This is a genomic window from Phormidium sp. CCY1219, from assembly GCF_035615515.1.
Taxonomy (GTDB): Bacteria; Cyanobacteriota; Cyanobacteriia; order Cyanobacteriales; family Laspinemataceae; genus CCY1219.
In genome coordinates, this window is the sequence record NZ_JAJENT010000394.1 from 1 (window position 1) to 57,671 (window position 57,671).

Genomic DNA, 57,671 nt, shown 5'->3' on the forward strand with positions numbered 1-57,671 from the left:
TGGTGTAGGATTCTTCCGTTTCAATGAACTGGATGTCGTATGGTTCGCAAAGTTGGGCGATTCGGCCTTTTAGCCTAATTGAAAGGTGGGCTACCGACCCGCGCGGCGCGGTTGTGAAGGGGTTTCAATCCCGTTGCCGGGATTCATTGAATTGAAAGCCGGAAAGGTTGCCAAACGTAGTAGCCGTGTTGGCGTTTCAATCCCGTTGCCGGGATTCATTGAATTGAAAGACAACCGGGACACTTTGCTCGACCAATTCGAGGCGGGTTTCAATCCCGTTGCCGGGATTCATTGAATTGAAAGGTCATCCGTGCTTTTGAGTTGGGCGTCCGAAAGCTGTTTCAATCCCGTTACCGGGATTCATTGAATTGAAAGCGGCGATCGCATTCGGGCATTCAGAGGAAGCGATCGAGTTTCAATCCCGTTGCCGGGATTCATTGAATTGAAAGAGAAGAGCGGCAGGCGAAGGAACCACAAATACAACGTTTCAATCCCGTTGCCGGGATTCATTGAATTGAAAGTGGAGATATGCGCTGATTTCCCCCATATTTTTGGGCGTTTCAATCCCGTTGCCGGGATTCATTGAATTGAAAGAAGATGAAACTAATTACCTACTTGGAAAAATTAAAGTTTCAATCCCGTTGCCGGGATTCATTGAATTGAAAGAACCGGGGGGATTTATACGAGGCAGTTCTCTTTGAGGTTTCAATCCCGTTGCCGGGATTCATTGAATTGAAAGTTCAATCCTCAAGGCTCGGGCGCCTATCTGGAAGCTGTTTCAATCCCGTTGCCGGGATTCATTGAATTGAAAGTTCTTCAGGTGTTTTTATAAGTTTAGCGTTAAATAGTTTCAATCCCGTTGCCGGGATTCATTGAATTGAAAGACGGGTGCGACAGATGACGTACCCGGAATTCATGAAAGTTTCAATCCCGTTGCCGGGATTCATTGAATTGAAAGCTGGTCAGCAGCACGACGGGGGAAGATAAATTCTTGTTTCAATCCCGTTGCCGGGATTCATTGAATTGAAAGCGATAGCCCGCGATCGTGTTTCTCAAGAGTATCTCGTGTTTCAATCCCGTTGCCGGGATTCATTGAATTGAAAGTCGGGTAGGGCAGTACACATTCCCCAATGGGGGAGTGTATGAGTTTCAATCCCGTTGCCGGGATTCATTGAATTGAAAGACCGTTAAGGCGGATTGCTGATTTAATCGTCGTACGTTTCAATCCCGTTGCCGGGATTCATTGAATTGAAAGTCAAGCTTTTCTCGGAATGAATAGAAAGCGGATAGGTTTCAATCCCGTTGCCGGGATTCATTGAATTGAAAGTTGCGACAAGGTGTTTTGGTTCCCAGCAACGGAAATGGTTTCAATCCCGTTGCCGGGATTCATTGAATTGAAAGCCCCAATGCGTTCGAGGTGATGAATGCCCCGTTATTGTTTCAATCCCGTTGCCGGGATTCATTGAATTGAAAGTCACCGCCATTGGTTATCGCATTCGCCCGTAATCGGTTTCAATCCCGTTGCCGGGATTCATTGAATTGAAAGCGTTGGCGACAGGCCGCTAACGCAACGTGGGCATTTAGGTTTCAATCCCGTTGCCGGGATTCATTGAATTGAAAGAATAATGAAATTCCTGCTGATATAGTGACAGGGAGGTTTCAATCCCGTTGCCGGGATTCATTGAATTGAAAGATCCGGCGTTTTTATAAGTAAATACGCCGTCAGTAGAGTTTCAATCCCGTTGCCGGGATTCATTGAATTGAAAGCATAGAGACTGCGAGTGGAGACCGAGACCATCTGGCTCGTTTCAATCCCGTTGCCGGGATTCATTGAATTGAAAGGATCGCATCATCACTGCCACCCGCGATCGCATCATGTTTCAATCCCGTTGCCGGGATTCATTGAATTGAAAGAACCCAAAAAATCTTGACGAGTTCCGAATTAAACAAAGTTTCAATCCCGTTGCCGGGATTCATTGAATTGAAAGTTGCGGGATGCGGAAAAAGCAGCATCCTCGTCGAAATGTTTCAATCCCGTTGCCGGGATTCATTGAATTGAAAGAAAGGATTTCAGTAAGGATCCAAAAGTGCAAAAGGGTTTCAATCCCGTTGCCGGGATTCATTGAATTGAAAGCCGAATCCGGTGTGGTGTTATTCCGGTTCTTCTTGGGTTTCAATCCCGTTGCCGGGATTCATTGAATTGAAAGCTCGCTTGCTAGCTCCGCGCGCTACGCTAGTGGGCTTGTTTCAATCCCGTTGCCGGGATTCATTGAATTGAAAGACCGGCAGAAACGCGATTGGGCAGTTGCGATCGCAAGTTTCAATCCCGTTGCCGGGATTCATTGAATTGAAAGCTGGCTGAGTCCGGGGTGGGCGGGTCTGAATTCGTGTTTCAATCCCGTTGCCGGGATTCATTGAATTGAAAGCTTCAAAACGAATTCTTAAAGGGGTTCCTCTAAAGGAGTTTCAATCCCGTTGCCGGGATTCATTGAATTGAAAGCTACCCCCGCCAAGGGGTAGATTCCGAGGTCTAAATGTTTCAATCCCGTTGCCGGGATTCATTGAATTGAAAGAGTTGTTTCCAGACGGATCCTATCGGGTCCTGTGGAACGTTTCAATCCCGTTGCCGGGATTCATTGAATTGAAAGCTCGATTCGGTCGATAGTCATTCTTTCTTATCTCTTGTTTCAATCCCGTTGCCGGGATTCATTGAATTGAAAGTGTTGCGCTTGAGTTAAATCAAGTTTAAATTCAAAGTTTCAATCCCGTTGCCGGGATTCATTGAATTGAAAGTTAAGCGTTATTTCGAAGCCGACGGGGCGGCTGACGGCTTGTTTCAATCCCGTTGCCGGGATTCATTGAATTGAAAGTCATAGGAAGAGGCGCGGGTGACTTGAGTGTAAAGCGTTTCAATCCCGTTGCCGGGATTCATTGAATTGAAAGACGAGCTTTAGTTGAATTAACTCGAAAGTTCGAGTTTGTTTCAATCCCGTTGCCGGGATTCATTGAATTGAAAGCGGGCGATAGTAGGTATTTCCTAGAAATCTTTGAGTTTCAATCCCGTTGCCGGGATTCATTGAATTGAAAGTTCTCGTGTATCCCAAAAACAGTCTCCAGATTTATCAGGTTTCAATCCCGTTGCCGGGATTCATTGAATTGAAAGACTGAGCCTGAGACCCCACATGGGGAGGGGCTTCTGAGAGCGATTTTGGCGGGAGTCTGAGTCGAAGTCGATTTCAGCGCCCGCGATTGGGGGAAGCCCCGGGAGGTAAAACTCGAAAAGTATTGATTTGTCAAGGTTCTGGCGATTTGGCGGGACCCCCGGGGTTTTCGACCCCGCTTTCCCCTGCCAAAATTTCGCGTAGCAATTTTTGTTTTCTGGATTATAACAGTTGCCAGCCAGGAATGCAAATATTTTTTTGTTATTGGTCATTGGTCGGTTGGGGGAGTAGGCCGATCGCCCTCAGCATAGCGCAAACCCGCTCAAGGCAAGTTGCGATCCGAGTGCCTTAAGCCTTCGGCATCGCCACAAGCCATTGCGGGCATAGCAGCGCTAACGCTTACCGCCTCCGGGCTGCCATGTTCGTAAAGACCCAAAAGGCGGCTTCCCCTCGGGGAGGGGGGAAGGAGTACCCTTGTCATTGACCAATGACTAATGACCGGGGTTCTGATAGTTGCGGGCGGCGCGTTGGAGTTCGTTGCTGATTTCTTCCACCACATGAGGGGGGCTGAGGACCCGGGCATGGGAACCATAGCGAAAGATTCGCTGGCGAAACCAAAAGGGATAATCCTCTACGGTCTCGATCTCCACATACCCTTCTGGCAAATTGCGAGTGATGACTCGTTCGTGGCTTCGACGGGGTTCGTAGGTGGCTAACGGACCGGTCATGCGATAGCGGATGGTGAGGGTGGGAAAAGCAGAGCGCATCCAAGTCTGAGCAGAAGCCGGCCCGACGGATTGGATCCGGTCGATGCGAAACAGGCGATTTTTGTACACCGGTTCTGGGTAAGAGGAGGTGGAAGAGTCGGGGACGAAGGCAAATAAATAGAGCGCCCCATCATGCGATCGCACTTCGCAGCGGTCCAAATCCCAGGTGCGATCGCGCTTCTGGCTATCAATATAGCGAATCGTAAACCGCCGCTGTCCGTCGCAGCGGTCCTGGAGTTCTGCCAAAATCCGCCGCAAATGGGGACTCCCATAATCGGCGGGAGGGAAAAAATCGCCGCGAATCTTTGCCGCCCCCTGGCTTTCCGACTGTTCGCTCAGACGAACCAGCAGTTGAGCCTGTGCGGAAAATCCCATATCGGCGAGAAACTGCCCCCCCTGCTGGAGGGCTTCCCGTTGGGCCGCCGACAAAATCAAGGGAAAGTTAGATTCCAGCAGGGTATAAGGGCGATGGGGGGCGCAGTGAATTTCGAACCCACAATCTCGCAATTCCCGGAGGGTGCGATCGCATTTCTGCTGCACGTCGGAAATATTTCGATCGCTGCCCTCAAGATACTCTGCCACCAAATCAACCAATTCCGCTCGCTTGCGTTGCTGTTGGGCGAGCAGTTTGAGCATATAAAGAGCCAGGCCAATCGGACTATAACGCACGGACATAATAGCAAACCAGCGCAGTGAGTTTTCTCTACTATACCCCCTTTGGGCGGATTACCCAAAAATTTTCCATTGTTATCACCCACAGATAACAACTTTTTCCCCGGGGGTATTAATCTGAGAATAGCGACCGAGGGAATGCCAATGAAACTCCGTGTCAATCCCCTGTACTCGAAGCTCAATCCCGGGATGGGGCAATGTCCCCTGGGATGCGAAGGGCGCTGTGTAGTGCGAGAGCGCGCCCCTGCTTTGGAGCCTCCTGCTGGTGCCCCTTGTCCCCTGTCCTCCCATCAGGCGGAGACGGCGGCGGCGGTGATGTTTGGCCATGCGGACATTCTGTTTAATACCGCTGCCACCGGAGACGGGAAGAGCTTGGCCGGCAGTTTGCCCAGCTTCTTACAGCCGAACTTTCGCCTAATGAGCTTGTATCCCACCATTGAATTAGTGGAGGACCAAACCCAACAACAGCAACGATATCACCAGTTATTCGGCCTATCGGCGAGCGATCGCATCGATTGCTTGTTCGGGGAAGAACTAGCCCGCCGGGTGAGAGAAGATTCCAGCAGCAAATTCCAAGAACTGCTGCTCGCCATCTACCACAAGCCCATCCTGCTGACCAATCCGGACATCTTTCATTATATCACCCACTATCGGTATCGCCAACCGGCAGCCGATCGCAGTATGTTGCCCTTAGCCTTAGCGGAATGGCCCGACCTGTGGATGTTTGACGAGTTCCATATTTTCGGTCCTCATCAAGAAGCCGCTGCCCTGAACAGTCTCACTCTAATTCGGCGCACCCAGCAAGACCGGCGGCCCCGACGGTTTTTGTTTACCTCTGCCACCCCGAAACCCAGCTTTATCGAACAGTTGCAGCAAGCCGAGTTTACCGTCACTCAAATCGAAGGCAGCTATACCAACCAGCCCACCCCGGGATATCGGCAAATTCTGCAGCCGAACGCCTTGCAGTTCGTGCAGTTAGGGGAAGGAGATGCGGTAGACTGGCTCGCGGAAGCCGCCGACTCGCTTCGCACGATGTTAGAAGCCCAATCTCCGGGACGGGGACTGATTATCCTCAACTCCCTGGCGGCGGTGAATCGCGCGGTGAGAACGCTCTCGCAACGCCTTCCGGGTATCCGAGTGCGGGAAATCAGCGGACGGATCGATCGCCGCAGTCGCGCGCCCATTCAAGCGGAGTTACGAGACTCCCCCGACCCGGTATTCATTGTTGCCACCTCGGCGGTGGATGTGGGGGTAGACTTTCGGATTCACTTGTTGATTTTTGAAAGCAGCGATGCGGCGACGGTGGTTCAGCGGTTGGGACGCTTGGGACGACACCCGGGCTTTTCCAGCTATTGCGCGTTCGCCCTGATTCCCCGTCGCACGTCCTGGGTGATGGCGCGGTTGGCGGAAGCGATCGCCGCACCGTCAGCCCCCCTAGACCGCCCGCAATTGCAAGCTGCGATCGCCGAGGCGTTCGAGCCACCGAAAGCTTTCGCACAATACCGTCAGCGGTGGGGGGCGCTGCAGGCTCAGGGGATGCTGGCGGCGATGAGTCAGGAGAATGCCACAGTCAGCCAATCGGTGCGCGATCGCATGTCTGCTGACTTCGAGCGGGTCTATCCCGGCAAAGTAGAGTCCGCCCGGAAACAATGGTTCGCGATCGGGCGACAACCCGTAGGAAAAGCCACCCAAGCGGAACTGCTGCGCTTTCGCGGCAGCAGTGCGATACAAGCGGCCCTGTGGGACGACTGCCGTTTCTATACTTACGACCTGCTGCGACTGCTGCCTTCCGCCCGCGTGGAACTGTGCGATCGCGAGACTTTCTTGGCCGCAGCGATCGCCGCCAATTACAGCCCCGATGCTTTCGAGGAGCGCTACATTTCCCTCTACCTGCGAGTGCGGGAGTGGGTGGAAGAGCGCATTTCCCTCACCTTGCAAACCAGCCGGAATACCGACCAATTGCATCCCTGTCAGCTCACATTGCTCGATCGCCTAACCATCATCGGTCATCCCCAACCCGAAATCAACCGCTGCTTGCAACGCCGCAAGTTCCTCGCCTTCCTGGTTCCCGTCAACCGCACCCAACCCAGCAGCCATTGGCAAGTGAGCCGCAAGCTGCAACTCCCGATGTCTTTTGGCTTGTATCGTCTCGTGGATGCCGGCAGCCAAGCCTATGCTTGTGCGTTCAACCAAGATGCTCTACTATTGGAGGCATTAAAATGGCAACTGCAATCTTTTTGTCGCCAACAAAGCAATCCCCTTGTGTTTTAACCCGCTCATTTCGTACCCAAGAAACATGCCATTGTATCATATTTGGGCAAAGAGTCCCCCAAAAAATAGTCGGCGTCGGCGGACTATAGCGCTGTCGCCCCGGGCTTCGCTAAAGCCCTTGCCTCGGCGCGATTTCAATCGCTCGCTTCCATTTCGCCCTTCCATATAGCTATTTCCGGAGTCTGCAATGGCCACTTTACTGCAAAACCTGTTATTATCTACCTTAAGCGAGGACACCGACCCGATATTGTGCCAGTATGTGGAGACCGTTCTCCCAGAAATGGAACGAGAATTCAGTTCCATTTCCGCCTTGGGGGGGGATTTCCAGGTGCATTACCACAAGTTAGGACAGCGGGGGGATGAGAACGCCGTCGCTAAAGCCCAACGATGGAGCGATCGCCCGGACCAAAACCTGTGCGTTCACGTGCTCAACGCCCTGCTGATTGCCTGGAACTTAGCCACCCAGCACCTTTCCACTCCCCTATCAGAGGAAGAAAAACGGTTGCTGTGCTTGGGAATTACCTTACATGACTATAATAAATACTGTCACGGACAGGGAGAAGACGCACCGAGAGCGCACGAAGTTCCCGATATTCTCAGCCTTTGTCGGGAGATGGGAGAGCGATTGAAGTTTGCCGCCTTTTGGGCCGACTGGGAACGGTATCTGGCTGATATCGGATTTTTGGCCCAGAATACCCAGTTTAAATGCGGCACCAATGCCTATCCCGGGAATTGGCCGAGATTTGCGATCGCCGATTCCCGCCGTCTCACCCTTCCCCTGCGCCACCTGCTGGGATTTGGCGATATTGCCGTTCACTTGAGCGATCCGGCGGATATCCTCACCGAAACTGCTGGCGATCGGCTGCGGGAACATTTAACCGCCTTGGCCATTCGTCAAACCTTAGTCTATCATCGCCTGCGCGACAGTATCGGCATCCTCACGAACGGCATTCACAATGCCACTTTAGAATTCGCCGCACAATGCGGATGGCAACCCCTTATCTTTTTCGCCCGGGGGGTGGTTTACTTGGCCCCGCCATCGGCTACCCCACCCGATCGCGATCGGTTAAAAACGGTCATTTGGCAGCGCCTTAGTGGCGTCCTCAGCCAGAAAATGCGCGATGGGGATATCGGCTTCAAACGCAGTGGGAAAGGCTTAAAACTTGCCCCGCAAACCGCAGAATTATTTCCCGCCGCTGCCTTAATTCGACAATTGCCTCAAGCGATAGAAGTGCGGGTAAACAATATCAAAAATCCCGCTACCCCCAAGCGCTTGGATAAGCTCGTCGCGCAAGGAAACTTAACCCCAGAAGCGCGAGAAACCCTGGCACCGGGTGCGGATTTACGCAGCGATCGCTTGGCGGAATTAATCATCCTCATCCAGCGGGAATTTTTACCCCACTGTGACCAGTATGTTTCCCAGATACTCGATACCCTTCAGCTCTCGGATTGCTTGGGAGAAGAAGAGGTTAATATTACCCTGGGTGGGGTAAACTATGGATGGTATCGGGTGGCGGCGGAATATTTCCACCGACATGGAGGGTTGGATTTAGAACAAACCAGCGATTTCCTGTCGGAATTGGCAGAAAACATCGCTGATTGGGCGAGCGAGAATGACCTGTTACCACCCTTTGAAAGTCCTACTCGGGAGGTGTTCGACCGCTATGTAGAGCGGTACTTGGACGTATCCGAATGGGAAACATTCGTACCGGATTTCGAGGGAGAATTGACGGGGTACGTCCGGGCAAAAACCCGTGGCGCGAAACAGCCAATTTGCTCTCTGAGTTCCGGAGAATTTCCCTCGGAAGACCAGCTAGATTCTGTGGTATTATTCAAACCGCAGCAATATAGCAATAAAAACAAATTAGGTGGGGGTAAAATTAAGCGGGGTATTTCTAAAATTTGGGCGTTAGAAATGCTGCTGCGCCAAGCGTTGTGGTCGGCGCGGGCGGGGAAATTTGAAGAGCAACAGCCTGTGTTTCTCTATATTTTTCCAGCGTATGTATATGCGCCGCAAACCATCCAAGCGATTCGCGGATTGATGGTAGAAATTAAGTCGGTGAATTTGTGGGATGTTCGCAAACAATGGTGCGATCGCGGACTGGAATTAAGCAGTTTATCCCAGTTGAATTGGTTGGCGGAAGACCGAGAATTGGGAGAGCGCGATCGCACCCGATACGATACCCAAGATTTGCCCTTTATGGCAACTACTTATACCACAACCCAGGGCAAAACTCTCACCGATGCCTGGGTACAACCCGCATTGCTGGCCCTCGCCCTCGCCAAACTGCTGGGGGTGCGGGTGGTGGCGACAAGCAGCACTGTGCCTTTATATAGCAGCGATCGCGAATTTAGCGGTTCGGCGGTATTCGATGGGGCGGCGGGATTTTGGTCTCTGTTGGGGGGGTCCGCCTCGGTCCGCATCGAAACCCTGGATGCAACCTTAACTCGCCTGCTGGTTCTCTATACCTTGCACCTAGACAACCGCAGCAACCCCCCGGATGCGCGCTGGAGTGCTTTGAATGGTACGGCGCGCCAGGTAATGACCGATATTCTGCATATTTTCGCGATCGCCGCCGAAGGATTGCGCCGTCACCAGCGCGACACTCCCACCGCAGAAGAGGTCAACCGATATTGGAACTTTGCTCGCATTTGGTTACAAGGGGATACTACTATGCAAGATAAACTCAATCTGATAGAGCGGTTGGTTCGAGAATACCGCACCTTTTATCAAGTGAATCTCAGTACCTCCAGTCACGGGATTTTGCTCCCGCTGTCGAAAGCGCTGGACACGATTTTATCGGTGCCCACGCAAGTGGATGAGGAGGATATGATATTACAAGGTGCGGGACTGCTGAAAGATGCGATCGACCGCCAACCGGTTTATACTCGTCCTTTATTGCAGGATAAAACCGTGCCTTTTCCCACCCGCCAACAACAGGAACTCGAAGCGATTCATCGCTTTATGCAAACCTGCGTGCGCGATTTATTTGGTACCCTCTACCGGGGCGATCGCGCCCTGCTGCAAGAAAATCGCAACCGCATCAAATCCGGTGCGGAATTTGCCTATCGCTGGTTAGCATTGCAGGAAAAAACCGACAATTCCTCTGATTAATTGGAAGGATACGGGGACTAAAAGTCCCCATCTCAGAGCTAAAGTCAGTTGACAACCGACTGAAGATATCACTTCTCCTTCGAGAGTCGTTTCTCACGATAATTTACCCAGTTTTGAATCAAGGAACAAACCATGAGCCAATTAGACAGCATCAAAAGTTACTTTCGCGGTCATTTTCCCCGAATTGCTACGGGTAAATACGTTCATTTTATCCTGTTGCGCCACAGTCAATCTTTCCCGGTATTTCAAACCGATGGAGTTCTGAATACTGCCCGCACACAAGCGGGAATTGAAGCTCAAGAAACCATGAGCCGACTGGTGTTATTCAAGCGCAAGCAAACCACACCAGAACGGTTGGTGGGACGGGAATTGCTTCGCTCCCTTTCTCTCACCAGCGCCGACTCTAACGAGAGCAATTACTGCGAGTACAATGGGGAAAATTCCTGCAAAAAATGTCCCGACTGCATTCTGTATGGATTTGCGATCGGGGATAGCGGTTCTGAGCGTTCTAAAGTGTATTCCGATTCTGCATTTTCCCTGAGCGCCTACGAACAATCTCATCGCAGCTTTACCTTTAATGCCCCGTTTGAAGGCGGAACTATGAGCGAAAAAGGCAAAATGCGAAGTGCAATTAACGAACTGGATCACGTGGTTCCGGAAGTCACCTTTCCCACGGTGGAAACCCTGCGCGATGCAACCTATGAAGGGTTTATTTACGTGCTGGGAAATTTGCTGCGAACCCGGCGATATGGGGCACAAGAATCGCGCACCGGCACTATGCGAAACTATCCCGTGGCGATTGTTTTATGTGACGGTGAAATTTTCAGCAATCTGCATTTTACCCAAGCTTTGTATGATGGATTGAACGGCAAAGTCAATGGTGCGATCGCTGACATTTGCCACCACGCTACTGGCGTTGTCGATACGTTATTACAGGAGGAACCAGTGCGAATCGTGCATAAAATTTCTGGCGAACCATTAGATGAATTGCTGAATGAAGTTTCCGGCATTTATCAAGATGACGACCAATTGAATCAGGTGCTTTCTACCCTCTACGACCAAACCCAAACCTATGCGGAAACCTTTGGCGCAGAATCGGGCAAGAAAAAGAAGAAAAAATAATATCCCGACTCTGAATCCTTTGGGGTTTAATTAGGTTCGCAGCAATTATCAAGGTGCCAATTAATTGGCACCTTGATTGAGGGAGGCGGAACCTCGGGGAAAGGTTTCCAGCATGAGCTGGGAACCAGTTAAAAGGAATTCCTCTGCGTCGGTGCAGTGTGCTTGCCTAGGCGCGATTTCAATCCCCCGCTCGATTGTTGATTGGATTATCGTTTACTACCATAAAACCCATGCAACTTTACTATTGTCGGCTTACTCTTCACGATAACGTTTTCTTTGCCACCCGCGAAATGGGAATTCTCTACGAAACCGAGAAATACCTGCATAATTGGGCGCTTACCTATGCTTTTTTTGCCAGTCAATATATGGCGCAACCCTATCGCTTGCAGGGAGAATTGGCGCAAAAACCCAGTTATTTAGACCCGAATCGGGAGCAAAATTTACTGGCGCTCAATCCGGAAGGGGTTTATCTATTTCCGGCGCGTCCCCTGCGCTACTCCTATCAAGTGAATACTTTTAAAGCGGCGCAAACTAACTTTTACGGGAAATCCAAACAGTTCGGCGAAAAAGGAGCGAATCGCAACTATCCGATTAATTACGGAAGAGCGAAAGAACTGGCGGTGGGAAGTGAATATTGTACCTATTTAATCGGATCGGATTTGATGAGAGTGCCGCGCTGGATTCGGGTAGGAAAATGGATGGCTAAGGTGAAAGTTCGCGCTGAATTAATTCCGGAAGCGGCGATCGCATCTGGTTCTGGGGATTATACCTGCCTTCATCCTCTCAATCCGATTGATTTACCGCCCACCCAGGAGTTATTAGTTTATAATCGGATTGTCATGCCCCCGGTGAGCTTGATAAGTCAGGCGCGCTTGCAAGGAGAATATTTGCAGTTGAGAGGGGAAGAATGGGACGAATGGCGGCAGGATTTTCCAGAAATTCCGTCAGCGGTTTATTTACCGAAAGGGGTGAGTTATGGAGCAAGAAGCAGTGCCAATGTCAGATAAATTGCATCATCTGTATTCGATTGTGGTAGAATTGGTGGCGATGGAATCGGGGAAGCCACCGGCAACCTTGGGACGAGCCATTCACGCCCTCGTTTTGCGCTGGTTGCAGTTAGGAAATCCGGATGTGGCAGAACGCATTCATGCCAGTCAGATGTCTCCGTTGAGTTTGTCTGGATTGATGGGTCATCGTCGCTCAAAACAGACGCAACCGGGAGATAGTTTTCTGTTTCGGATTGGCCTGTTAGATGAGGGGCTAATTCAACCGCTGTTGTTGGGATTGACAAAGTGGGAAAATCAGCCCGTTGTGTTGGGGAAATTTCCGTTTGTTTGGACGCGATCGCTGATGATGCCGGAGAGTCATCCGTTAGCAGATTGTTCCGCCTACGAAACCTTGGTCAATGCGCCTTCTCTTGGTGGGAATATTCAGTTAAATTTTAATTCGCCGACGAGCTTTAAACAACAGCAGGGAATTCAAAATTTTCCCTTGCCCGATTTGGTGTTTGGCAGTTTGCATCGTCGGTGGAATAGCTTTGCACCCCCGGGGTTGCATTTTCCCGAAATCAATTGGCAAGGGTGGGTGTCTGCTTATGAATTGAAAACCCATGCTTTGCGATTGGAAGGCGGGGCGGAAATTGGCGCGCAGGGGTGGATTCGCTATCGGTTTTCCGATGCGGAACAGGCGCGAATTGCCGCGATTTTAGCCCGGTTTGCTTTCTTCGCCGGCGTGGGGCGAAAAACCACGATGGGAATGGGACAAACTGAGTTGATAGTCAAGGAAAAACCGAAACCGAAAAAGAAGCAGAGGTGAGAAGATGGGAGAAGAGTATTTGCCCCTGTCGTATTTGAATGCTTGGGAATATTGCCCCCGCCGCTTTTATTGGGAGTATGTGTTGGGGGAAATGGCGGAAAACGAGCATATTTTGCGCGGGCGGCACTTGCATCGGAATATTGATGAGGAAGGGATAGCGCGCGAAGGCGATAAATTGATTCGCCGTCAGCAGTGGGTATGGAGCGATCGCCTGCTGGTGAAAGGGATTATCGATGCGGTGGAAGAAGAAGGGGGAGAATGGGTGCCGGTGGAGTATAAAAAAGGGAAAATGGCGCGACATCTCAACGACCATTTTCAGTTGTGTGCCGCTGCATTGTGTTTGGAAGAAAGAGGCGATCGCCTAGTGAGGTATGGGGAGATTTTCTATTATGGCAACCGCCGTCGTCAGCGGGTGGAATTTACCCCGGAATTGCGCGCAGCGACGGAAGCGGCGATCGCTGCTGCCCGGGCGGCGGTGAACCAACCCATGCCCCCTCCCCTGCAACCGGTGCAAAAATGCCGCGATTGTAGTTTGTTGGGGATTTGTTTGCCCAAGGAAATGAAACGGTTACATCTACCTTAATTGAATGAACGGGTCAGGGGTACATTAGCAACCAACCGTTACCCCTGCACCCGCCGCGATCGGGAACAGGGAATTTAACTCCGTTCCGTGAATCGCCCACCAGAACCGTAACTGATGAGTGGAAAACGTATCATCAAGGAGAAATTATGTCTGTATTGTATCTCACTCAACCGAATGCCCTGCTGAGCAAAAAATACGAAGCGTTTAACGTGGCTCTCGAGCGCGAGGATGGAACTTGGCAGAAACAACCCGTTGCGGCGCAAACCCTGGAACAGATAGTATTGATGGGGAATCCCAGTATCACCGGGGAAGCTTTGTGCTATGCTTTGGAATTGGGATTGCCGGTGCATTATCTGTCCGGATTTGGCAAATATTTGGGGTCGGCACTTCCCGGGTATTCCCGCAACGGTCAGTTGCGCTTGGCACAGTACGAGGCGCATCGGGATGTAGCCCGACGACTGGAAATTGTTAAGACGATCGTGGCCGGGAAAATCCACAATCAGCACGCTGTGTTGTATCGCCACGGGCAGAAAGATAATCCCCTGAAGCAGCGCAAAGCAGCGGTGGGGAAACAGGAGACTTTAGACCAAGTGCGGGGAACTGAAGGGATGGCCGCCCGGGAGTATTTCGCACGGTGGACCGCTATGTTACCCGAACCTTGGGAACTTCCGGGTCGCCACCGCCGCCCGCCCACGGATCCGGTGAATGCCCTGCTCAGTTTCAGCTACGGACTCCTGCGGGTGCAGGTGACCGCCGCCGTGCATTTGGCTGGGTTGGATCCGTATATCGGCTACTTGCATGACACTACTCGCGGACAACCGGCAGTGGTGTTGGATTTGATGGAGGAGTTGCGCCCGTTGATTGCGGATAATCTGGTGCTCTCAGTGCTGACTCATAAGGAAATCAAATCGGCGGATTTTACCGAAAGTCTGGGGGCTTATCGATTGGCGGATGGGGCACGCAAAACCTTTCTGCAGGCGTTTGAGCGCAAACTGACTTCGGAGTTCAAGCATCCGGTGTTTGAATATCGCTGCACTTACCGACGGGCGATCGAGTTGCAAGCGCGTCTGTTTGCCCGTCATTTGCACGAAGGTGTGCCCTATAAACCGTTGATTTTGCGATGAAAGCGTTATTGTATTTGGTGGTTTACGATTTGCCGGCCACTAAGGCAGGGAATAAGCGCCGTCAGCGCTTGCATGATTTGCTCTGTGGCTATGGGGCCTGGAAGCAGTACAGTTTGTTTGAGTGCTTTCTGACTCCGAAGCAGTTTGCTAGCCTCCAGCATCAAATCGAGGATTTGATTAAAATGGGGGAAGACGCAGTGTGCATCTATGTTTTGGATGCTACGGCGGTGCAGCGCACGGTGGTTTATGGGGTGGCACCCCCTAGACAGGAAACTACCACTATCTTATAATCGGGATATCGGAATTTTGGCAGGGGAAAGCGGGGTCGAAAACCCCGGGGGTCCCGCCAAATCGCCAGAACCTTGACAAGACAATAGTTTCGGGGTTTTACCCCCTGGGGCTTCCCCCAATCGCGGGCGCTGAAATCAACTTCGACTTCGACTCCCGCCAAAATCGCTCTCAGAAGCCCCTCCCCATCTGGGGTCTCAGGCTCAGTCTTTCAATTCAATGAATCCCGGCAACGGGATTGAAACATCATTCCATTTATAATCTCGTGATTGAAAATTTTAGCTTTCAATTCAATGAATCCCGGCAACGGGATTGAAACTAGAATCCAATTTGTCAAGGGTTTTTCAATAAAATTAGACTTTCAATTCAATGAATCCCGGCAACGGGATTGAAACAATGTCGTCGTCGGAGTTTCAGCGTTACGAGGCTTCTTTCAATTCAATGAATCCCGGCAACGGGATTGAAACATTTTGCTTCCAGCATTATTTGTCCTCAACTCTCTACACTTTCAATTCAATGAATCCCGGCAACGGGATTGAAACCGAGCAAAAACAATGTCATTATTTATTAATTTATGTCTTTCAATTCAATGAATCCCGGCAACGGGATTGAAACGTTTCTACGATACCCCCTAAGTAATTTTCTTCCTCGGACTTTCAATTCAATGAATCCCGGCAACGGGATTGAAACTAATAGTTTTAGCTTTTAAGGGAGCAATATGGGAAAACTTTCAATTCAATGAATCCCGGCAACGGGATTGAAACAACTTAAAAAATAGTTTGAAGGAGTTGTGCATAAAACTTTCAATTCAATGAATCCCGGCAACGGGATTGAAACTAATTAGGTTTAATTCAAAGGTAAAATTATTTGCCCCTTTCAATTCAATGAATCCCGGCAACGGGATTGAAACTCAAAAATAATAATTTGACTCGCGCCACAAACTTCCGCTTTCAATTCAATGAATCCCGGCAACGGGATTGAAACATAGATTGAAGAAAGTCTCGCAAACTTTCTTGTTTCTTTCAATTCAATGAATCCCGGCAACGGGATTGAAACCCAAGCCTCTAAACGGGGAGTCAATTGGTCTCGGTTAGCTTTCAATTCAATGAATCCCGGCAACGGGATTGAAACTTAAGAAGGAGGCTTCTTCTTTAAGCCAAGCTCTAAACCTTTCAATTCAATGAATCCCGGCAACGGGATTGAAACGATAACGGGATAGCCCGTCTTCCTTTTCTTCTTCCTTCTTTCAATTCAATGAATCCCGGCAACGGGATTGAAACAAACCGAAGTTTTTGTCGGCGAAAATTTGGAAAATTGCTTTCAATTCAATGAATCCCGGCAACGGGATTGAAACCAGCCAATGCGGCGCCTTAAAAAAGTTGGGAAAAGCTCTTTCAATTCAATGAATCCCGGCAACGGGATTGAAACTCAACACTGGCACTTTATTTTTTGCCCGGTGGCTTGCTTTCAATTCAATGAATCCCGGCAACGGGATTGAAACGGGAGCATAAAAGCCGATCGCCTCCGGCTGCTCACCTTTCAATTCAATGAATCCCGGCAACGGGATTGAAACATCAATCGGGCATGGGCGGGGAAAAACTTGGCGGCGCTTTCAATTCAATGAATCCCGGCAACGGGATTGAAACGACGCGCTATAATAGAAACAGAAAGGAGGGGAGGACTTTCAATTCAATGAATCCCGGCAACGGGATTGAAACCTACCTTGTTTTTTTTGGCGGCTCACCTCTTCTCCCTCTTTCAATTCAATGAATCCCGGCAACGGGATTGAAACCAGACCTGGCAAGGGTTGCCTCTCTCATCCGTGTGTTCTTTCAATTCAATGAATCCCGGCAACGGGATTGAAACTAAAGCCAGCCCAACACGTGAAAGCTATAATAGCGCTTTCAATTCAATGAATCCCGGCAACGGGATTGAAACGCAACGCAGCCTACAGAGAGGAAGAAAACACTAGAAGCACTTTCAATTCAATGAATCCCGGCAACGGGATTGAAACCATCCAAAGCATCATTAGTGTATGCCTCGTACAATGCTTTCAATTCAATGAATCCCGGCAACGGGATTGAAACAAACCTGGATAGAGGGCGATTTAAAGTGCTTGGAGAGCCTTTCAATTCAATGAATCCCGGCAACGGGATTGAAACCCTTTACGACCGTCGGCAAGCTCTTCAGTCTGAAAGGGCTTTCAATTCAATGAATCCCGGCAACGGGATTGAAACATCTTTTGCACAAAAGCTGACCCGGACTACTTTCAATTCAATGAATCCCGGCAACGGGATTGAAACCAGTTCTCGGAGGTCAGCCTTTGGGGGAAAAGCTTTGTGCTTTCAATTCAATGAATCCCGGCAACGGGATTGAAACTTCCCGTGGCGGCTGCTGTGGCGGCGGTTTCCGGGCTTTCAATTCAATGAATCCCGGCAACGGGATTGAAACAAAGTTTTATTGCACCCCCCGGTGTTGGGGTCGCAGCCTTTCAATTCAATGAATCCCGGCAACGGGATTGAAACAAGAATTTATCTTCACTACTCTGGAAGGTCAGACGCCTTTCAATTCAATGAATCCCGGCAACGGGATTGAAACAAGACTGTGTAAGCCCGGGCGGGCTTATCCGCGACCTTTCAATTCAATGAATCCCGGCAACGGGATTGAAACCATCTTGAAACAGATTTCAAATGCACTTCCTTAAGCTTTCAATTCAATGAATCCCGGCAACGGGATTGAAACTACATTTATTAATCTCCCGCCCTCCAGGGCGTAGCCCTCTTTCAATTCAATGAATCCCGGCAACGGGATTGAAACTATTCTAGTTTCCCCCTTCTAATCCGGTCTCCCGGCGCCTTTCAATTCAATGAATCCCGGCAACGGGATTGAAACTAAAGGTCGATTGCCTTTCGAGGGGAATCCTCGAAAACTTTCAATTCAATGAATCCCGGCAACGGGATTGAAACACGCGCCTGAATTTTAATATTTGGGAACAACTCCCGACTTTCAATTCAATGAATCCCGGCAACGGGATTGAAACCTTTGTTAAGCGGACGCATAGAAAGCATACACTTTACTTTCAATTCAATGAATCCCGGCAACGGGATTGAAACTAGTAGAGAGCATACCAGCAGCTAATACGTAGAGAACTTTCAATTCAATGAATCCCGGCAACGGGATTGAAACTTTTCTCAAAACTTGAAAACTCCTCTGCACTCAGACTTTCAATTCAATGAATCCCGGCAACGGGATTGAAACTTTTCTGGCACGCTTCTATGGGATACCATTAAGTGCCCCTTTCAATTCAATGAATCCCGGCAACGGGATTGAAACCTATAATAGAAAAAGCAGGGGGAGGAAAGGGGAGAGCTTTCAATTCAATGAATCCCGGCAACGGGATTGAAACAAAAAAAGGGCACGCCCAACGGGCGCCCAACGGGCACGCTTTCAATTCAATGAATCCCGGCAACGGGATTGAAACTTCGCGTTTGCTGCTTCGCGGTGATAAATCCTAGGCGACTTTCAATTCAATGAATCCCGGCAACGGGATTGAAACATTTCTTTTAAATCTTCGCTAGTGAGAGAGTCTAGCTTTCAATTCAATGAATCCCGGCAACGGGATTGAAACCGGTCGCGGTCGCGGTCGCGCGGTCGCGCGGTCGGGCTTTCAATTCAATGAATCCCGGCAACGGGATTGAAACAAATCAGACAACTCGACCGATTGTTCCGAATCCGGTTCTTTCAATTCAATGAATCCCGGCAACGGGATTGAAACACAGCTATATCGCCCCTATCAGGAGCAATGGGAGGTGCTTTCAATTCAATGAATCCCGGCAACGGGATTGAAACTTACCAACGTCAATCACTTGGTCACCGGACAACCGTCTTTCAATTCAATGAATCCCGGCAACGGGATTGAAACCAGATTCTGTAATCGCTCTTTTAGTTTGCGGACTCGTCTTTCAATTCAATGAATCCCGGCAACGGGATTGAAACATGTACATCTTGCTAATATCCCATGGAGGAAGATTGCTTTCAATTCAATGAATCCCGGCAACGGGATTGAAACTGAGGCTCAAGGGTCCCAGAACTTTCGGCAAAAGCCTTTCAATTCAATGAATCCCGGCAACGGGATTGAAACATAAAGTTGAAAAATTATGCGCAGAACGCGGATGGCTTTCAATTCAATGAATCCCGGCAACGGGATTGAAACACTAAAATAATTGTACTTTTTACTACTAAGGTAACCTTTCAATTCAATGAATCCCGGCAACGGGATTGAAACTAGAAAATATTTTAAATTTATTCAAACCCTTCTCTACACTTTCAATTCAATGAATCCCGGCAACGGGATTGAAACACTCTCTTTGTCCGTATGATTGCAATTTTCTTGGTAACTTTCAATTCAATGAATCCCGGCAACGGGATTGAAACTTGTTCATGGTTGTTGCTAGACACCGTAATTGTCTGGCTTTCAATTCAATGAATCCCGGCAACGGGATTGAAACACCTTGATAGCTACATTCTGGCGAAGTGGGTGGTGGCACTTTCAATTCAATGAATCCCGGCAACGGGATTGAAACCCTTCTACTTGGGATTTATTTGCACCTCAAAGCCAGACTTTCAATTCAATGAATCCCGGCAACGGGATTGAAACCCCTATCTCATAGGCGCCTTGAGATTGCTCCACCACCTTTCAATTCAATGAATCCCGGCAACGGGATTGAAACGGAAATCTTTTGATTTTGGTTCTTGGTTTCCAGAGGACTTTCAATTCAATGAATCCCGGCAACGGGATTGAAACACGAAATCTAAAGAAACCCCCTTTTTGATTTCCTTACTTTCAATTCAATGAATCCCGGCAACGGGATTGAAACAAGATTTCGTTGCGGCTAATAAGTTTGTCTAGCCAACTTTCAATTCAATGAATCCCGGCAACGGGATTGAAACATCGACTTGTCTTTAACCCGTACAGGGATTTTTTCCCTTTCAATTCAATGAATCCCGGCAACGGGATTGAAACCAGAGGGTAGCGGGTTATCGGATAGACGGCTATCAACTTTCAATTCAATGAATCCCGGCAACGGGATTGAAACATATCCGTCTGTTTCACCTTCGGCTTCAATTTCGAGTCTTTCAATTCAATGAATCCCGGCAACGGGATTGAAACAAGAAAGAATTGTCAAGGCCGTTTAATTAAACATTAATCTTTCAATTCAATGAATCCCGGCAACGGGATTGAAACCTTATCCCGGATGCCACATGGCAGAACATCCTTGATGCTTTCAATTCAATGAATCCCGGCAACGGGATTGAAACTTAAAAAAGACTTGACAATCTAATCTGGGTGCGCTACACTTTCAATTCAATGAATCCCGGCAACGGGATTGAAACCTCTTCCTTTTGGTAGCGGTACGTCTTCAATTTCAGAACTTTCAATTCAATGAATCCCGGCAACGGGATTGAAACATGCTTTCTTCAATTTCTTTGCTCAGTTTGGACGGCAGCTTTCAATTCAATGAATCCCGGCAACGGGATTGAAACAACCGCCTTATGATAGAATATAGCTCTATATAGTGCTTTCAATTCAATGAATCCCGGCAACGGGATTGAAACAACCCCGTTTCCCTTAATAGTTCTTCCTTACGCATGCTTTCAATTCAATGAATCCCGGCAACGGGATTGAAACCTCGACTCAATACACCGGATAAGTTTCGCAAATGACTTTCAATTCAATGAATCCCGGCAACGGGATTGAAACTGCACCGAATTTCACCTTCTGCCGCGTCATCTTTGGGTCTTTCAATTCAATGAATCCCGGCAACGGGATTGAAACAAGTAGTCTGTTAAATCTGGTTCTGGTTCCGAGTTCTTTCAATTCAATGAATCCCGGCAACGGGATTGAAACAGGGTTTTAACATTACGGGTAAGGCGTGAGTACGGCTTTCAATTCAATGAATCCCGGCAACGGGATTGAAACGTTGACAGAAAACCCTCGTTCACCTACGAGTAGTAGCTTTCAATTCAATGAATCCCGGCAACGGGATTGAAACTTTGGCGGTCGAGACAACGTCGAAAAAGTCTGCGCACTTTCAATTCAATGAATCCCGGCAACGGGATTGAAACTGCTTTTGGATTGTCTCCAAATCCAAAATACCCGTCCGTGCTTTCAATTCAATGAATCCCGGCAACGGGATTGAAACGCCTAGAGCAACTTAGTTTTTCTCAAAGCACAGAAGACTTTCAATTCAATGAATCCCGGCAACGGGATTGAAACACTCATATAGATTTCCGACTTGCCAAAGGACGCGATATCTTTCAATTCAATGAATCCCGGCAACGGGATTGAAACTTATCTAATATTTCAAGACCATCTATCATGTCAACCATTTTTTCAATTCAATGAATCCCGGCAACGGGATTGAAACACATCTCTCGGCGTTCTTGCGACCCTAATCTTGCCGCTTTCAATTCAATGAATCCCGGCAACGGGATTGAAACAAGATGCGATCGCGGCATGAGAGAAGACCAATCATGCTTTCAATTCAATGAATCCCGGCAACGGGATTGAAACGCAATTGCGATCGATTTTACGAGTTTTGGCGGGGGCACTTTCAATTCAATGAATCCCGGCAACGGGATTGAAACAATATTTCATTGTTTATCGGTCGATAGTTCACCGGCCTTTCAATTCAATGAATCCCGGCAACGGGATTGAAACCAGAATTTGAGAGGCGCCAAAATCCTCTGGAACCCAACTTTCAATTCAATGAATCCCGGCAACGGGATTGAAACCATCCAATTAAACCGTTAACTCAGTTTTAACACAACTTTCAATTCAATGAATCCCGGCAACGGGATTGAAACACATTTCCAACCAAACCCTTCGGTGAAATGCTCTTTCTTTCAATTCAATGAATCCCGGCAACGGGATTGAAACAATGAATTTTTTACCTTGCTGGAGGAGAGACCGCTTTCAATTCAATGAATCCCGGCAACGGGATTGAAACACTCACCTCCTAAAGCAGTTACTGACGCGGCGATCGCCTTTCAATTCAATGAATCCCGGCAACGGGATTGAAACTTCTATGGCTCCACGAGAGTTTATTTCTGTTACCTTCTTTCAATTCAATGAATCCCGGCAACGGGATTGAAACTCTCGAAAGTTTATCTCGGTCGCCTTTACCCCTTTGTCTTTCAATTCAATGAATCCCGGCAACGGGATTGAAACTAGTAACACCACGTGTTGGCTATTCCTTGGGAAACCTTTCAATTCAATGAATCCCGGCAACGGGATTGAAACCCGCACATAAGAGCTACTCTTTTTTTGATTCTCTCCTTTCAATTCAATGAATCCCGGCAACGGGATTGAAACAAACGGACGACGGTTTTGTAAGTTTTCTTCCCTGTCCCTTTCAATTCAATGAATCCCGGCAACGGGATTGAAACTTTTTCCTTTTATCCGCATAAATCGTTACCTTTGTTCTTTCAATTCAATGAATCCCGGCAACGGGATTGAAACAGGCAAGTTGTTCATACTCCTCTGGGGGGCGTTCCCTTTCAATTCAATGAATCCCGGCAACGGGATTGAAACTCGAGAATTGGGGAAAGGATTTTGAGAAAGCGCCGGACCTTTCAATTCAATGAATCCCGGCAACGGGATTGAAACCCTACAAAAATAGGCAATTCTCGCCGCCCTACAGCTTTCAATTCAATGAATCCCGGCAACGGGATTGAAACACCCTTCCGCCGCTGTAGGCGTAGGAACGTCATAGGAACTTTCAATTCAATGAATCCCGGCAACGGGATTGAAACCATTTCGTCAAGATTTTCTCCCACAGTTTCATGCCACTTTCAATTCAATGAATCCCGGCAACGGGATTGAAACGAGTTCTTTTACTCCGAACGCTTTCATCCAGCCTTGGACTTTCAATTCAATGAATCCCGGCAACGGGATTGAAACAGCAAGCCTTTAAATGATAAAAAAACGGGAATGAAACTTTCAATTCAATGAATCCCGGCAACGGGATTGAAACCCTATGGTGGATACAGTTGCAGTACGGCTACCCATGTACTTTCAATTCAATGAATCCCGGCAACGGGATTGAAACCACAATTTTCCAACTTTTGCCAAGGGGGGTTGGAAAACTTTCAATTCAATGAATCCCGGCAACGGGATTGAAACCGGCGACAGGATAAAGGTATCATCCCCCTCCCCTCCCTTTCAATTCAATGAATCCCGGCAACGGGATTGAAACTGGCGTTAACGACGTTGATGCTATTGATGTTGTTGACTTTCAATTCAATGAATCCCGGCAACGGGATTGAAACTTTCCAAATAGTTAAGGCTTTTTTCCAAGCCGAAGAAACTTTCAATTCAATGAATCCCGACAACGGGATTGAAACCTTCGGGGTTCCCACCCTACCCGCACGTTCCGATCGCTTTTAATTCAATGAATCCCGGCAACGGGATTGAAACCACTACTTTATAACGATTGTCAAGGGGGTTTGGAAAAACTTTCAATTCAATGAATCCCGGCAACGGGATTGAAACTCTTCATTTTTTTGTCCCCTATTAATCTTCCTGAATTCTTTGAATTCAATGAATCCGGGCAACGGGATTGCAACTCTAATTAACTAGACAATTTAACTCCTCAGTCCGTGGCTTCAGTTTAACCCGATTGACCGATCGCATTTCTCCGCGATCGCCCCACCGATGCAGTGGCGGGGGTCACGCACCTGACAGGTGTGAGAAAGCTACATCAGGGAAACAATGCCATAATGCAGCAACAACGCCGCCAACCCGGTTCCCACGCCCAGACCGATCGCAGTAGTTAAGCCAAACTTCCGCAGGGCGAGACCGATACCGTAATTGTGCCGTTGAATCGCACTTTTGGCGGTTCTGCTGCATATCCAGGCGGTAACGCCCACTTCGGCTATTTGTCCCGGAATCCCGGTAGTGATACCAACTAACACAAAAGACGTGCCAAAAATCAGCAGAGGAAGCAGAACCACCGCCCGTTTGAGAGTGGCCTTAAAGATATCTAACAGCCCAATCCCGATTCCGCCCATACCGGTGCCGAATAGGGCGATCGCCAATACCTTTCTCACCGGATGGTCCAACCAATCAATCGGCAATTGGCTCACCAATCCTATGCCCAACACCGCCAGAGAAGGAGCTGCCAACCACCTGCGAGAGAACTCCGCAAATCTCTCGATATCTGCATCTTTCACCTTTTCGGAAAACCCTTGGGCCGCAAGTGCGACCAAGGGAACCGCCACCGCGATCGCCATTTCCGGATAAACCGCCAGCAACGGCAAACTTCCCCCCACCCATACTAACACAATCTGCACCGGAAAAACCGCATTTGAACGCACAATTTTACCCGAATCTGCCTGCTGGATTTCTGCCGCTTCCACCCGCACGGATATGGGAATAATCTGGGTGGGAGTGGCGCAATTAGAGTGCAGTAAAATATGGCCTTCGTAGCTGCTATTTTGCCCTAAATCGCTCGACTCGATAGTCACGGTGCAATCCACCTGATTTTTTTTCAACTTAATCGGTTTTATAGCAATCCAATCCGAAGATGCCGGGGAATTTTCCGACGGGGGAGCGATTTCCCAATAGGCATCGAGCTTCGTATGGGGAACCACATTTTTCACAGTAATCGTATCCGAGAGTACCTCCCCAGATTTACCGCTCAATTCGATGCGCGTTTTGCTAAACTCCACTTGGGGTAAAGTACGAGTGACATTCAAAGGAGCGATCGCTTCTAAAGCACTCGCCGCATCGGGAAAGCGCTCTTTTGCATTCGGTTCCACCATTGTTTGCAACCACTGAATAAACTCATCGCTCGCCTGGGGCACCAAATGGGCAAAATTAATCCGATAGTTGCTATCGATCGCAGTGGTTAAATCCCGGGAGGGAGTTTGGGTCAGCAAGCAAATCAGGGTTGCCCCCAACCCGTACAAATCCGAAGCTTCAGTGAGGGGAAGATTGAGTAACTGTTCTGGCGGCATAAATCCGGGAGTGCCAGAAACCACGCTGCTTTGCACCACTTCACCGCCGCCGATGCGGGCAAAGCCAAAATCGATTAAATACACATTGCCGCGATCGTCGAGTAAAATATTTTCAGGTTTAATATCCCGATGAATCACAGCGGGAATGCGGTTTTGCAGATAAACCAAAATTTCCAAAACCGCGATCGCAATTTGCTTGACCTTCCCCGGATCGAAGCGGCTCCGAATCGCTAAAGAGCGAGCATTTTTGTACTCGTGAACCAAGCAAAACCCTTCAGCAGTCTCGAAAGAATCGAGATAGCGGGGGATACCGGGGTGACTGAGATTCTGCAACACTTGGATTTCCCGTTCGTGGGCTTTGTACGCCGACCAATCCGCACCGGGTTTGGCAAACTGAAATTGTTTGATTACCGTAGGTTGCTGAGATGCGGTGTGGGTCGCCAAATAAGTAGAACGACCCCCGGCATAATTATGGCCCAACACCTGAAGCACTTGATACCCGTGGGGCATAAAGTCAGGGAAATGCTGGCGATTTGGAACTTTGGCAGAAGTTTTTTCCTCTACACCTGTAGCAACTTGGCGGTGGAGATGGGGTTCGGCGTCCGGGTTAGAGGCGGTTGCGGGGTTGGATGGCGATTTGCCCGGGGCAAACCGCTGGGAAATATTGGTCAACCAATTTCTCACGACTTTTCCAGCCATAACTTTACCTATAGTGGCGATCCCTCTCTATTTTAGGCGATGGGCAATTGTCAAGCCCTTCCAGGGCTGAGGTAAAATTTCGAGCATTGAAAGGGGCGAGTTTTTGCCCGGATGGCACAGAGGAGAAGGGGAGTTGCGAAGGAGAACTCCTTCGCGCCACTTTTCCCGAACCGGCGGCATACAGATTAAACCACATCCTGACCAACAGGGGCACCGATGAAGGGACAGCATCTATGGAGCCAGAACAGTTAAGAAAATTAGCGGCACAGTTAGACAGTGATGTGCCGATGATGGGAAGATGGTTGCGGCGTCAGGCGGCGATCGCCCTTGCTCGGGAGAAAACGCCGGAGACGGTGAAGATATTGGCCAAGGCGTTAATCGAGTCCGAGGATGAAACCGTGCAGGCGATCGCCACCGAAACCCTGCGACAGCTTGAAGACCCCGAGCAAATCGATACCGTCTGTGGAGTATGGGCGATCGCCCGGGATCCGAAATTAACCCATTTGCTCCTAGAGCGAGGTTGGGTCGCCTGCAACCCCCTACCCGTGCGGTTGCTCGCTGCATTAAAAACCGCACAATTCGAGACCATTATCCGCAGTGGGGCAGAAATCGTCAAACCCCTACTCGCCATCTGTCGCGATCGCGACCCGCAAATCGCCCATCGCGCCCGCCAATGTTTGTTTCGCCTGCACAATCAAGAGGCGATCGATGCTCTGTGCAAGCAATGGGCCATGACCCGCACCCCATTTCTGGAACAGGCGATTTTGAGCGGCGGTTATGTAGCGCGACAACCCGCCCTGGTTCGGGTGTTGAGTGCCTTGAAAGTGGGGCGGATGGACGTGGTGACGGCGGCGGGGGCGGAAGTGGTAGAACCCTTGTTAATTGCCTGTCGCGATATCGACCGCTGGCTGGGAATCCAAGCCCTGATGGCGCTTCGCAAGTTAGACCTAGCCGAAGCCCAGGAAGAAGTCTGTCGCTGGACGATTGACAAGGACCATCCCTTAGCCGGGGAGGCGGCGATCGCGGCGCGATATGCCCCTGCAGACCCGAAACAGCGCGCTATTTTTTACGTGTTAACGGAACAGTGGCGCGAGTACCAAGAGTTAGAATTTCATCACAGCTTGCTCGGGGCGGGCTATCAAGAAGCCTCCCAAACCCTGCGATCGCGCATCGCCCAAAAAGCCCGCAAAGCCGGACGCAGCGAGATTGTCGGCGCGATCGTCGGCGGCGTGCGGCGGCATCGACTCGGGGACATGACCCCTCGGGAATGGGAAACCGCGATCGAGATTCTCAAAGAACAGCAGCAATGGCACGATATGTGGCAACTGGCGCAGGTTGCTCCCGCGGTGTGGAGCGTCAAGTTACTGCGGGAAATCAATCCCGATTCCTTGCTGGAATGGGCACCGAGTCGCGAGGCGAAAGCCTGTGAGGCATTAAAGCAATTGGCGCATCAGTGCGTGGGGGAAGTGTCGGCCCTCGCCGGACAGATGCACTGCTCTCATATTATCGGCGATCGCAAACGACAAGTTACCAGCTTTGCCCTCGGGCCTGCGCCAATCAACTTTACCAGCGATCCGCCAATGGTGGCGATCGGTACCGCCGAAGGGTCGGTGCAGTTGTGGAGTACCATCACCGGAAAACTGCTCAAAGTCCTCGGCGTCCCCTCGTTGCGCTCTGCAGCTTTAGCCCAAGGAATGGTCAAACACGACGGGCCGGTGAATTGTCTCGCCTTCAGTCACCCTGGCGTGGGTTCCTACGGCAAAACCCTGCTCCTCGCCAGTGGTAGCGATGACGGCACCGTGCGCCTCTGGCGCACCTCCACCGGCCAAGCCCTCAAGCAGCTTACGGGTCACACCGCCCCGATCCATTGTTTGGCCATCAGCCCCACCGGGGAACAACTCGCTACCGGTAGCGCCGATGGCACCGTGCGCCTCTGGCGACTGCCCACCGGCACCCTGCAGGCTACCCTCACGGGCCATCAAGGCTGGATTAATTGTCTCGGAATCAGTCCCGACGGTCAATTGCTGGTTTCTGGCAGTTCTGATGGTACCGTGCGCTTGTGGTTGCTGCCTTCTGGAGACTTGCTGCAAACCCTCACGGGCCATGAAGGGCCGGTGGAATGCTTGAGTATCAGTCCCGATGGGCAGTTACTCGCTACCGCCAGTTGGGATAAAACTGTGCGCCTCTGGTGGCTTCCCGTGGGTGCGCCGTTCAAAACTCTCACCGGTCACACCGGTTCGGTGGGCTGCATGAGCTTTAGCCCCATCGGCAGCCAACTGGCGACCGGCAGCAATGATTATACCGTGCGGTTGTGGAAAATCCCCGACGGCGAACCGCTTTCGGTCCTGGAAGCCCATCAGGGGGCGGTGTCTTGTTTGGGGTTCAATCCTACCGGGGATATCCTCGCCAGTGGGAGTTGGGATAAAACCGTGCGCCTGTGGAATGCGAATACGGGGATGGCGTTACACCAGCAGGGGGACCATTCGGATTGGATTATGGGGGTGAATTTTAGCCCCAACGGTCAAGTGCTGGTGACGAGTAGTGGCGATCGCACGGTGCGTCTGTGGACCTCGGAAATTAGTCGTCTCGGACGCTTGCCGATGTCTGAGTTGTCTTTGCGGGATTTACAATTGGTACATGGCTTGCTTCGTTGCGATCGAACTTGCACGGCGGAACGCTCTTGGCTGGAATTTCTCCACGCCCTCATGCGCTGGCACCGTCGTTGCCTCGATCGGGGCATCCGTTCTTCCCTCAACACTCGGCAACAAGAACAGATGGATTTAAAATTCAAACCGAAATCCGATTGAGGTTCAATAAAGGAGGAGGACAATCGTGGTCAGAAAAAGGCACTGGAGTTTGCCGGAAGTTCGCAACTATTCTACCGATCGCATTTTTGCCAAATTACACGAGTTCGGCGTGGAAATTACTCCGGATGAATTTCGCCAGAGCGTTCCCGCGTATTACAGCCATGACGATTTGGTAGATGATTGGGAAAAACACTATGACTTAACTGCTGAAGGATACGATAAGGATTTTATCTTGATGGCGGCAATAGTGTTGTGGCAACGGTTAACGCCAGAGGTGTTTAGCGGCGATCTCATGCACGACGCGATCGAACAAGGGTATGATTACCTGAAAATCCATCGCGATGAAAAAACCTGCGACATTTGGCTGGATTGCTGGGATAAATTTAAAGCGCAATTTGTGCCGAGGTTAAACGCTTTTTCGGAGATTGACGAGAAACTAACCGGGGGTTTATATTTAACGTCTGCGTGGTTGCTGGATATCGAAACAGAATTGGCCAACGCTGGTCTCACTAACCCCGAATACCAGCGCAAGCATCTCCAATACTGCGAAGAGTTCCTCCAGTTGTTCCCCGATGCCGATGAAGAGAGTCTGGGATATATCAAAAGCGGTCGCGCGCAAGCTCACTTAGAGCGGGGAAATACCGCCCGGGGAGAAGAACTGTTTCGGCAGTTAGTTGAAGAACATCCGGGGTTTACTTGGGGGTATATCCATTGGGGGGATATCTACTGGCTGAAAAATTATCCGCATCTAGAGGTGGATTATCAAAAGGCAGAAGATATCTATCGGATGGGGTTAAAATATGGCGAGGGCGATCGCCAAGATGTGTTAGAGCGACTGAAAGAGTTAGAACAAGCAAGGCCACAGGGTAAAGGATTTGGAACTACGGTGCAGAAAAAAAAGGGGGAAAAATCCCAGAAGAAAAAGTAAAGAAGTGAGGGGGATGGTAATTTTTTCGTGCCCTGGGTTAACTTCATCTACAGCCATCGACCCTTACTCGGGTGGAGGAAAGGGACGAGTTCCTCTCACCCGGGATTGTTGCTAGCGTCGCAGGCGATTTCTCAAGCCATTGCGAAGTTCGCGCGCTTCCTCGGAATCGTCACTGCTAACGGCGATCGCGGCAATGATGTCTCGCCCGCTTTCAATGCACATAATTTTTGCCTGGGATTCGCTGGTTTCTCCTTGGACGAATTCATTGTCCTTGACTTCTACATTGTCGAGTCTTTCCGCTTTCATGGCTTCCACTGCTTTTCTCAAGCAACCATCAAAGTTAGAACTACTCATGCGGATCCAAGTTAGGCGCAAATCCGGCGCTGCTAAGGCGGGGAGTGCCCACAGCAACAGCGTGGCACTCAATGCAGCAGAAATGGATTTTTTCGGTAAGTTCATCGTTCTCATATCTCTTATTCTAGAGTCAGCATTTATTAAAATACAACGTTTTTGCAAGGCTACAGGTTCCCTGGGAAACGTAAAAAACAGATGAGGGTTTACTGGGGGATGGAAAGGGTGGAGGTTTATATTGTATAGCGATTCTGGGGGCAGGGGGATTGAAATCGCGCCTGGGTAGGCTAAACCCGCCTTCGCGGGTTGGGTTGTACGATTTATCTGGGAGATTAAAAGGCGATCGAACAGCAGGGGGATTGAAATCGCGCTGCTGCTTCTCTTTGCTGCGCGGGTTATGGTAAGATATACTGTGAAAAAAACACCAACCAATTTTAATTGATGAGGGGTGAGAACAAGATGAGGGCAAATTGTACGCGATTGTATCTTCATTATGTCTCGGGCACTTGGGACAGATTGCCTCTGATTACACCAGATATTCAGCAAAGAGTTTATGCTTCTATAGTTGGGGAATGTAACTACTTAGAATGTAAAGTCATAGCAGTGGGGGGCATTGAAGACCCCGTGCATTTATTAGTGAGATATTCGCCTACATTAAGCGTCTCTAAGCTCATCAAACAGATAAAAGGCAGTTCCTCTCATTTCATCGCTAACGAACTCAAGCGCCATGAATTCTTCAAATGGCAAGGCAGCTATGGCGCTTTTACCGTAAGCCACAATCACCTAGACAGGGTGGCTAACTATATCAGAAATCAACGCCTTCACCATCAACAAAAATCAATCATTTCCCATTGGGAAATGCTATCCTCTCCACCATCAAACCCAAACCACTCAACAAGCGATCGCCCTTCCCCCTTCTCGCCCCACTCTGAAGAGAAGACATAAGTAAACTCTGCCCAATTTTAATCCCCCAGTGGCATGCTATCCCAGTCCGCGTAAGCGTTACCATACCCGTTAGGGAGGGCGATAGGCGGACTTAGCCTGCCCAGGCGCGATCGCAATCCCCCTGCCCAGGCGCTCAATCCCCCTGCCCAGGCAATATTCTTAGTCCGCGAAGGCGGACTTAGCCTGGTTCGGCGCGATTTCAATCGCCCTGGTTCGGCGCGATCGCAATCCCCCTGCCAAGGCGCAATCCCCCTGGTTCGGCGCGATCGCGATCGCCCTGGTTCGGCGCGATCGCGATCGCCCATTCAACCCATACACCTACCCATTTACCCATGCAAATTCACATCAAAACATTCACGGTTCACAAGCGATTCGCCCTCACCATCAGTCGCGGTACCACAGCTCAAACCAGCAATGTTTGGCTGAAGGTAGAACACGAAGGCATAGGGGGATGGGGAGAGGCGTCCCCATTTTCCGTGGGGGGGACGCCGCAAACCACCGAGGCCCTGGTGGCGGCGTTGCAGCAAGTCGCCCCAGAATTGCAGAAATTCAGTCCCCTCGATCGCGGCAAAATTGAAGAAGTCTTGACAAAATCCACAAACTCTGATACATTTCCTTCGGCGGCGCGAGCGGCGATTGATGTAGCGCTGCACGATTGGATGGGGAAAAAAGCCGGACTGCCATTGTGGCAAATTTGGGGACTCGATCGCGGCAAAATTGTCCCCACATCTGTTACCATCGGCATCAGTTCTCCAGAAGCGGCCAGAGCGCGGGTGCGACATTGGTTTAACCAGGAAAATGGGGCAGGGGCAGACCATTCGACCACTGGGTGCGCCGTGAAGGTGAAGCTGGGCAGTCCCCAAGGCATCGAGGCGGACAAAGCCATGTTTTTAGCCGTCCAGCAGGAGGCACCGTCGGCGGCGTTTAGCGTGGATGCCAATGGCGGGTGGTCGTTGTCAGATGCGATCGCCATGTGCCACTGGTTGGCGGATCGGGGTGTAAAATATGTGGAACAACCCCTGCCGGTGGCCGCACATGAGGCGCTTTCTCCACTAACGGCGGAGTCGCCTCTACCGATTTTCGTGGATGAAAGTTGCTTTACCAGCGCTGACATTCGCCAATTGGCGGACCGGGTGCAGGGGATTAATATCAAACTGATGAAGTGTGGGGGGTTAACGGAAGCAATGCGAATGATTCACGCCGCCAAAGCGTGGGGTTTGCAGGTGATGTTTGGCTGTTATTCGGACAGTGCTCTGGCGAATACGGCTATGTCTCACCTCTCACCCCTGGCGGATTATTTGGATTTAGACAGTCATCTTAATTTGAGGGACGATCCCTTTACGGGGGCTACCTTACACCAGGGTCGTTTGCTTCCCAACGAATTACCGGGTTTAGGAGTAAAATATCATGCGTCTGACAACAGCTAATCATCGAGTGGCCATTCTCCTGCATGAAGGCATTCTCGGCCCTGGGGGAAAAACGGGTTTGACCCTGTTGCGCTACAGTGAGGCAACCATCGTGGCGGCGATCGATCGCGAATGTGCGGGGCGATCGCTTCCGGAACTCACCGGCATCCCCCGCGATGTACCCATTGTGGATTCCGTGGCAGCAGCTTTCCCTTACCAGCCCAATGTGCTAGCGATCGGCATTGCCCCTCCGGGAGGCGCGCTGCCGGCAGCCTGGTTTCGGGAAATCCAAATGGCGATCGCCGAGGGATTATCGATTGTGAACGGCTTGCATACCTCCTTGGGCGATCGAACCGAATTCCGCGAACGCTTGCGTGAGGACCAGTGGATTTGGGATATCCGCCAAGAACCGGTGGGCTTGAAAATCGCCAGTGCGGAAGCGCGCCAGCTTTCTTGTCTGCGGGTGTTGGCGGTGGGAACCGATATGGCGGTAGGCAAAATGTCTACCTGTCTGGAACTGAATCGCGCCGCCCAAGCGCGCGGGTTGCGATCGAAGTTTTTGGCTACCGGTCAAGCGGGTTTGGCGATCGCCGGGGATGGAGTGGCATTGGATGCGGTGCGGGTGGATTTTGCCGCCGGTGCAGTGGAACATATCGTCACCCGCTTCGGCAGCGATCGCGATATCGTATTTGTGGAGGGGCAAGGGTCCTTACTTCACCCCGGATCTACGGCTACTCTGCCCTTGCTGCGCGGCGCGCAACCCACTCACTTGGTTTTGGTGCATCGCGCCGGACAAACTCATATTCGCAAACACTCTCACGTCCCGATTCCCCCGTTACCGGCCGTCATCGATTTATACGAACGGGTGGCCGATGCGGCAGGGGCTTTGCATCCGGCTAAGGTGGCCGCGATCGCCCTCAATACTCGGCACTTGAACGACTCGGATGCCCGGGATGCGATCGCCCAAGTGGAAGCGGAAACCCATTTGCCCTGCACCGATCCGGTGCGCTTCGGCCCTGACTCGCTCTTGGATGCGATCGTGTCAACCTAGCTATTGTTATCGCACTTTCGGCAGATTCACCCCTGCCGAAATTTTCCTCTTTTTTCGCTTATTCTAGCACAATATCTTGCAGTGCGATCGCATTTCGAGCCGCATATCCCGCCTCATCATTATCGAAATAACAGTACACCTCTTTTCCCTGTTTCGTCCAGTTCGCAAACTCTTCCGCCCACTGACACAAGCTGTTGGTATCGTACTCGCCTCGATACGCCCCATCTGGCCCATGCAAGCGCAAATAGACAAAATCTGCCGTCACTGTTTTCGGCGATCGCTCTCCTGCGAGTTCGTAAATGCAAAATGCCATCCCGCACTCGGATAACAGGGTATAAACTTCTTCATTAAACCAACTGCGATCGCGAAACTCAAACCCATAGCGGTACTGCTGCGGCAACCTCTCGATAAAATTTCTCAGCCGTTCTCCATTATAATGCCAGTGGGGCGGCAATTGGAACAAAATCACCCCCAATTTTTCCTCGATAACCTGCACCCGATCCATAAATTTTTCCAGGGTTTGTTCCGGATCCTTCAGGTTTTTTTGGTGCGTAATATATCGACTGCCTTTGACAGCAAACACAAATTCCTTCGGCACCGTATCCCGCCATTCCCGTAACGTTTCCGGCGACGGAAGCTTGTAAAACGAGTTATTAATTTCCACCGTGGGCAATCGGTCGGCATAAAAATTCAGCCAATCTCTCTTCGCAATATCTTCCGGATAAAAAGCCGATCGCCAATGGGCGTAATGCCAACCCGAGGTGCCGATATGGATGCGGTTTGATTTGCTCGTCATGGTATTGCCAGAAGTAGATAATCCCGTTTGAACTCGTTCCCCACATGTGAGCTGGAAACCAGCCTCATTGTTAAACTCCTTTCAACTCGTTCCCAGGCGACCGCCTGGGAACCAGAGTATATCAAGCACACTCGTTCCCCGCATGTGAGCTGGAAGGGTCATTACGCCCCATATTTTCGCAGTCTTTTCGCATTCGCCAAGCTTAACCCCATCAAATGGGTGGCGGGTCGCAATCCGATGGAACCGCGCAAGCAGGCATATTCATCAAAGCGCTCTACCTCATCGATGCGCGCGTATTTCCCCGCAATCAACACCGGAACCGGATGCCAGCTATGGGCCGACATTAACGAGGGAGTAGAATGATCCGCACTCACCACTAGCACATCGGGATTTAATGCCGTCACCCGAGGGAGCAAACTATCCACTTCTTCGATAACCTTCACTTTCCCCTCAAAGTTGCCATCTTCTCCCTCGCTGTCGGAATGCTTCACATGCAGGAAATAGAAATTATAATCCTCGCCATAGTTAGCTTCTAGGGCTTGAAATCGTTCTTTCATGCCCCCGGGTTTCGGCACCACATCCATGCCAATCAACCGACTGACACCGCGATACATGGGATAATCCGCCACGCACAAGCCGGTCAGGTTAAACCGCTCTTTCAGGGAAGGCAGGGGTTTGTACTGCTCGAATCCGCGCATTAAAATGCCGTTGGCGGGATGTTCGTCGGCGAGGATTTGCTTCACCTGTTCCACCAGCGATCGCACCAACTCCGCCGTTTTTTGAGCATCTTCCGACTTGGGTTCCGGATCGCGCGGCGCTTTGCCGGTGGTTTGCGGGTCGGTATCGTTCAAATTGCCGCTAATGCCGGCACCGCGCAGGACGAAAACCGCCCGATGTTCGCTCACAGTCTGGAAAAAGAATTCTCCCTCAAAATCGAGCTTCACCTTGTCTTGGATTTTATCGCACAAACGGCGATTTAGGTCGGTTTCGATTCTTCCCGCCCTGCGATCGCTCACCTTGCCACTGTCATCCAGGGTAGCAAAGTTAACCCGCGCCGCCACGTCGTTTTCTTGCAGCTCGAAATCAATGCCCAGGGCCGAAAGTACCCCTCTGCCTACATTATATTTCAACGGGTCGTAGCCGAACAGAGCTAAGTGCCCCGGACCGCTACCAGGAGTAATCCCCGGACCGACCAATTCTAACAACCCGCAGCTCGATCGCGTCGCCAATTCGTCCAGGTTGGGCGTGCGAGCAATTTGCAGTTCCGTTCCCCCTTTCTCGGGGTCTGGCAATCCCGCACCGCCATCTACAATTAAATAGATAATTTTGCCCCCGCTTTCCCAAGCAAGTTTTTCCCAAACTGTGGTAATATCCATTGTTATCTCCGCTATTTATTGGCTGTCTATTTCGCGTCGTTACCTCGGAAATCGCAGTGGCGCTTCTCCAGCAAAAGCGCCACACCACACCGAATATTTATTGCTGGTTTTCCATTTTTGCCACCCGCTTTTTGATTTGCACCACGCTATCGGGATTGAGAGAAATCGAGTCAATTCCCGTTTCGACTAAAAAGGCGGCGAAGTCGGGATAGTCGCTGGGCGCTTGTCCGCAAATGCCCACTTTGCGATCGCCTTCGTGGGCGCTGTGAATCAATCGGCGAATTGCCCGCTTCACCGCTTCATTTCGTTCGTCAAACAATTCCGCCAGTTCTTCCGAATCGCGATCGACCCCCAACACTAATTGGGTCAAATCGTTACTACCAATCGAAAATCCGTCAAAGCGTTCGCAGAATTCCGGGGCGAGTTCGATATTGGCAGGAATTTCCGCCATCACGTACACCTGCAAGCCATTTTCTCCACGCTTCAGGTCGTTTTCTGCCATCACGTCTAGCACGCGATCGGCTTCTTTTAAGGTACGACAAAACGGAATCATAATAATCACATTGCTCAACCCGATCGCCTCGCGCACTCGTTTCAAAGCGCGACATTCCAAACTAAAGCCTTCCCGGTAGCGATCGCTGTAATAGCGCGACGCCCCGCGAAATCCCAGCATCGGGTTCGATTCCGTCGGTTCAAAATTCCGCCCGCCAATTAAATCCGCATATTCATTGCTTTTAAAATCGCTCATCCGCACGATAACCGGATTCGGATATTGTGCCGCCGCAATTTTCCCGATTCCTCGGGCTAAATTATCTACAAAATACTCGGTTTTGTCTGAATAAGCGCGGGTTAAGCGCTCGATTTCCTTCCGATCCGATTCATCCTCCACTTTATCGAAATGAAGCAGCGCCATCGGATGAATTTTAATGATATTATTGACGATAAATTCCATCCGCGCCAAGCCGATGCCTTCGCAGGGCAATCGCCACCTGCGAAAAGCAGCTCCAGGAGAGGCGATATTCATCATAATTTGAGTTTGGGTCTTGGGAATATCTTCCAGGTTGACTTCGTTAGCTTCGTATTCTAAAATTCCCTGGTAAATATATCCCCGATCGCCTTCAGCGCAGGAGAGGGTAATTTCCTGTCCGTCTTCTAATTCGTCCGTGGCATTTCCAGTGCCAACAATGGCGGGAATTCCTAACTCGCGACTGACGATCGCCGCGTGGCAAGTTCGTCCCCCGCGATCGGTGATAATTCCCTCGGCTTGTTTCATAATCGGCACCCAATCCGGGTCGGTCATTCCCGTAACTAAAATGCTGCCGGCTTCAAATTTATTGATGTCTTCGGCACTTTTCACCCGCGACACTTTCGCCGCCGCGATCGCATCACCAATGCTGACGCCTTCGAGAATTTTTTCCCCTTTTTCTTTCAGACTGTAGGTTTTTAAAGTAGCGGCTTCTTTTTGCGATTGTACGGTTTCAGGTCGGGCTTGCACGATAAACAGTTCCCCGGTTTCTCCGTCTTTCGCCCACTCCATATCCATCGGGCGCTGGTAATGGGCTTCAATGGCACTGCCCCAACGTCCTAATTGCAAAATCTCTTCATCTTCTAACACGAAAGATTGCCGTTCGGCTGCCGAAGTTTCTATATTTTCCGTGGTCTGGCTTTTGCCTTTGGCATACACCATTTTTTTCTGTTTTTCGCCCAAAGTTTTATCGACAATCGGCTTTAGTTTTTGGTCTTCCAGCAAGGGTTTAAATACGCGATATTCATCTGGCGTTACTGACCCTTGCACCACGTTTTCACCCAATCCCCACGCACCATTAATCAGCACTACATCGGGAAAACCACTTTCCGTATCGATGGAAAACATCACGCCGGCACTGCTTTTGTCCGATCGCACCATTTTTTGCACCCCCACGGAGAGGGCAACTTTCATGTGGTCGAAGTCTTGTTCTTCCCGATAGCTAATTGCGCGATCGGTGAACAAAGAGGCGTAGCATTTGCGGCATGCTTCTAACACTTCTTCCGCACCGGTGACATTGAGAAAGGTTTCTTGCTGTCCCGCAAAACTGGCTTCGGGCAAGTCTTCTGCAGTGGCGCTACTTCGCGCGGCGATATCCACCTCTTCTTTTTGATAGCGATCGCTCATTTGCCCATAGGATTCGCGAATGGCGCTGGCTATCTTGTCGGGAAAGCGCGCGTCGAGAAACAGTCTGCGAATCGATTTTCCGGCTTTCTCTAGCGGAATTTTTCCCTGTTTTAGCTCCTCGAGATGAGACTTAATTTTATCGTCGAGTTCATTGGCTTTTAAAAATTCCCGATACGCTTGGGCGGTAGTCGCGAAGCCATCGGGCACCCGAATCCCTTCTTCTTTCAAGGCGCTAATCATTTCCCCGAGAGAGGCATTTTTTCCGCCCACGATTGCCGTATCATCGGAACCCAAGCTGTCAAACCAGCGAATGTAATTATTCTCTGCCATACCGATTTTCTCCTAAAATTTACTGTTTGCCGTTCTGAATTAAAAAGATGCTTACTGACCGATTTCTGGATAATTGACCCCAAGCTTTCAATAAAAAAGCAGGAACGGTTCGGAAAGTTTTTCCGGTTGAAACCGTCGATAGTTTCCCCAAATCCGCCCCTACTCATTGCTGTTCCTAACCCCATTGCGAAGAATTTATCCGGTAGCAATAGGATGTTTTTACACCGCTTGCAGCTCCTTGGTTTCTTTCACCATGCGAACCGCTTCTTTCACCATTTGGCTGGAATATCCCCATTCGTTATCGTACCAGCTCATAACTTTTACTAAGTCGCCGTCGATGACTTGGGTCATGGTCAGATCTACAATGGATCCGTAGGGTTGTTGGATGATATCCGAGGACACCAGTTCTTCTTCCGAAGCAGCTAAAATTCCTTGATATTTATCGGTTTGTGCTTCTTCCTTGAAAATGTTGTTAATTTCTTCCACGCTGGTGGCTTTTTCGGTGACGAAGGTAATATCGGTAATCGAACCCACCGCAACGGGAGTCCGCACCGCAACCCCGTCAAATTTGTCTTGATACTGGGTCAGCACTTTGGCGGTGGCTTTTGCCGCACCGGTACTGGTGGGCACTAAGTTCGCCGCCCCCGCCCGTCCGCGCCGCATTTTCTTGCTCGGCCCATCCACGATCGCCTGGGTGGAAGTATAAGCGTGAATCGTGGTCATAATCGCTTTTTTGACGCCAATTCGCCGATCCATCACTTCCGCTACCGGGGTGACGCAGTTGGTGGTGCAACTGGCACAGGAGATAATTTTCTCATCTTCGCCCGGTTTGTTGACCCCGTGGACGATGGTGGGAACCCCGTTTTTCTTGATGGGTGCAGAGAGGATAACGCGCTTGGCTCCCGCTTGTAGGTGTTTTTCCAGCCCCTCGCGATTGGTGAAAATCCCGGTACATTCAAACACGATATCCACTCCCATATCCCCCCACGGCAGTTGTGCCGGATCTTTTTCGCTCGAGACGGGATATTCTTTGCCGTTAACGATTAATGACTTGCTGGTACTTTCTACTTCTTTGTCATATCGCCCGTAAACCGTATCGTATTTGAGTAAGTAAGCCAGATTATCTGGGGGCACTAAATCATTTATGGCAACCACTTCTAAATCTGGATTGTCAATGGCAATCTTCAACGTGGCGCGGCCAATTCTTCCCAATCCATTAATTGCCACCTTTGCCATGATTTTTCTCCTTTATGTAGATATTTTTTTCAAGTTTTCCCGGGAAAGAGTGATGCTCTATCGAGGGCGATCGCTTTATTCCTGCATCACAGGAGTGTCTTTCAAATACTTTCAGTTTAAAACTCCTCTAGATGGGTTTCATCTACCTAAAGAGGTATCCGGCGAGGGAGATCTCTTTTTCCGAGAATTCCATGCACAATTCCCCGGGGAAAATCCTGTCGATGGCGCGGAAACTCCCGAATTGCCTCGTTTTGGCGGCTTTTTGCCAGCGCCTAACTCTCCTGTTGCCTAGATTACACTGGCACCTAGAAAATTGGTTCGGCGTTTTTTAGCAGACTCTCGTGATTGCTGCCGGCGATCGATTGGCTGTAACGTTTTACCGTTTAGCTTGCTACGGTTGACCTCGGTAAATATCTCTATCTACAGAGAGATCCACAATCGGGCTGATGAGGAATAAACTATCTGAGTAAGCTCGGATAAAAACAATTAGCTTTTGGCAAGACTTAAGCGGTGGGGAACGTTCACCGAGCGCGTCTGGAATACCGCTGCATTCTATTGGGTCGAATTTTATCGCCTCAATCGATGGTTTATCTTGCTAAAAGAAGCGATTAATTTTAAGGAGGAAAATATGACTGACGTCAAACAAGGCGGAAGAATTACCGGCGTAGAAGATAAGGATTACGATTTGGTTAGCGCACTGTATCACACCCTCGAAGGTGCCGCGACCTATGAAATGTATGCCAATGACGCCGAACAAGCTGGCGATCGCGAATTGGTCGATTTCTTTCACGAAATCAAAGACCAGAATTGCAAGTATGCCGCCCGGGCGAAAAAATTGCTCGCGGCTCGCATGGGATAATTGTTGCCGAGCTGAGTGGGGGCGATCGCACCCTCCGTGCCGATCCCACGCCAGCTCTCCACCGTAAAACCAGATTTGATTTCCCGATTGCAAAATCATTTCAATTTTCTGGTTGAGTTGCCGTCAAAAAACGGCAACTTATTGGCATCTTATCGGCAATTTTCTCCGCGCTACTCGGGAGTGGCTGTAATTCCATATACCAAAACCCGGAGGCGCAACGTCAAACTACCGACGGATGAAAACTTGTTAAATATTACCCTACAGAAAGATATTGTTTGTCTCGTTTTTAAGATATCTTTTAAAATAGATACTGTCAGCTAAATATTTTTTACCACCGAATCGGTTTAACGGCTCGGTAATTTATTCCTGAATGGGGAATAAGACTGCTTTATCCCAGCAGTTCATTATCGCCTGCAATTGAAACCATGCTGTTCTAACCACTCATTATCAAGAGGTCAATACCATGCAAAAATCAGACAATTATCCACAGTTTAACCGAGCCACCGTGACGCAACGTTGGGAGAGCAATAACCAGATTGAGATCTCCCCCTCTGCTTCTCCGATGCCGGAAACTTCCTTTCCCAGTGGCGAAATTTTATTAGTGCCGATTTCGTTTGCTACCGTGGTTTGGATGTTGCTGTTTGCCATGCACTTTAATCTGTGGAAATCAGTTAGAAATCGCATGGGTTCGCTACAGAAAACTCGCCATCAATTGCCCTGTACGAACTGTCAGTATTTTAAAAATAATCCTTATCTTAAATGTGCCGTGCATCCCGATCGCGTGTTAAAATCAGAGGCAACGAATTGTCCCGATTACTGGGCTTACGAAAGTTCCGATACCAAATAAGCGGTTTTTCCCAAGTCATCCGGTGACGCGGCACAATTTGCCCACATCAACCTATAGCGTTTCTCATACCATTTTTCTTTAACAACGAAACAGTTAACTCGTTCCCAGGCTTTAACTCGTTCCCAGGCTCCCGCCTGGGAACGCATATCCCGAGGCTCCGCCTCCCCCACCAAATGTGCCTCATAGAAACCCTATCCCACCGCGCTTTACCGCCCCAGATATTCGGGCGTTCTGTTCCCATTTAGGGAAGGAGTGAAGGAGAAAATGTCTCTCGGGAAAGAGGTTTTTTGCCCGCTTTTTTGCTTTCATAGAGATGAATGACAATCTACGATGAGGAATATTTTATGAGAGTCTTTGTTTGGGTCAGTTTGGCATTTGCAATTGTCGGCGCGATCGCCCTGCTGCTGCAGCCGGCAATCGACATTCATTAATCTCCCTACAACCCGATCGCGATCGTCGCTTTTGCCCCCAAATCCCCTCGGTTTGGGGGGTCGCAGTTTTGCGTTGGTGGGGAATTCCCCACTCTATCCCTGCCAGTCTGTCCCGGAAATCTGCGATACCATGCAACCAACTACCCCACTGAGGACGCACCCCTATGCTGGAATGGATTACCAATATTATTACCGAATTAGGCTATATCGGAATTGCCTTTCTGATGTTTGTAGAAAACATTTTTCCGCCAATTCCTTCTGAACTGATTATGCCCCTCGCCGGCTTTACCGTCACCCAGGGAAAACTGGATTTTGGCGCGGTATTTGTGGCGGGAATTATCGGCTCGGTGGCGGGAGCATTTCCCTGGTATTATGCCGGAAAGCACTTTAGCGAAAGGCGCTTGAAACGATTGGCAAACAAGTACGGGAAATGGCTGGCTCTCTCGGCGGAAGATATCGATCGCGCTAAAGTTTGGTTCCGCAAACGCGGGAGTTTTGCCGTGTTTTTCGGTCGTCTCGTTCCCGGGGTTCGCACCTTGATTTCGGTTCCCGCCGGTCTGCATCGCATGAACTTGGTCAGCTTCATCATCTACTCGACTTTAGGCACCGCAATTTGGGTGGGTTTGTTGACCACCGCCGGCTATTTGCTCGGGGAAAATTATGGCCTGGTAGAACAGTTTATCAAACCGATTTCTCTCCTGGTAGCCATTGGTTTGCTAATTGCCGTCGTTTGGTGGATTTTTAAACGCAAAAAACAGGCCGACTAAGGGGGCGATCGCGTTTTCATCCCTCGCCATTTTATCCGCTCGTTGTCAGCAGTAGGGTGGGCAACTCGTTGCCCACCCTAGCCGTGAAATCCCTGGGAAGCCTCTCCCTCGGTTTTCTTTTCTGTGCGGACAATTGCCCATAAAAATAGCCCGCGTAGGCGGGGTTTGGAAGTGTAGCCCCACCCTTCAGAGTGCGGGGCTTTTTTATGGCAAAATTGCCGTGATTGTCAGTTTACCACCACTTGCGATCGCCATTTTCATCCATTCTGGCTTGGCGGATGACGTCGGAAATTTCTTCCGCATCTCGCACGTGGTGCAGGGCTTCTTTTTCCCCGCTTTCATCTTCCACGATGAAGTAGGTGGGAACGTGAATTTTATCGCCAGTAATGTCAGGGCTATTTACTGCCACCTGTTTCGCTTTTTCTTCGATGGTTTGGGCTTCATCGGAGATGCGATCGCCAGGATTGGAAGTGGAGAAGCGATTCATGGTTTGATTGTCAGCCATTATAAAACCTCTTTAATTTCTACGTTACATCCAGTTATATTTTCCCTGGACAGGGACTCTCGCCCGTTTTCTCTACCCACTGCCGATCGCACCGAATTGGGAATCGGCTGCATCGCGGGAGTTTGCCGGTGAGAGTTGTCCCCAGTGGCAATACTGTGTTGCCCTAGGATTTTATTATCGATTTGCCCAAAGAGTTGGGCGCGGCAGAAGCAACCTTCTCAGCCGCTTGTAATTTAATTATAGCACATTAATCCCGAAAATAAGAGACAATATTGAGTAAAAATGCCGATTTTTCCCTGTAATTCCGGGAATCTCTGCCAGGAGATAGAGCGAATGCAGCCTAGGGGCGTTCGGTTTCTATACCTTACTCGGTATAAGCAGCAGCGTCATCCTTCTGAGGCGGTATTTTTCGCTCCCCGGTTTTTGCAGCCCGGATTTTTCCGCCCCCTGCACTCCAGGGAACCATTGCACCAGGTGGGGCGCGCCACCACGCCCCCTGAAGCAGGGGTTTGCCCGGTGTGGGCCGACGCTGAAATTGCCCTCGTTGCCGGAGGGCGGGGCTTTACAACCGATCGGGGTTTAGTTGCTGAGGATTGAAGTGGGCAATCTTGGCGATTCGTTTTGCAGCGAGAGGATAAGACAGTCTGTCTTTGGGCAAACTTACCGTGCGTTCCGGGGGAACCCAATGCAATTGTTGCCGCAAATCCGGTTGCGGTGGGTTGGGTTTGGAATTGTTGGCAGCTTGGGGCAAACTGAAAGATGCAGTGCAGTTTGCCAAGAGCAGACAAAGGGTAAGGCTAAACAGCGCTCTGCATTTTTTCAGTTCTTGTTTTAACTCATCATTCATGGCTTAATATCCTCAACTGGTGCGATGAATTCAGAACCAATACCCCGGGGAGCCAGGGCGGGCGGTACGGGGATGAAGCCCCAGAGGATAGCCGATAACGGCGATCGCATTTCCGGTTTCGTTTTCCCCCGTCGTTGTATAACATTCTATCCTAAATTTTCTCTTTCATCCTCTTTCTCGAGTCGCAATTTGTCGGCACAGGAATCTGTAACAGAAGAAGGAGGGGCACCGGGGTTTGTGCCCTTGGCTTCCCCTCCCCGGAACCCACTGGGCACCGCCGGGAATTTTTGTGTTAGCCTCGTTTAAGGCAACAGTTGCTTTTGCCCCTCGCCAAAGGAGAAGGTTCGATGAGAAAAAACTGGATGCTTGGTTTTTTGGGATTTCTGGGACTCCAAGGCATTCCCGGCGTGCTGAACGGAGATTGGATGCAAGCTCTCTGGCTGGTTTGGTTTGTGTGGTTTACCTATTTTATTCCGCCTAAAAAAAACCACAACCATTAGCAGCACAACTCCCCAACCTTTCCAGGGTGCATCTATTTCTCTGCTCGGGCATTGACTCGCGTTTAAATTGTATTAGATTTTTGTCACGTTGCCCGATCGCCCCTCCCACTCTTTTTCCCAAACCCCGCCATCGAGAAAGGCGGCGCTTCCTCGCGCGGGTAGGTTGACTCGGCGATCGCTTTTTTCCAGACCCTCCCATCTCAGGAAAAAGATAAACTCCCGTACAATGCCGGCGATCGCTTGTCAACATCGGCAGGGGGGAAATTCTACCAATTCAATCGGGAAAATGTCCGAACCGCGAGGCGCGATCGCCCCTCAGCCCTGGCACAATCCATTCCCGGCATCACCCACCCGACGAAAGCCACAAACGGTAGGGTTTCAGGCGAAAAGGAAGCGCCATCATTTTCCACAGCTACCCATTACCGGAAAATCGGAGATCCAAAGCCCCACGGATCCAACACCGACATTTTGCCCATGCCCGATTCTATTGTACCCGAAATCCAGCCCCTTGCGCCCAGAAGCAATCCCGGAGCGATCGCCTTCCAGACTTGCCCGCCAAGCTATCCCGAACCGATTGAGCGCCCCCACCCGCATTTCCCAAGCCATTTAAAATAGAACAGAGAACCTGGGGAGGGATGGCGGACCCTTGCGCCAACAGTCCCCGAGTTTCCCGAATCAGGGGTGGTAACGAGTGAATTTATTTGTAGCCGTAGAAAGGATCGAAATATGAAAATCAGCAATTTGCTTCCATCCACCCGAACCTCCCACCGGGGGGCAATATCTCGGGGTCTCGCCCGCCGACCCCGCTTGTTGGCTATCTTCGCCCTGGTGGCGATCGCCACGTTTGGCTGTGGCTCCCCCTCGGTAGACTCTCCCCCCGCCCAGCAACAGCCCCTTTCCACCCCCCCGGTGGAAGACGATCGCGGCACTTCCACCCCGCAAACCTCCGAGGACACCGCCTACACTTCCGTATTGCCCAACACTAACGAACAAGGAGACTTTATCGGCAAATCCAACCACCTGTACTGGGAAGTGGTGGATCCGGACCCCCAGGGATTAAACTGTCGCATGGGCAATTCCCCCCTGAGCCAAATTTGGGATCCGCGAACCGGGGCGCTGGAAATCGGCAGTTTCCCGGTGAAAGGCACCTTGCAACAAAACCAAACCTTTGAAGCTAAACTCACTCCCGGCGGCTTTGTCATCACCTTCGATTCCAACAACAATCCTTGGATTTTTGTGGAAAGCTCTGCGGGAGAAAACAGCGTCAGCAATTGCTTCGTGAGAGCGAACGAACAATATGTAAAACCCGTTTCCCCCGCCGCTAGCTAACCGCAAGTGAGACCGCTCGTTTCCCCACCGCACCTGGGAACGAGCGCCCCCGCAACCGCGCCACCTAACTCGGATCTACAATCGACCCCATAAACAATATCGTCCCAGTTTGATTGTCCCGAATCGCACAGAAAAACGGGCGATCGGCCACAAAGGAAAACGGCGGATCCACCGGCGCACTGGTGGCCACCACCCCCACAGAAGTCACCGCCGCCGCCTCGGTTCCTTCTTCATTCACTTCCACAAAGGTCTTATGTTTCACTTCAGAAATATGGGCATTTTCCATGAGCGTCATCTGCGAAAAATCCGCCATTCCGGGGTCGAACGCTACCTCCATTCCCATCTGTTTCAATACCTCATTTAAGCTGGTTTCATATTCCAACTGAAACCGAGGTAATTTCACCGTCCCCGGTCGAAACTGAAACCGACTCATCCAATCCTCCCATTGTTCTTGGCTCAAATTTTGATAAAAATTGGCCAAGTTACTCTCGGTGTTGGGCAAGAAAACGTACAGGCTCAATCGCCCATCGCCATAAGGAATACTCACCCCCTGCATCTGGTCGGTTTCCAAATAGCGATATTCCCCGGTTTGCGACATCAGCGGATGCGGTTTTGTACTGCCATCGAGTAAGGTAAATGGCTGTTCTTCCGTTGCTTCTGGCGCAAAGGGTTCGGACCAACTGCCTTTAAAATAAATGGCATTAATCAAATACAGAATCGCTTGCGGGGGGATTTCATCCAAAATCGCATTGATTTTATCGTTCGTCTGCTGCTGCACCCAAGCGTTAATTTCATCCACCGCCTGCGGTTCGCTGAAATCAAGTTGCGTCAATTTCGCGTCATAGGATTCGTTGATTCGCTGCAGGAAAGCGGGCAGGAAAGAAGCTTCTTTGTTCAACCAGAGAGAATTGGCAAGGGTGAGCTTGACTTCTTCATCGGCATTTTCCAAAGCAGCTTTCAGGGCGGCGTTGCTTTGGTTCAGTTCTTCTACAGAAATGCCCTGCACTGCCAACACTTGCGCGATCGCATCTTGGGTTTCCCCATAAGCCCCATTATAGGTCATGGAGAGCGCCGTGGTAATGCTCGCCGGGGAAATGAAAATATTCTGTTGTTCCTGGCGATCGCTCAGTTGGGAAAACAGCTTAAAGGCAAATTCGGTATATGCCTCGGTCACGCGATCGCTCATCTCTGCTGAATTACTAGCCACGTCGGATGGTTGAATCATTTTTTCTGAATTGGTAGCCGGATTCTGCCCTAAATTATTATTACAAGACATCAAGCTGACTAAACCTACCGATATCGCGCTAGTCAACAGATGCTTTGCCAAAACCACAAAAATTTTTCTCGTCATAACTGTTAATGGTACAAGACTACCAATACACTCCACAATTAGCTTCGTTAGTTAGTCGGGGACTAAAGTCCCCTCCTTATAGCTTAAGTCGGTTAAAAACCGACTCATAGCAAATCCCCCAGAAATCCGCTTTTAGTTAGTCGGGGACTAAAGTCCCCTCCTTATAGCTTAAGTCGGTTAAAAACCGACTCATAGCAAATCCCCCAGTCTCGGTTTGAAATTAGCCCGCGTAGGAGCAGCTTTGTCCGCATTTAGCCCTACCCTTCTAGGTTGCGGGTATTTTTAATCCGAAATCCGCTTTTAGTCGTCTTTAGACGACTTCAGCTATCAGCCAGGGACTTTAGTCCCTCGCGACTTCATTCCGCCAAAAATCGCCAATTCAAACAGCTTGAAAAAGCAATCCACATTCACAAAGCCGATAGTTCTGAGCCACTCGCACTGGGTCTCCATCGGTGCTAAAATATTAGCAGCTTTATCCGGGCGGTGATAGTATTCCTGAGCCAGTTCTTCCCGGGACTTTTGGCTGCCTTTGCTTTGATGAAACCGATAAATAGAATCGAGAAAAAACTCGTCATGCAGGTTTTCAATCCATTGGTTGGGAGAAGAAACATGCTCCAAATTCAGAAAAATTCCTCCCGGCGTCAGGAGTTCGTAAATTTTACCATAAATTACCCGTTTTATCTCATCCGATTGGTGATGAATCGCGAAACCAGAGACGATCGCATCAAACGGCCCTTGCGGGGCAATTGCTTCCGCCCAGTGGGGTTGAGCAAAATCGGCTATGATAAACTCTACATTCGGATGCTGGGGGCTGAGTTTGGATTTTGCCGCCTCAATCATCGGTTCGGAAAAATCGAGAAACACGCCCTTTGCTTGGGGATATTCCGCTAACAGCGATCGGCCTAAAATTCCATCGCCACAGCCTAAATCAAGAAAATTTCGCACCGGAGATGATGCCAAACCAACAATTTTTAGCATCACCTGAATTTGCTCGTCAGCCAAGGGAACGGCCCCGCGAACTCCTTCTAAAAACCTAGTGGAAAGGTCTTGTTTTTTCCAAACTTTATCCGTTGTTGTCATGGTTTTTTTTCGCTTAATGTAATGACCGTTACTTCCGGCGGGCAAGAGAATCGTCCGGGGAAATAAGTACCCAATCCGCGACTCACGTAAAGTTGGTTATTGCCCACGGTATGAAACCCTTGATGCCAGTGCCAATTATCCACGATTCGGTAACAATTGGACATATAGGGAATCCAAGGACGCAACCATTGCGGAATGCGGCGGCGAATGCCTTTTAAGCGCGCCGGAAGCGGACCGATTTGGGGTAAAATAATCTGCCCGCCGTGGGTGTGACCGGACATTTGCAAATCCACGCGCCATTGCCGCAAATATGCTGCGGTATCCGGATTGTGGGATAATACAATACGCGGGATATTGGGATCGATAGGCATCAGCACTGGGGCGGCTTTAAATTCGCCAGATTGGATTTCTGCCATGCCCACCAGGGCCAAACCCGAACCGAAAGGATAGGCTACTTCGTTCCACAAAACGCGAATCTCGGCGCGATTTAAAGCGGCGATAATTTCTGATTTGGAATGGGGACGTTTCAGGTCGTGGTTGCCTAAAATAGCATAAATCCCGGCGCGATTTTGCAGGTGCTTGAGACGCAGGGATAGTTGATGAATGGGGTCGGGATTGGTGGTTACGTAGTCGCCGGTGAGAACCACTAAATCGGGGTCGGCTTCGTTGCTAGCGGCGATCGCTTCTTCGAGCAGTTGTTCGGACAGTCCCCATCCTTCATAATGAAAATCAGTTAACTGCACGATTTTCGTGCCCGATAAGTGGGGTGGCAAATCGGCGATCGCCACCGTCACTCGTTCCACGCGCAACTCGCCAGTGAATACCCTATGCATACTTTTTTTCTATCGCTAACCCAGGGCAAATTCCAGCATAGCAAATTAAGCGCAGGTTGTCGGGGTCAGCACCAGGATTTTAGCTGCCGATTCTGCCTTATTTTTTCTGGAAATAAAATCACCAAACCGGCGATCGCCTCCCTTGCATTCCCCGATTTTGCCCCGAACCCCACCCCGAAGGGTGAGGAGAAGCTTTTGCGCGCCCCCTACGCCGGCACTTTCATTCCGCGCTGTACCGCTTCCCGTTGCTGCACCATTTCCATCCAGCGCTTCAGGTGCGGGTGGTCATCCAGACTCATTTTCATAAACTTGTAAGCGGCGATCCAGGGAAAAGTTGCCACATCGGCGATCGTATAGTCTTTCCCGCAGATGTATTCATTTTCCGCTAGTTGGTCATTTAATACCCCATACAATCGGATAGTTTCTTTTTCATACCGCTCGATCGCCGGGGGAATTTTTTCATCCGCAAACAGTTTAAAATAATCCAGCTGACCGAACATCGGGCCGACACTCGCCATCTGAAACATCAACCACTCGATTACTCGAAACCGCTCTTTCGGTTCTAGAGGCAGCAATTTGGCCGTTTTTTCCGCCAAATACATCAGAATTGCCCCGGATTCAAACACGGTAATGTCGGTTTCGCGATCGATAATTGCTGGGATCTTGCTATTCGGATTGATTTTTTTGTATTCCGGCGTATGTTGCTCCCCCTTGGTAATGTCGATTTTGTGGACATTATAAGGCAAACCGAGTTCTTCCAACATGATAGACGCCTTGCGTCCGTTGGGCGTGGTAAAGGTGTAAAGCTCAATCATGGTTTGAGACTCCAGACTACGCGGTTAGTTTAACTCGCCTGCGGGTCAAATGGCTTGTGTAACCGGGGTAATTTATGTCTCTAGATAGAGTCATCCTCGGGTTTTTGTAATCAAGGAGGGGCGGGTTCAATGAAAAACTCGCCCCTCCCACCCTCAGAAGATGTTGGCTATTAGTTTATTCCCTCACTAACTGAGCAAAGCGCTTTAAAATGCTCAGAACTGCATACAGGTCGTTCTCTCGTTCCAGATAGAATCGATAAGACTGACTGTATTTTGCACCCTCTTGTTGAGCCAGTTTTAAAAACTGAAATTCACTCCCATTCGTGACAAATCCCAACGCTGGTTGTTCCGAATTGGGATTGCCCAGCATATAGGCGAGGGCTTGCGGAATACCTGCTTCTAGGGAATATTGTGCTTTTTTTGCCTCGATCGCCAAAATCCAAATTTGAGGGGTAAAAACCAGCAGATCCAGCCTTCCCGAGACCAAGGTTCCATTATCCTGAGACACGATTCTGACTTCTTTCTCTCCCGTGAGGTAAAACGGCGGACGATAAAACCCCGCCAGTCGCAGCAAGGGGGAAAGCACAACCAGTTTGACAATCGGTTCGAGAATCGGGTATTTGGACAAGTGCAAATATTCGGCTTTGAGTTCGTCTAAAGACTGCTTTTCGGCATCGGTAAGTTCTGGGAGATCCGTTTGCCACTCTAAGAAAAAGTCGGAATCGTCACTGCGTTCGAGACCAAATTTTTGCTCTAAGTCGAGCAGGTTAATATTTTGGGCTTGAATCGTTTCTATCATTGTTGTATTCTCCATTTATTAGTCAATTATAACATTGTATTTTTCCGCAGTAAAGGAAAATTGGGGTAATAATTTAAAGTTCAATTTCATTGATTTAGGTTGATAATAGATGAATCGGAAACCCCCTCACCCATTTAATCGTTCCCGAAACCTTTCCTGATTTTCTATTGGCAGGCGATCGCCCTTTAAGTCGAGTGCCGATCGCCGCTTTTTTCAAAAGCATATCAACCGGATTTCATCGGAGGGGCAACCCTGAAGGCGGGTGGTGGGATGCCGTGGGAAATAACCAGGCGCGGAGTGCTGGCAATCGGGGAAGTTAATGTTTTTAGAGGCATGATAGAATTTGTGGGAACAAACCTGTTGCCGGCCCTGCAGGTTTTTGGATAAACCGAGGACTGGGTGGGTGCCCTGGTGGCAGTGGGGGAGGATTTGAATGCATGGGGCAATGGGGCGAATTATGCTAAAAATGGCGACGACAATTTCGATGGGGGCGATGGTGTTCAATCAATCGGGCATTTCCAGGGGAAACGCGGGGGTGGATGCACCGCTTCTGTGCTGGGGGGGATAATAATTGGATTGTAGCGCCAATGGAGGGGCGATCGCCGACAATCTCGCCGCAAATGTGGTGTAACTCCCACGGGGTTTTACCCCTCACCCAGATGCAAGAGAAGCCAATTAGATCTAAGATAAATTGAGAGCAGGGGATTGATCGAGAGAACCGCTCGATTTTCAGATTAAGAAAATCTGTAAAATCGCGATCGGGGGGTGACTTTCGGCTTTAATCATAAATAGCCGAGGCTCATTTCCTGAGTTTTGCCCGTACCCCCTTTCGTTCCCGAGAACCCGCACACTGTCTGGAGGCAGAGATGACCAATTTACATTTACTCAATGAAGTCGTTCAAGAGCTAGAGCAAGACCGAAACCTGACGCGGATCAAAAAGCTGATGATTTGTGTTTGTCAGGGGACTTGGGAAAACAATGCCGAGAAAATTCAAGCGTTGAATTTGCGCGATTTAGTGTTGGAAGTTTGCGAAACGACCGTCACTTCTCAAAATCTAAAATCAGTCTTAAATGGGATTGTTTCTAAAATTAATAAACCGCAACAATATGCCATAATTGCCAACAAAATTTTTCAAAATGTGAGCAAACTCTATCCCGAATTTCAAGAAGAAGCCACCGAACCGGATCGGACGAATAACTATTATGACGCCAAAACCTTAGTGGTTTCTCCCTCAGAAGAAAACAGCAATCCCACCACGGATTTTCAAACCGAAGTGGGTGGGTTGTCCCAAAAACCGATTCCCCTCGACCAAATCTTTGACCTGCGGCTCAAAGTGATGCAGCATACCAGTCCCCTGCGCGCCAAACTGGTTATATTTTCCGCCATCGATCGCCTGTTTGATTTTAACAGCGATGAAGACTGGGGTCAGATCAAAAAAATTTCCCTGGACGAACTCTTACAAAACCTCTGTTCGGTGTGCAAAACTGCAGAAGATTTAGAATCTTTGCTTTATCATACCGCCAAACAACTTCCAGAACCCGACGAACAGATTCAAGCGGCGAGTGTGGTCATTCAACATATGAGTGCTTTCTATCGGGAACCAGAACAGGAAACGGAAGTGGGAGAACCGCCCAATGGAGCGGTGCCAAACCGAGGAGAAATAGCAGATAAAATGTATGCCGATCGCCCTCCCGAAACTGTAGAAAATTGGAAGTTAGAGGCGTTAGACAACTCTGGGGATATTGGCACCGACGAGACGGAAGTGGGAGACTCACTAGATGAAGATAACAGCGAGATATTTGCTGAAGTATCGGGAAGCGCGCCGCCGGTTTCGGAAAGGAAAAACAGCGATCGCGCCTCGGGCAAATTTTCCTTAAGCGCCCTGAGTTTGCACGATCCGCTCAAACAAAAACAGGAACTCGAAGAAATTGTCAGCGATCGGGTCAGAGGGCGAGTCAGGGAAGTGGTGAGCTTTATCGAAACGCAACTAAACCAATTAGAAATCGATTTAGACGAGGAACTCAACGGGCAAGAAATAGAGGAGATGCTCTCCCTCAAATACGACGCCTTGGGGGATTTTGTGATTCAACTGAAAGACACCAGCTCTCAATTTCTCGAACTGCTGAGTCGCTTGGAAGAAGCAGAACGAAATCGCCTGATTCATGGCGAAAAAGACTAGCACTGCGAATCCCATTTGCTGATAAAATAAAAATGCCTAAAGCGCGCGATCGCCCCTCGCTCAACCTCCGGAGAACTCGCCCAAGCACTCCCCGCGAGTCTGCGCCAGGGGAATCGCCGCCCACCACTATCTCGAACCACCGTGCAATCAACAGGGAGATCGAATGAATACCGAAGAACTGCTGCAGCGATATACAGACGGAGAAACCGACTTTAACGGAGCCAACCTCTGGGGGGCAGATTTGCGGGGAGCGGATTTAATCGGAGCAAAACTGCGCGGCGCGGACCTGCATGGCGCAGATTTGATTCTCGCCTATCTAAGTCGGGTGAACTTAAGTGCGGCGTATCTCGTGAGTACCAAACTCAGTGGAGCCAACCTGAATCAAGCCAACCTGAGTGGGGCAAATCTCAGCGATGCAGACCTTCATGGTGCCACGTTACAAGGGGCGGACCTGCGCCGCGCTAACATTACCTTGGCTAACTTGCAAGATGCAAATCTGAGCAATGCGGACTTGCGGAGTACCAACATGAGTGGCGCGTCTTTGCGCGGCGCTTGTCTGCGGGGAGCCAACCTGCGCCAGGAACGGCGGATATACAGTCCCGCCAACCTGCGCGGGGCGGACCTGCGCGGGGCGGACCTGCGCGGGGTGAACCTCAGCGGTGCGGATCTGACCCGGGCGAATTTAACCGGGGCGAATCTCACAGAAACCAACCTGCGCGGCGCGACTCTCTCCCAAGCGAAAATGAGTGAGGCGATTCTCGATCGCGCCTTTCTCAGCGAAGCGAATTTAAACCAAGTAGACCTGCGCGATGCGCGGATGATCAATGCCAAACTCGAACGCGCCCAAGTAACCGAAGCGGACCTCAGTGGCGTGAAGCTGACCCTGGCGATCGCCGCCGATGCGAAACTGGGCAAAACCAACCTCCAGGGCGCGGATCTCAGTAAAGCTACCTTCAACCGCGCCGATTTCAGTCGCGCTAACCTCTCCTCAACTTTGCTGATCGAGACGGAATTATGCGATGTTTACCTAGCCCGCACCAATCTGATGAATGCGGATTTAACCGGCGCGAACTTGATGCGATCGGAAATGAGCAGCGCGAATCTCGCCGGGGCGATATTTAAAGACACCACGATGCCCAATGGCGACATCCAAAACTAACATTATACCCGACGAGGGGGAACAATCGAACGCCGGAGGATACATACCCATGTCTGATTATGACGTTATCGCGATTGGAAGCGGAATTGGCGGATTAGTGACGGCGGCTCTGCTGGCGCGCTATGGCAAACGAACCCTGGTGTGCGAAAGCCACGCGATCGCGGGCGGTGCGGCCCATAGCTTTTCTCGCCAAGGCTTTCACTTCGACTCGGGACCTTCGTTTTATTGCGGATTGGCCGATCCGCACAGCCTCAATCCAGTGCGCCAAGTGCTAGACCTGCTGGGGGAATCCTTGGCCACTGTGCCTTACGACCCCCTGGGCCACTATCACTTCCCCGATTATACTCTGCCAATTTACGGCAACAGCGATCGCTACCGCGCCGCGATCGCCCAAATTACCCCCACTGGAGCCGAGGAACTCAAACGCTTTGAAAAGCGCCTGTTGTCTCTCTACAGCGGTCTCAAAGATATACCCATCTTAGCCCTGCGATCGGATTGGCAAATGCTCCCGACCCTGCTAAAATACTGGCCGTCGGTGCTGAAATTAATCCCTCACATCGGCGACGTTCGGGCATCGGTGGGTCAACTGATGGACCGCGAGATAAAAGACCCCTTCGTGCGCCGCTCCATCGACCTGGAATGCTTTCTGCTCTCCGGGTTGAAAGCTCACGAGACCATCGCCCCAGAAGTGGCCTTTATGTTTGGCGAACGCGATCGCACTTCCATCGACTACCCCATCGGCGGGAGTGGCGCGATCGTCGATGCCTTGGTGCGCGGATTGCAGCGCTGGGGCGGCGAATTGCAACTGGGTTGCCATATCGATCGCATTGTGGTAGAATCCGGTGCGGTGAAAGGGGTACTCTTGCGAACCGGCAAAGTCATTACCGCCCCCGTGGTCATTTCTAACGCTACCATGTGGGATACTTACGCCCATCTCCTCAAACCGGGGGATTTACCGGAATCCTATCGCCGCCAAGCCCTCGCCACCCCGGCAATTGATAGCTTTATGCACCTGCACCTGGGCATCAAATCCGCCGGATTGGACGGGTTAACCGGACATCACGTGGTGGTTCACGATTTGAAAACCGACCTCACAGAACCGGGCAATACTTGCATGATTTCCATTCCCTCCGTGTGGGACCCCAATCTCGCACCCCCCGGACATCACGTGGTTCATGCTTATACACTAGAACCCTACAGCTCTTGGCAGCGGGATGCTACCTATAAAGCCCGCAAGCGATCGCGGGCACAATCTTTACTGCGCGCCTTAGAGCGCGTGATTCCCGATATCCGCGATCGCATTACCCTCGAACTGATCGGCACTCCCCTGACTCACGCTCACTACCTCCGCCGCTACCAAGGAACCTACGGACCCGCGATCGCAGCCGGAAAAGATACATTCCCCACCATTCATACCCCCATTTCCGGACTCTACCGCGTCGGCGACAGCACCATGCCCGGAATCGGCGTCCCCGCCGTCGCCGCCTCCGGTATCCTCTGCGCGAACACCCTCGTAGACCCGGCACAAACGGCCCAACTCCTCAAACAGCTTCAACCCAGGAGAAAACATAAACGATAAACTAACACCAAAAAAGGGCAAAGGAAGAAGGGAAAAAGCACTTTCCTTCCCCCTTCTTTCCTTCACCCCTTTTCCGCTATTCTTATCCGCCCGCCGCAAATGCGCCCATCACCAGCGCCGATAGCAAAATACCGGGGGACAGCAACAGAACCAAGACCAAAAGCTCATGTCCGGTCATGTCATTTCTCCTCAAAACGAGATGTACAGTTCTATTATGCCGCTATTTTCCCTCCTGCAACCCCCCAACCGCAATTTTATCCCTTCCAAACCCGAACCTGTGGGCGAGGACAATCAAAGCGGGGGATTGAAATCGCGCCTGTGTAGGCGAACTCCGCCGACGCGGACTGATTTTTTTTACATCTATTCCCACCAACCTGATATAATATCATATCCGGGCGATGGCTCATCAAAGCGGGCGATTGAAATTGCGCCTTAGCTTTCCGTAGTTCGCCGACGCGGACTCATTTTTTTACTGCTATTCCTCCGGACTCGATCTAAGTCAATCCCACTTTACATGCGATCGACCATGAACTTGGACCTTTTATTTACCCTGGCTAATCTGTACGTTTTGCCATTTTGGGCGCTGATGATTTTGCTGCCCAACTGGGGCGTTACCCGAAAAGTGATGGACTCTTACCTCATTTTTGTCCCCTTGGCATTGCTCTATATCTATTTATTTGCCGGAGAAATTAACTCCGAAACTGCCCAAGCACTTTCCAATCCAAAATTAGCCGATATTGCCCGCTTTTTTGCCGAAGAAGGTGCGGCGGCGACGGGTTGGGTTCACTTTCTCGTCATGGATTTATTTGTCGGGCGCTGGATTTATTGGCAAGGACAGCAGACCAAAGTCTGGACGATTCACTCTTTGGCATTCTGTTTGTTCGCCGGTCCAATGGGATTATTATCTCATATTATCACCGCTGGAATCGCGAAAAAATTCTTCCCCGGTACGGAAGAAACCCCTACCTCCGCTTCTCCCTCTACCGCAGAAGGATAATCGAAGTCGGCACTTTTTGCTGGTAAATTAATCAGACAAAGGGGAAAATAATCCGGTTTTATCCCTTTCGTTTTTCCCGCGCCCCCTCGTTCCCAGCTTCAGCCTGGGAACGCTTCTCCCGAGGCTGTGTTTCCTTCTAATTAAGGCAGGCAAAATAATTTCAAACCTTGCTGAATTGGGAGAATAAATATTAATAAACCTGCTTGAAAAGCGCCCGAGTAGGTCGGTGTGTGAGGCCCCCGGAATTGCAATGTGGGATGTTGCCACTCATGGGGTACGGGGTCTCACGCACCCTACGTTGGCAGAATTTCCCATATGGTTGTTTTAAAACAAGTGGGCGGTTCGATCGCGCGGATTGAATTCAAAGCGACGCTGGTAATCGGTGACGCCATATAAATTAAAGGTAATAGTAGGTTCTTCGCCCATTGCTTCGATGCAGTGAATGGCATCTGGGAGGAAACTGATAATTTCCCCGGGGAGGAAAATCCGATCGCCTACGGATTCGATGCGATCGGGAAACTCCGGGGTAGGCGATCGCTTCCACAATGTATTCTTTTCCTCACCACTGACCACCGCCACGACTCCCCAAGTGCCGTGATTGTGAATCGGCGACACCTTTCCGGGCAACCACGCCACCATCTGCACCGTCAGGGGAAAATCCGGTTCGTCGTAGAGAATCACCACAGACCAGCCGGTTTGCGGATCCGGAGCGCGATATTCCCCTTGCAACCAATCGGAACTGACCAACAACCGCCGCACTAAGGGCCGAATCGCCGCCAGACGCGCTTCATCCTCCGGGCGATCGCGCAGAATATCCTCTACATCCGTGAGAAATCGGTATAGGCGATAAGGTGACGCCGGAAATTCATCGTCTCGCGGGGCGTCGCAGGGAAGACATTCCCCCACCTGCGTCACCAACCAATCAGAAGTGTCCATAAAATTTCTCCCTCGAATTGTCACACTCTCATTCTAATTTTACCCATTCCAAATTTTAATCCGATCCCCACTCCATTCTCAGCAAAAACTCAGACAACTGCCCTAATTTAGCAAATAGGATACGCCAGATTGCGCGAGTCAAACTCTTCTGGAGAGGCTAGGCAATCTTCATCATAATCGTAAATTGTGGAGGAGACAACTGATGCGAATTAATTATTTAAGTACCCTAGCGGCAGCTTCTGTGTTAAGTTTAGGATTTGTGGTGGGATGCGCCAATCCTTGTGCCGCGCAGACGAAAGACCAGACCACCGAAACTCAGGGCAATCCCTGCGCCTCTAAATCCGACAGCAATCCCTGCGCTTCTAAGACAGATGCCAATCCCTGCGCCTCTAAATCCAACGCCAATCCTTGCGCGGGACAGTAACCCCCAATCGCGAGACGGACTTATCCCGGTTCAGTGGTTTGAAAAGCCAGCCGTGGGGTGTAAAATAAGCGCGACTGGGTAAGTCCTGCTTTGGCTGGATTTCCCAAAACTGCAATCAATACGGATGTGGGAAACACCAAGCGATCGCGATTATGGCTATTCAATTAGGCAGAGAAATTTGTGGAGATTTAGCCGCCGCACAACAGCGCGAGTGGTTAGTGACCAATGGCACCGGCAGTTATGCCTCCGGCACCATTTCTGGAATGCTAACCCGGCGATATCATGGATTATTAATTGCAGCACTAAAGCCCCCATTAGGACACACTTTACTGCTGACCAAATTAGACGAAACTGCCGGATATAACCAACAGGTTTATCCTTTATTTTGCAATCGATGGGCCGATGGAACCGTAGACCC

Annotated in this window: 44 protein-coding genes and 2 CRISPR repeat arrays (1 of these 46 running past the window's edge); of the genes, 25 read left to right on the top strand and 19 right to left on the bottom strand. The window is 50.1% G+C overall.

Translation table 11 applies throughout. The features are described from left to right. The first annotated feature begins 121 nt into the window (after positions 1-121). Positions 122-3,163: a CRISPR direct-repeat array (repeat unit 37 nt; unit sequence GTTTCAATCCCGTTGCCGGGATTCATTGAATTGAAAG). A gap of 320 nt (positions 3,164-3,483) precedes the next feature. Both LKK83_RS07790 and LKK83_RS07795 read right to left on the bottom strand, forming a co-directional pair. Beyond that, positions 3,484-3,642: a hypothetical protein gene (locus LKK83_RS07790; protein WP_324630465.1), complete on the bottom strand. Its 159-nt coding sequence runs from the start codon at positions 3,640-3,642 to the stop codon at positions 3,484-3,486. A gap of 10 nt (positions 3,643-3,652) precedes the next feature. Further along, positions 3,653-4,603 (bottom strand): helix-turn-helix transcriptional regulator, encoded by a 951-nt coding sequence (locus LKK83_RS07795; protein ID WP_324630466.1) that lies wholly within the window; start codon positions 4,601-4,603, stop codon positions 3,653-3,655. A 141-nt stretch (positions 4,604-4,744) separates the two neighbouring features. Between LKK83_RS07795 and cas3 the strand changes: the two genes are divergently transcribed. The 8 genes from cas3 (at position 4,745) to cas2 (ending at position 14,920) form a co-directional block, all read left to right on the top strand. After that, positions 4,745-6,871, top strand: coding sequence for a type I-D CRISPR-associated helicase Cas3' (gene cas3 / locus LKK83_RS07800; protein ID WP_324630468.1), 2,127 nt, complete (start codon positions 4,745-4,747; stop codon positions 6,869-6,871). Between the two features lie 187 nt (positions 6,872-7,058). Next, positions 7,059-9,986: a type I-D CRISPR-associated protein Cas10d/Csc3 gene (gene cas10d / locus LKK83_RS07805; protein WP_324630470.1), complete on the top strand. Its 2,928-nt coding sequence runs from the start codon at positions 7,059-7,061 to the stop codon at positions 9,984-9,986. A gap of 132 nt (positions 9,987-10,118) precedes the next feature. After that, a complete protein-coding gene (cas7d, locus tag LKK83_RS07810; protein WP_324630471.1) occupies positions 10,119-11,108 on the top strand; it encodes a type I-D CRISPR-associated protein Cas7/Csc2 in 990 nt (329 codons plus the stop codon). Between the two features lie 230 nt (positions 11,109-11,338). After that, positions 11,339-12,115: a type I-D CRISPR-associated protein Cas5/Csc1 gene (gene cas5d / locus LKK83_RS07815; RefSeq protein WP_324630472.1), complete on the top strand. Its 777-nt coding sequence runs from the start codon at positions 11,339-11,341 to the stop codon at positions 12,113-12,115. Continuing rightward, a complete protein-coding gene (gene cas6 / locus LKK83_RS07820) occupies positions 12,084-12,923 on the top strand; it encodes a CRISPR system precrRNA processing endoribonuclease RAMP protein Cas6 (RefSeq protein WP_324630473.1) in 840 nt (279 codons plus the stop codon). The genes cas5d and cas6 overlap by 32 nt, the downstream gene beginning before the upstream one ends. A 4-nt stretch (positions 12,924-12,927) precedes the next feature. After that, complete coding sequence (cas4, locus tag LKK83_RS07825; RefSeq protein WP_324630474.1) at positions 12,928-13,506, top strand: CRISPR-associated protein Cas4; 579 nt, start codon at positions 12,928-12,930, stop codon at positions 13,504-13,506. Positions 13,507-13,652: 146 nt separating this feature from the next. Next, positions 13,653-14,630, top strand: a complete 978-nt coding sequence (cas1d, locus tag LKK83_RS07830) for a type I-D CRISPR-associated endonuclease Cas1d (RefSeq protein WP_324630476.1) — start codon at positions 13,653-13,655, stop codon at positions 14,628-14,630. Continuing rightward, on the top strand, positions 14,627-14,920 hold the full coding sequence (gene cas2, locus LKK83_RS07835) for a CRISPR-associated endonuclease Cas2 (protein ID WP_324630477.1): 294 nt from the start codon (positions 14,627-14,629) through the stop codon (positions 14,918-14,920). The genes cas1d and cas2 overlap by 4 nt, the downstream gene beginning before the upstream one ends. A gap of 206 nt (positions 14,921-15,126) precedes the next feature. Further along, positions 15,127-23,546: direct repeats of the CRISPR family, unit length 37 nt; unit sequence CTTTCAATTCAATGAATCCCGGCAACGGGATTGAAAC. 129 nt (positions 23,547-23,675) lie between these two features. Here cas2 and LKK83_RS07840 read toward each other — a convergent pair. After that, positions 23,676-25,637: a serine/threonine protein kinase gene (locus LKK83_RS07840; RefSeq protein ID WP_324630478.1), complete on the bottom strand. Its 1,962-nt coding sequence runs from the start codon at positions 25,635-25,637 to the stop codon at positions 23,676-23,678. A gap of 233 nt (positions 25,638-25,870) precedes the next feature. Between LKK83_RS07840 and LKK83_RS07845 the strand changes: the two genes are divergently transcribed. Both LKK83_RS07845 and LKK83_RS07850 read left to right on the top strand, forming a co-directional pair. Next, entirely contained in the window at positions 25,871-28,444 is a 2,574-nt protein-coding gene (locus tag LKK83_RS07845) for a HEAT repeat domain-containing protein (RefSeq protein WP_324630479.1), read from the top strand. A gap of 25 nt (positions 28,445-28,469) precedes the next feature. After that, complete coding sequence (locus LKK83_RS07850) at positions 28,470-29,372, top strand: tetratricopeptide repeat protein (protein ID WP_324630481.1); 903 nt, start codon at positions 28,470-28,472, stop codon at positions 29,370-29,372. 111 nt (positions 29,373-29,483) lie between these two features. Here LKK83_RS07850 and LKK83_RS07855 read toward each other — a convergent pair whose 3' ends face one another. Then, positions 29,484-29,831 (bottom strand): hypothetical protein, encoded by a 348-nt coding sequence (locus tag LKK83_RS07855; RefSeq protein ID WP_324630482.1) that lies wholly within the window; start codon positions 29,829-29,831, stop codon positions 29,484-29,486. Positions 29,832-30,182: 351 nt separating this feature from the next. Between LKK83_RS07855 and tnpA the strand changes: the two genes are divergently transcribed. After that, positions 30,183-30,668: an IS200/IS605 family transposase gene (gene tnpA / locus LKK83_RS07860; RefSeq protein WP_324630484.1), complete on the top strand. Its 486-nt coding sequence runs from the start codon at positions 30,183-30,185 to the stop codon at positions 30,666-30,668. A gap of 199 nt (positions 30,669-30,867) precedes the next feature. Here the strand turns inward: tnpA and LKK83_RS07865 are convergent, their stop codons facing one another. Further along, entirely contained in the window at positions 30,868-31,002 is a 135-nt protein-coding gene (locus tag LKK83_RS07865) for a hypothetical protein (protein ID WP_324630485.1), read from the bottom strand. On the opposite strand from LKK83_RS07865, the gene LKK83_RS07870 reads away from it, so the two are divergent. Together LKK83_RS07870 and LKK83_RS07875 are read left to right on the top strand one after the other, a co-directional pair. Continuing rightward, complete coding sequence (locus tag LKK83_RS07870; RefSeq protein WP_324630486.1) at positions 31,001-32,095, top strand: dipeptide epimerase; 1,095 nt, start codon at positions 31,001-31,003, stop codon at positions 32,093-32,095. The two genes, LKK83_RS07865 and LKK83_RS07870, sit on opposite strands and share 2 nt — an antisense overlap. Next, positions 32,076-33,125, top strand: coding sequence for a DUF1611 domain-containing protein (locus tag LKK83_RS07875; protein ID WP_324630487.1), 1,050 nt, complete (start codon positions 32,076-32,078; stop codon positions 33,123-33,125). The genes LKK83_RS07870 and LKK83_RS07875 overlap by 20 nt, the downstream gene beginning before the upstream one ends. Before the next feature lie 58 nt (positions 33,126-33,183). Here LKK83_RS07875 and LKK83_RS07880 read toward each other — a convergent pair whose 3' ends face one another. The 4 genes from LKK83_RS07880 to gap form a co-directional block, all read right to left on the bottom strand. Beyond that, a complete protein-coding gene (locus LKK83_RS07880; RefSeq protein ID WP_324630488.1) occupies positions 33,184-33,921 on the bottom strand; it encodes a DUF72 domain-containing protein in 738 nt (245 codons plus the stop codon). A gap of 161 nt (positions 33,922-34,082) precedes the next feature. Continuing rightward, positions 34,083-35,297, bottom strand: coding sequence for a 2,3-bisphosphoglycerate-independent phosphoglycerate mutase (locus LKK83_RS07885; RefSeq protein WP_324630489.1), 1,215 nt, complete (start codon positions 35,295-35,297; stop codon positions 34,083-34,085). A gap of 97 nt (positions 35,298-35,394) precedes the next feature. Further along, complete coding sequence (ppsA, locus tag LKK83_RS07890; protein WP_324630490.1) at positions 35,395-37,779, bottom strand: phosphoenolpyruvate synthase; 2,385 nt, start codon at positions 37,777-37,779, stop codon at positions 35,395-35,397. Positions 37,780-37,998: 219 nt separating this feature from the next. Next, positions 37,999-39,015: a type I glyceraldehyde-3-phosphate dehydrogenase gene (gap, locus tag LKK83_RS07895; protein WP_324630492.1), complete on the bottom strand. Its 1,017-nt coding sequence runs from the start codon at positions 39,013-39,015 to the stop codon at positions 37,999-38,001. Between the two features lie 493 nt (positions 39,016-39,508). On the opposite strand from gap, the gene LKK83_RS07900 reads away from it, so the two are divergent. The 3 genes from LKK83_RS07900 to LKK83_RS07910 all read left to right on the top strand — a co-directional run bounded on the left by LKK83_RS07900 (position 39,509) and on the right by LKK83_RS07910 (position 41,919). Continuing rightward, positions 39,509-39,874 carry a hypothetical protein gene (locus tag LKK83_RS07900; RefSeq protein WP_324630493.1) on the top strand — a complete coding sequence of 122 codons (366 nt, stop codon included), beginning with the start codon at positions 39,509-39,511 and terminating at the stop codon, positions 39,872-39,874. Between the two features lie 463 nt (positions 39,875-40,337). Next, on the top strand, positions 40,338-40,721 hold the full coding sequence (locus LKK83_RS07905; protein ID WP_324630494.1) for a hypothetical protein: 384 nt from the start codon (positions 40,338-40,340) through the stop codon (positions 40,719-40,721). A gap of 595 nt (positions 40,722-41,316) precedes the next feature. Beyond that, positions 41,317-41,919, top strand: coding sequence for a DedA family protein (locus tag LKK83_RS07910; protein ID WP_324630495.1), 603 nt, complete (start codon positions 41,317-41,319; stop codon positions 41,917-41,919). A gap of 232 nt (positions 41,920-42,151) precedes the next feature. On the opposite strand, the gene LKK83_RS07915 is transcribed toward LKK83_RS07910, so the two are convergent. Both LKK83_RS07915 and LKK83_RS07920 read right to left on the bottom strand, forming a co-directional pair. Then, positions 42,152-42,424, bottom strand: a complete 273-nt coding sequence (locus tag LKK83_RS07915; RefSeq protein ID WP_324630496.1) for a hypothetical protein — start codon at positions 42,422-42,424, stop codon at positions 42,152-42,154. A 562-nt stretch (positions 42,425-42,986) separates the two neighbouring features. Then, entirely contained in the window at positions 42,987-43,271 is a 285-nt protein-coding gene (locus tag LKK83_RS07920) for a hypothetical protein (protein ID WP_324630497.1), read from the bottom strand. 347 nt (positions 43,272-43,618) lie between these two features. On the opposite strand from LKK83_RS07920, the gene LKK83_RS07925 reads away from it, so the two are divergent. The 3 genes from LKK83_RS07925 (at position 43,619) to LKK83_RS07935 (ending at position 45,100) form a co-directional block, all read left to right on the top strand. Next, a complete protein-coding gene (locus LKK83_RS07925) occupies positions 43,619-43,771 on the top strand; it encodes a DUF3796 domain-containing protein (protein ID WP_324630498.1) in 153 nt (50 codons plus the stop codon). A 286-nt stretch (positions 43,772-44,057) separates the two neighbouring features. After that, the gene (locus LKK83_RS07930; protein WP_324630499.1) at positions 44,058-44,381 is read left to right on the top strand and encodes a hypothetical protein; all 324 of its coding nucleotides are present in this window, start codon (positions 44,058-44,060) and stop codon (positions 44,379-44,381) included. Between the two features lie 116 nt (positions 44,382-44,497). Further along, on the top strand, positions 44,498-45,100 hold the full coding sequence (locus LKK83_RS07935; protein ID WP_324630500.1) for a hypothetical protein: 603 nt from the start codon (positions 44,498-44,500) through the stop codon (positions 45,098-45,100). Positions 45,101-45,164: 64 nt separating this feature from the next. Here the strand turns inward: LKK83_RS07935 and LKK83_RS07940 are convergent, their stop codons facing one another. The 6 genes from LKK83_RS07940 to LKK83_RS07965 form a co-directional block, all read right to left on the bottom strand. Continuing rightward, positions 45,165-46,451, bottom strand: a complete 1,287-nt coding sequence (locus LKK83_RS07940) for a serpin family protein (protein WP_324630501.1) — start codon at positions 46,449-46,451, stop codon at positions 45,165-45,167. A 327-nt stretch (positions 46,452-46,778) separates the two neighbouring features. Next, the gene (locus tag LKK83_RS07945) at positions 46,779-47,531 is read right to left on the bottom strand and encodes a class I SAM-dependent methyltransferase (protein ID WP_324630502.1); all 753 of its coding nucleotides are present in this window, start codon (positions 47,529-47,531) and stop codon (positions 46,779-46,781) included. Further along, complete coding sequence (locus LKK83_RS07950) at positions 47,528-48,364, bottom strand: metallophosphoesterase (RefSeq protein ID WP_324630503.1); 837 nt, start codon at positions 48,362-48,364, stop codon at positions 47,528-47,530. Before LKK83_RS07950 ends, LKK83_RS07945 begins: the two co-directional genes overlap by 4 nt. Positions 48,365-48,570: 206 nt before the next feature. Further along, entirely contained in the window at positions 48,571-49,179 is a 609-nt protein-coding gene (locus LKK83_RS07955) for a glutathione S-transferase family protein (protein WP_324630504.1), read from the bottom strand. A gap of 175 nt (positions 49,180-49,354) precedes the next feature. Next, positions 49,355-49,978: a type I restriction enzyme HsdR N-terminal domain-containing protein gene (locus LKK83_RS07960; RefSeq protein ID WP_324630505.1), complete on the bottom strand. Its 624-nt coding sequence runs from the start codon at positions 49,976-49,978 to the stop codon at positions 49,355-49,357. 500 nt (positions 49,979-50,478) lie between these two features. Then, complete coding sequence (locus LKK83_RS07965; RefSeq protein WP_324630507.1) at positions 50,479-50,616, bottom strand: hypothetical protein; 138 nt, start codon at positions 50,614-50,616, stop codon at positions 50,479-50,481. A gap of 228 nt (positions 50,617-50,844) precedes the next feature. Here LKK83_RS07965 and LKK83_RS07970 point away from each other — a divergent pair, with 228 nt between their 5' ends. The 4 genes from LKK83_RS07970 to LKK83_RS07985 all read left to right on the top strand — a co-directional run bounded on the left by LKK83_RS07970 (position 50,845) and on the right by LKK83_RS07985 (position 55,893). Then, the gene (locus LKK83_RS07970) at positions 50,845-52,158 is read left to right on the top strand and encodes a hypothetical protein (RefSeq protein WP_324630508.1); all 1,314 of its coding nucleotides are present in this window, start codon (positions 50,845-50,847) and stop codon (positions 52,156-52,158) included. 163 nt (positions 52,159-52,321) lie between these two features. Beyond that, positions 52,322-53,317 carry a pentapeptide repeat-containing protein gene (locus tag LKK83_RS07975; protein WP_324630509.1) on the top strand — a complete coding sequence of 332 codons (996 nt, stop codon included), beginning with the start codon at positions 52,322-52,324 and terminating at the stop codon, positions 53,315-53,317. A gap of 49 nt (positions 53,318-53,366) precedes the next feature. Next, positions 53,367-54,896, top strand: a complete 1,530-nt coding sequence (locus LKK83_RS07980) for a phytoene desaturase family protein (protein ID WP_324630511.1) — start codon at positions 53,367-53,369, stop codon at positions 54,894-54,896. Positions 54,897-55,422: 526 nt separating this feature from the next. Then, positions 55,423-55,893 (top strand): ABA4-like family protein, encoded by a 471-nt coding sequence (locus LKK83_RS07985; RefSeq protein WP_324630512.1) that lies wholly within the window; start codon positions 55,423-55,425, stop codon positions 55,891-55,893. A gap of 324 nt (positions 55,894-56,217) precedes the next feature. Here the strand turns inward: LKK83_RS07985 and LKK83_RS07990 are convergent, their stop codons facing one another. After that, a complete protein-coding gene (locus LKK83_RS07990) occupies positions 56,218-56,829 on the bottom strand; it encodes a cupin (protein WP_324630514.1) in 612 nt (203 codons plus the stop codon). 202 nt (positions 56,830-57,031) lie between these two features. Here LKK83_RS07990 and LKK83_RS07995 point away from each other — a divergent pair, with 202 nt between their 5' ends. Further along, the gene (locus tag LKK83_RS07995; RefSeq protein ID WP_324630515.1) at positions 57,032-57,253 is read left to right on the top strand and encodes a hypothetical protein; all 222 of its coding nucleotides are present in this window, start codon (positions 57,032-57,034) and stop codon (positions 57,251-57,253) included. A 20-nt stretch (positions 57,254-57,273) separates the two neighbouring features. Here the strand turns inward: LKK83_RS07995 and LKK83_RS08000 are convergent, their stop codons facing one another. Then, positions 57,274-57,417, bottom strand: a complete 144-nt coding sequence (locus tag LKK83_RS08000) for a hypothetical protein (RefSeq protein ID WP_324630516.1) — start codon at positions 57,415-57,417, stop codon at positions 57,274-57,276. Here LKK83_RS08000 and LKK83_RS08005 point away from each other — a divergent pair. Beyond that, positions 57,406-57,671: the 5' end (the start) of an amylo-alpha-1,6-glucosidase gene (locus tag LKK83_RS08005; protein ID WP_324630517.1), read on the top strand. The gene runs 1,750 nt beyond the window's last position; 266 of the gene's 2,016 nt are visible here — the first part of the coding sequence; its start codon is at positions 57,406-57,408; its stop codon lies off the right edge, out of view. The two genes, LKK83_RS08000 and LKK83_RS08005, sit on opposite strands and share 12 nt — an antisense overlap.

What these genes read in the sequence shown, in the direction of transcription:
- LKK83_RS07955 (WP_324630504.1), bottom strand. Translation starts at nt 49,179, where the DNA reads ATGATTGAGCTTTACACCTTTACCACGCCCAACGGACGCAAGGCGTCT.
- LKK83_RS07910 (WP_324630495.1), top strand. Translation starts at nt 41,317, where the DNA reads ATGCTGGAATGGATTACCAATATTATTACCGAATTAGGCTATATCGGA.
- cas3 (WP_324630468.1), top strand. Translation starts at nt 4,745, where the DNA reads ATGAAACTCCGTGTCAATCCCCTGTACTCGAAGCTCAATCCCGGGATG.
- LKK83_RS07915 (WP_324630496.1), bottom strand. Translation starts at nt 42,424, where the DNA reads ATGGCTGACAATCAAACCATGAATCGCTTCTCCACTTCCAATCCTGGC.
- LKK83_RS07935 (WP_324630500.1), top strand. Translation starts at nt 44,498, where the DNA reads ATGAAAATCAGCAATTTGCTTCCATCCACCCGAACCTCCCACCGGGGG.
- LKK83_RS07960 (WP_324630505.1), bottom strand. Translation starts at nt 49,978, where the DNA reads ATGATAGAAACGATTCAAGCCCAAAATATTAACCTGCTCGACTTAGAG.
- cas5d (WP_324630472.1), top strand. Translation starts at nt 11,339, where the DNA reads ATGCAACTTTACTATTGTCGGCTTACTCTTCACGATAACGTTTTCTTT.
- LKK83_RS07865 (WP_324630485.1), bottom strand. Translation starts at nt 31,002, where the DNA reads ATGGGTAAATGGGTAGGTGTATGGGTTGAATGGGCGATCGCGATCGCG.
- LKK83_RS07970 (WP_324630508.1), top strand. Translation starts at nt 50,845, where the DNA reads ATGACCAATTTACATTTACTCAATGAAGTCGTTCAAGAGCTAGAGCAA.
- LKK83_RS07905 (WP_324630494.1), top strand. Translation starts at nt 40,338, where the DNA reads ATGCAAAAATCAGACAATTATCCACAGTTTAACCGAGCCACCGTGACG.
- LKK83_RS07875 (WP_324630487.1), top strand. Translation starts at nt 32,076, where the DNA reads ATGCGTCTGACAACAGCTAATCATCGAGTGGCCATTCTCCTGCATGAA.
- cas10d (WP_324630470.1), top strand. Translation starts at nt 7,059, where the DNA reads ATGGCCACTTTACTGCAAAACCTGTTATTATCTACCTTAAGCGAGGAC.
- LKK83_RS07790 (WP_324630465.1), bottom strand. Translation starts at nt 3,642, where the DNA reads ATGACAAGGGTACTCCTTCCCCCCTCCCCGAGGGGAAGCCGCCTTTTG.
- LKK83_RS07945 (WP_324630502.1), bottom strand. Translation starts at nt 47,531, where the DNA reads ATGACAACAACGGATAAAGTTTGGAAAAAACAAGACCTTTCCACTAGG.
- LKK83_RS07855 (WP_324630482.1), bottom strand. Translation starts at nt 29,831, where the DNA reads ATGAACTTACCGAAAAAATCCATTTCTGCTGCATTGAGTGCCACGCTG.
- LKK83_RS07845 (WP_324630479.1), top strand. Translation starts at nt 25,871, where the DNA reads ATGGAGCCAGAACAGTTAAGAAAATTAGCGGCACAGTTAGACAGTGAT.
- gap (WP_324630492.1), bottom strand. Translation starts at nt 39,015, where the DNA reads ATGGCAAAGGTGGCAATTAATGGATTGGGAAGAATTGGCCGCGCCACG.
- cas7d (WP_324630471.1), top strand. Translation starts at nt 10,119, where the DNA reads ATGAGCCAATTAGACAGCATCAAAAGTTACTTTCGCGGTCATTTTCCC.
- LKK83_RS07920 (WP_324630497.1), bottom strand. Translation starts at nt 43,271, where the DNA reads ATGAATGATGAGTTAAAACAAGAACTGAAAAAATGCAGAGCGCTGTTT.
- ppsA (WP_324630490.1), bottom strand. Translation starts at nt 37,779, where the DNA reads ATGGCAGAGAATAATTACATTCGCTGGTTTGACAGCTTGGGTTCCGAT.
- LKK83_RS07930 (WP_324630499.1), top strand. Translation starts at nt 44,058, where the DNA reads ATGTCCGAACCGCGAGGCGCGATCGCCCCTCAGCCCTGGCACAATCCA.
- cas6 (WP_324630473.1), top strand. Translation starts at nt 12,084, where the DNA reads ATGGAGCAAGAAGCAGTGCCAATGTCAGATAAATTGCATCATCTGTAT.
- LKK83_RS07980 (WP_324630511.1), top strand. Translation starts at nt 53,367, where the DNA reads ATGTCTGATTATGACGTTATCGCGATTGGAAGCGGAATTGGCGGATTA.
- LKK83_RS07985 (WP_324630512.1), top strand. Translation starts at nt 55,423, where the DNA reads ATGAACTTGGACCTTTTATTTACCCTGGCTAATCTGTACGTTTTGCCA.
- LKK83_RS07880 (WP_324630488.1), bottom strand. Translation starts at nt 33,921, where the DNA reads ATGACGAGCAAATCAAACCGCATCCATATCGGCACCTCGGGTTGGCAT.
- LKK83_RS07795 (WP_324630466.1), bottom strand. Translation starts at nt 4,603, where the DNA reads ATGTCCGTGCGTTATAGTCCGATTGGCCTGGCTCTTTATATGCTCAAA.
- LKK83_RS07940 (WP_324630501.1), bottom strand. Translation starts at nt 46,451, where the DNA reads ATGACGAGAAAAATTTTTGTGGTTTTGGCAAAGCATCTGTTGACTAGC.
- LKK83_RS07840 (WP_324630478.1), bottom strand. Translation starts at nt 25,637, where the DNA reads ATGGCTGGAAAAGTCGTGAGAAATTGGTTGACCAATATTTCCCAGCGG.
- LKK83_RS07975 (WP_324630509.1), top strand. Translation starts at nt 52,322, where the DNA reads ATGAATACCGAAGAACTGCTGCAGCGATATACAGACGGAGAAACCGAC.
- cas1d (WP_324630476.1), top strand. Translation starts at nt 13,653, where the DNA reads ATGTCTGTATTGTATCTCACTCAACCGAATGCCCTGCTGAGCAAAAAA.
- LKK83_RS07950 (WP_324630503.1), bottom strand. Translation starts at nt 48,364, where the DNA reads ATGCATAGGGTATTCACTGGCGAGTTGCGCGTGGAACGAGTGACGGTG.
- LKK83_RS07870 (WP_324630486.1), top strand. Translation starts at nt 31,001, where the DNA reads ATGCAAATTCACATCAAAACATTCACGGTTCACAAGCGATTCGCCCTC.
- LKK83_RS07925 (WP_324630498.1), top strand. Translation starts at nt 43,619, where the DNA reads ATGAGAAAAAACTGGATGCTTGGTTTTTTGGGATTTCTGGGACTCCAA.
- tnpA (WP_324630484.1), top strand. Translation starts at nt 30,183, where the DNA reads ATGAGGGCAAATTGTACGCGATTGTATCTTCATTATGTCTCGGGCACT.
- LKK83_RS07990 (WP_324630514.1), bottom strand. Translation starts at nt 56,829, where the DNA reads ATGGACACTTCTGATTGGTTGGTGACGCAGGTGGGGGAATGTCTTCCC.
- LKK83_RS07885 (WP_324630489.1), bottom strand. Translation starts at nt 35,297, where the DNA reads ATGGATATTACCACAGTTTGGGAAAAACTTGCTTGGGAAAGCGGGGGC.
- LKK83_RS07995 (WP_324630515.1), top strand. Translation starts at nt 57,032, where the DNA reads ATGCGAATTAATTATTTAAGTACCCTAGCGGCAGCTTCTGTGTTAAGT.
- cas4 (WP_324630474.1), top strand. Translation starts at nt 12,928, where the DNA reads ATGGGAGAAGAGTATTTGCCCCTGTCGTATTTGAATGCTTGGGAATAT.
- cas2 (WP_324630477.1), top strand. Translation starts at nt 14,627, where the DNA reads ATGAAAGCGTTATTGTATTTGGTGGTTTACGATTTGCCGGCCACTAAG.